Source organism: Cytobacillus gottheilii (genome assembly GCF_900166665.1).
Classification (GTDB): Bacteria; Bacillota; Bacilli; order Bacillales; family Cytobacillaceae; genus Cytobacillus; species Cytobacillus gottheilii_A.
Map to the genome: position 1 here is coordinate 918,108 of NZ_LT800494.1, position 56,536 is coordinate 974,643.

Genomic DNA, 56,536 nt, shown 5'->3' on the forward strand with positions numbered 1-56,536 from the left:
ACGTCGAGAGCTTTCAAGCATGGCAAGAGTTCTTTCAAGATTTAAAATCTCGAGGGTTACAATCACCAAAATTAGTGATTTCAGATGCACATGCTGGATTAAAGAAAGCAATAGAAAGAGTATTTATAGGTACGGCATGGCAAAGGTGCACTGTTCATTTCAAACGAAATATTGTTAACGCACTTCCAAAAACAGGATCACGACAAATCATTTCTGATCTGAGAAGAATATACCAAGTAGTATCAGTTGAAGAGTCAAGAAAATATAGGGACAAATTTATTGAACTATATGCAGAAAATAAGAAAGTAAGAAAGGCAATCGAAATTCTCGAAGAAGGTTACGAAGACACGATCCAATTTCTAAATGAACCAGAAAAGTATCAAATACACATTTTAAGCAATAACTCATTGGAAAGGCTCAACCAAGAAATTAGAAAACGAGTGAGTGTGATCCGTATCTTTCCTAATAATCAGTCTGCATTTCGATTAATTGGTGCATTGTTAATGGAGAATGAAAATTTAGAATTAAATAAGAAAGTATACCTTACCGCGGAGCGAAATTTTGCTTAGGAGAAGGGGGTACCCCCTTCTCCTAAGCAAAATCAACTAACAGCTATTAATAGGTGGTAACATTGTGAAAAGGAATTTACACAATAATAAGGACTTGACTAAAAATCAAGAGCTGAAGGGAACTAAAGAGCTATCAAAGTGCCCGTCAACTAAAAAATCAAGAGGCGCCGGGAACTAAAGTGCACACAAAGTGCCCGTCAGTCGAAAAACCAAAACCTGCCGGGAACAAAGCAATGAAATTACATATAAAAATACTGAGGTGACCAAAATGGGCAAGGAATTTGTAAAAGAAATAACAGCCATGGATGAAGATTTTGCACAATGGTATACAGATGTGGTGAAAAAAGCAGATTTAGTCGATTACTCAAGTGTAAGAGGATCCATGATCATCCGGCCATATGGCTATGCTTTATGGGAAAATATTAAAGATGAGCTCGATCGGCGTATTAAAGAAACGGGCCATGAAAATGTATATATGCCTCTTTTCATACCAGAAAGTCTTCTGCAAAAGGAGAAAGATCATATTGAAGGGTTTGCACCGGAAGTGGCTTGGGTTACACACGGGGGAGAGGAAGAGCTTCAAGAACGTCTATGTGTCCGCCCAACATCTGAAGTTTTATTTGGCGAGCATTATAAAAATATCATTCATTCTTATCGGGACTTGCCAAAGCTCTACAATCAGTGGGCAAATGTGGTTCGCTGGGAAAAAACAACAAGACCATTTCTGCGTACATTAGAATTTTTATGGCAGGAGGGTCATACTTGCCATGCGACTGATGAAGAGGCACTTGAAGAGACGGTTAAAATGCTCAATGTGTACGCAGAGCTTTGTGAGAATATCCTCGCCATTCCAGTTATTAAAGGACAAAAAACAGAAAAAGAAAAGTTTGCTGGTGCTAAGTTCACTTATACCATTGAGAGTCTTATGCATGATGGAAAAGCACTGCAATCAGGCACATCACACCACCTGGGCGATGGCTTTGCCAAAGCTTTTGGCATTCAGTTTACGGATCAGGAAGGGAAGCTGCAATACGTACAGCAAACATCCTGGGGATTCACGACAAGAATCATTGGAGCAATGATTATGGTGCACGGAGATGACCGCGGCTTAGTCATACCGCCTAAAGCAGCACCAACTCAAGTGATGATCGTGCCAATTGCGCAGCACAAGGAGGGTGTGCTGGACTATGCCTATGATCTAAAGGAAAAACTCTCGAAAATGGCTCGGGTCGGCATTGATGCAAGTGATAAGAAACCAGGCTGGAAATTCAATGAATATGAAATGAAAGGTGTGCCTTTACGGCTTGAGGTCGGTCCTAAGGATATAGAAAAAGGACAGGTGATTTTAGCAAGACGGGATACAGGTGAAAAAATAACCGTAGCTGCATCGGAGCTGGAGCAGAAGCTGCCAGGTATTTTAGAAGATATTCAGCATAATTTATTTGAAAAAGCAAAAAAACATCGTGAAGAAAAAACATATCAGGCATTCGAATTCAATGAACTCAAAGACATTTTTGCAGCTAAAACAGGCTTTGTAAAAGCGATGTGGTGTGGCGACCGCAGCTGTGAAGACCGTATAAAAGAAGAAACAGGAGCAACTTCCCGCTGCATTCCGTTTGACGCAGAAAGCATTGCCAAAACATGTGTATGCTGTGGAAAAGAAGCACAGCAGCTTGTTTACTGGGCCAAAGCCTACTAAAAGAAAATAAATAAAAAATAATTAGTACCCGTATCTTTTTCAATCTTTTCTCCGTTTACTAACAGAAAGGTGCTAAAGGAGTGAGAACATGTACGGCAAGGTAAAACAAATCCAAATGAAACAGTCTTCAGCGAACGAAAAACAGCTCGTGGAGTTATATCCAGCTCTTAAACGGTACTGCTGCTTTCTTTCGAAAAATGAATGGGATGGAAACGACTTAACTCAAGAAACGATGCTCAAAGCAATCAAGCACTATGGTAAAGATGCACAAATAACTAAGGCGCTGCTCCATAAAATTGCCTATCACCACTGGATTAATATGCTGCGGAATAGACAAAAAGAGCAGGTATCCTTACTCCCGGAGGAAGGTACTGTAAAAGACAATCTTATACTTGAAACAGTCGAAACCGTAGTTGAAAAATTGACTCCCAAACAGGCGATTATGTTTACCCTCAAGGAAGGATTTCGGTACAAACTGGCTGAGATTGCCGAACTGACTGGAATATCTGAAACAGCTGTAAAAAGTATTTTACACCGAGCAAAGGAGCGGCNAAAAATCAAGAGCTGAAGGGAACTAAAGAGCTATCAAAGTGCCCGTCAACTAAAAAATCAAGAGGCGCCGGGAACTAAAGTGCACACAAAGTGCCCGTCAGTCGAAAAACCAAAACCTGCCGGGAACAAAGCAATGAAATTACATATAAAAATACTGAGGTGACCAAAATGGGCAAGGAATTTGTAAAAGAAATAACAGCCATGGATGAAGATTTTGCACAATGGTATACAGATGTGGTGAAAAAAGCAGATTTAGTCGATTACTCAAGTGTAAGAGGATCCATGATCATCCGGCCATATGGCTATGCTTTATGGGAAAATATTAAAGATGAGCTCGATCGGCGTATTAAAGAAACGGGCCATGAAAATGTATATATGCCTCTTTTCATACCAGAAAGTCTTCTGCAAAAGGAGAAAGATCATATTGAAGGGTTTGCACCGGAAGTGGCTTGGGTTACACACGGGGGAGAGGAAGAGCTTCAAGAACGTCTATGTGTCCGCCCAACATCTGAAGTTTTATTTGGCGAGCATTATAAAAATATCATTCATTCTTATCGGGACTTGCCAAAGCTCTACAATCAGTGGGCAAATGTGGTTCGCTGGGAAAAAACAACAAGACCATTTCTGCGTACATTAGAATTTTTATGGCAGGAGGGTCATACTTGCCATGCGACTGATGAAGAGGCACTTGAAGAGACGGTTAAAATGCTCAATGTGTACGCAGAGCTTTGTGAGAATATCCTCGCCATTCCAGTTATTAAAGGACAAAAAACAGAAAAAGAAAAGTTTGCTGGTGCTAAGTTCACTTATACCATTGAGAGTCTTATGCATGATGGAAAAGCACTGCAATCAGGCACATCACACCACCTGGGCGATGGCTTTGCCAAAGCTTTTGGCATTCAGTTTACGGATCAGGAAGGGAAGCTGCAATACGTACAGCAAACATCCTGGGGATTCACGACAAGAATCATTGGAGCAATGATTATGGTGCACGGAGATGACCGCGGCTTAGTCATACCGCCTAAAGCAGCACCAACTCAAGTGATGATCGTGCCAATTGCGCAGCACAAGGAGGGTGTGCTGGACTATGCCTATGATCTAAAGGAAAAACTCTCGAAAATGGCTCGGGTCGGCATTGATGCAAGTGATAAGAAACCAGGCTGGAAATTCAATGAATATGAAATGAAAGGTGTGCCTTTACGGCTTGAGGTCGGTCCTAAGGATATAGAAAAAGGACAGGTGATTTTAGCAAGACGGGATACAGGTGAAAAAATAACCGTAGCTGCATCGGAGCTGGAGCAGAAGCTGCCAGGTATTTTAGAAGATATTCAGCATAATTTATTTGAAAAAGCAAAAAAACATCGTGAAGAAAAAACATATCAGGCATTCGAATTCAATGAACTCAAAGACATTTTTGCAGCTAAAACAGGCTTTGTAAAAGCGATGTGGTGTGGCGACCGCAGCTGTGAAGACCGTATAAAAGAAGAAACAGGAGCAACTTCCCGCTGCATTCCGTTTGACGCAGAAAGCATTGCCAAAACATGTGTATGCTGTGGAAAAGAAGCACAGCAGCTTGTTTACTGGGCCAAAGCCTACTAAAAGAAAATAAATAAAAAATAATTAGTACCCGTATCTTTTTCAATCTTTTCTCCGTTTACTAACAGAAAGGTGCTAAAGGAGTGAGAACATGTACGGCAAGGTAAAACAAATCCAAATGAAACAGTCTTCAGCGAACGAAAAACAGCTCGTGGAGTTATATCCAGCTCTTAAACGGTACTGCTGCTTTCTTTCGAAAAATGAATGGGATGGAAACGACTTAACTCAAGAAACGATGCTCAAAGCAATCAAGCACTATGGTAAAGATGCACAAATAACTAAGGCGCTGCTCCATAAAATTGCCTATCACCACTGGATTAATATGCTGCGGAATAGACAAAAAGAGCAGGTATCCTTACTCCCGGAGGAAGGTACTGTAAAAGACAATCTTATACTTGAAACAGTCGAAACCGTAGTTGAAAAATTGACTCCCAAACAGGCGATTATGTTTACCCTCAAGGAAGGATTTCGGTACAAACTGGCTGAGATTGCCGAACTGACTGGAATATCTGAAACAGCTGTAAAAAGTATTTTACACCGAGCAAAGGAGCGGCTAAAAAAGGAAGATGCTTTTACAGAAACCTATTGGCATGAAAATGAAAGAGAAGAATTTTCAATACTTCTGAAAAGGTCTTTAACTTTTGAAAATCCGTCGTTATTAATTGAAAAAGCAGCTGTCATTCAGGCACTGGACAAAAAATCATTTGGATTGCCTGCTAAACATCAGAAAAAGAGCTCACCACCCTTTTCCCTTTACATGGCGGCTTAGCCGTATAACGAAGCGGAGGAGTAACAATGACGACCATTCCTTATGTTGTTGAACAAACAAGCAGAGGAGAACGTTCCTATGATATTTATTCACGCCTTCTGAAGGATCGTATTATTATGATTGGTGAAGAGATTACCGATGGGCTGGCCAACACGGTGGTTGCACAATTGTTATTTTTAGCAGCAGAAGCACCTGATAAGGATATTTCCATTTACATCAATTCGCCAGGCGGATCCACTTCTGCGGGCTTTGCAATCTTTGATACCATGCAATATATTCAGCCTGATGTACGGACTATATGCACGGGGATGGCAGCATCCTTTGGCGCGATGCTTCTTTTAGCGGGTACAAAAGGGAAAAGATATGCTCTTCCAAACAGCGAAATCATGATTCATCAGCCGCTTGGCGGTGCAAGAGGGCAGGCAACGGAAATAGAAATTTCGGCGCGGAGAATTCTGAAGCTTCGCGAGGACATAAATCAGATCATCTCAGAGCGGACAGGGCAAAGCGTGGAGAAAGTGGCTCAGGATTCTGACCGGGATTATTTTATGAATGCACAAGAAGCGAAGGATTATGGAATTATTGATGAAATTCTGAGTCCGAAAAAACGATAGGATCTTTACAGAAGCGTATAGAGAAGCATATATGGTGAAAAGGATGTTCTGCCTTTATGGTCAATGGCAAGGGCATCCTTTTTGTTGAAGTGAAAAAAATTTGAACTTCTCAGATAGCCGTCCATAGAGCGAAAATACGGCTAATCACTTTCCGCTGTAAGCTTCTGAAGCCCACTCACATATAGGGGAATTTGCATATGTTTTAGTGTAGGCATATAAAATAGGAGGAGGTTACACAGATGATGCCCTATAGAAGCCCATATCATGCTCCAAGAAATGATAGCCGCTTTTTATTTGCAGGACCATTTGTCGGCGGTTTACTTGGAGGTTTAGTAGGAAGTGCGATTATTGGCCCTCGTCCATTCGGCGGACCAGGACCATTCTATGGACCACGCCCATATCCAGGTCCATTTTATGGACCGATGCCATACGGACCAGGACCTTATGGATATCCGTATTAATCATTAAGTGCTAGAGGCTGGGACGCAAGTATTTAACATGACAATAGAACCGAATGGTTAGAATGTGAATCTTTCTAATCATTCGGTTTTTTACTCCAAAATATTCCTTTTGAACAAGAGTGAAATGGAGTAGAGGACATTAGACTCCTGTGGACAATAGAGGAAAGGATGAGCCCCCGCAGGTGCTTTACTATGAGAAGAATCAGCTTCCTCCCCTCGGAAAGCGAGGGGACCTAGCGCAATGGAACGAGCTTAGTTAAATATCCAAACGATGATCATTAAATATTCGTGTTTTGGAAATATTAATCTAGTTTTGTTCCAGCCAATTTTATTTCTTTTACATCTGTAAAAGAGAGGTTTCAACTCCATCGTAACTTAAGGGACAATGTGCAGCAATTGGCGGCGGCATTGTTTTCAGGTGGTGCTTCAAAGGTTAGGCGGAGTCCGCTTGGTGTATATTCCACCTTAGGCTGTAGTGTAATGCCAGTTGTTTTAATAAGAGATTGGACTTTCTCCACTTGAGACTCCTGTGCAGCTGTCATGAGCTCATAAGAAAAAGGTCTCGATTGAGCCATTTTACTGAGCAGAACACTTGCGCTATGCATCATGACTTCTAATTCTTTTGCTGAATTCATAAACATTCCAGGATCGACTGATGGAAACTGCCTGTTTGTAATATTATGTTGATGCGGATTTCCATATACATAAGGATGGTAACTTACGGGAGGATAAGGGGTTCTATTGGGGTAATAAAAATAATAATAATTCATGCTGACATCCCCTTTCGCTTTAAATGAATGTATATTCCATTTACATCAATTACACTATATGCCTTGGGAATTTCAGATATGTTACATTAACGCCGCTTAATAAAAGTGACAGAATGATGACTTCAAAAGAGCAATTTTTAAGGGAACTTGCTAAAATAAAGAAAACCATTGAGACACTATAGTTAATTCACTGTCTAAAGGTTTATTTTCATATCGGTGTTATAGAAGGGGGCGGGGGCATGGAGCTGGAAGTCATATTAGATATGATTGAAAATAATGGATACATAGGTCTCTTTATGTGGCTTTGGGTTGGTGTATTTGTCTTTCCCGTTCCTAATGAAGTGATTACGATGACTGTTGGGTTGGCAAGCTCGCTTGGAGTTCTTCACCCTGCAGGAGCGTTTGCGGCCGTATATGGAGGAATAGTAGCTGCGCTTACAACTGCATATACACTAGGGAGGGTAATTGGCAGACCGCTGCTTTCTTATTTTGAAAAGAGAGAGCGCTTTTCAAAGCCTATACAAAAGTCGATGAAAATAATGGATCAGTATCATGCACTTTCATTATCAATCAGTTATTTTATACCGGGAGTCAGAAACTTTCTTCCTTTTCTCTATGGATTCAGCAAACTGCCATATAAGACATTTGCTTTGTTTGCCTATAGCGGCGCTTTATTATGGTTATCCATAGTCTTTCCTCTTGGATTGCTTTTTGGAGACCATATTGAAACCATTGTTGCACATGAACAAGAAATCCTCATCTTGTTAGGCATTATTCTATTGTTTTTTGTTTCCTTTAAACTAATTAGAAGGAAAAGAACGAAAAAGAGAGAAAAGATGACATAGATGGGAAAGATAACAGTTTATTGGGGGAAATAGAATGACAAGTGTAAAAAACACTTTAATGGAATCATTAGGCATTAAAATAACCTTGGTAGAAAAAGGACATGTCGTGGCAACCATGCCTGTTGACGATAGAACAAGGCAGCCTTTTGGTCTGCTTCATGGAGGTGCTTCCGTCGCGCTGGCCGAAACGGCTGCAAGTGTGGGAGCATTCGAACTGATTAATCAAGAAACAGAAGCGGCTGTTGGACTTGAGATTAATGCCAATCATATTAGAGGTGTAAAAGACGGTATCGTTACTGCAAATGCAACAATCCTCCATCAAGGTAAAAGCACAATGGTATGGGATATAAAGATTACAGATGAACATAGTAATTTAATTTGTGTTTCCAGATGCACTATGACTGTAATTAAAAGAAAGTAAGCAAAAAACCTCCAGAAGTTATCTGGAGGTTTTTCATGTAATTAGCGGTTTCCTTTTTCAGCAAGCTTTTTCTTCTTTTCGGAAACTTCTTTATAGTCATCTCTTACACTTTGATCCCAAAGTTTTACACCAGAGTTATATGCTGCACGCCCAATTAAATGCCCAGCTACAGGTGAGGTTAAAAAGATGAATACAATCCCAAGTACGATTCGCGGATTAAAGTATCCGTCAATGAAGTAAAAGTAAAGTAAGGCACCAATGAGAATACACATAACACCAAGTGTCGCTGACTTAGAAGCAGCATGGTTCCTTGTGTAAACATCCGGCAGCCGAATAACGCCAAAGGCAGCTACAAGACTTAAAAATGCACCAATTAATAAAAATACAACTATTAGAATATTAGCGATCTCGATCATGTTCAATGATGACTCCCTTCTCCAAGTATTTAGAGAAGGCAACAGTGCCGATAAATGCCAGAATCCCAAGAAGTAAAATTACTTCAAGAAATGCATTTGTATCTAACCCAATTGAAATAAGTGCAATCAAGGCGACTAAATTAATTCCAATTGCATCTAGAGCAATAACACGATCGGGAGTTGAAGGCCCTTTAATAACTCGATAAGTGAGCGCTAATATGGCCGCAGCAATACAGATGATGGAAATCATTACAACCGTATGAATCATTATTTGCTCACCTCCAGAATGGCTTTTTCAAAGGTGTTTTTAATGGAATCAATTGCTTCGTTGGCGTCCTCTATGTCCATTGCATGAACATATAAGATTTTTTTGTCATCTGATACATCAATAACCAATGTTCCAGGAGTTAATGTAATCAGATTTGCAAGTGTCGTGATTTCCCAATCTCTTTCCAGAACAGTCGGAAGTGCAAAAATGCCAGGCTTCATATCCAATTTTGGTTTTAAGACTGATTTTACAACTGCTACATTTGACAAGACGAGCTCTTTCAAAAATAGCAGGATTAGACTGATAATCGCAAACACTCTTAGCAAATAGAACCGAGATGGAAAAAACCGCCTAAACGCAAAGATAATGAGCAGACCAAAAAAGTAACCTTTCAAAAACGCTATAGGTTCATAGCTTGCGGTTAAGAACATCCAAGTAAAGCCGAGAAACATGTTTAATAATATTTGAAATGCCATGCTCATCACTCCTTTAGAACAGCGTCAATATAAAGATCAGGGTTCACTAGTATATTGGCGGCCTGTGAAATGTATGGGAAAACAAAATCTGCACCAACTCCATAAACAACAGCTAATATGACTAAGATCACTGGCGCTGCCATCAGCTGGCGCACAGGAGCTTTTTCCTCACCTTTGTATGTAAGAGGTTTTCCCCAAAATCCGTTAATAAAAATCTTCATGACTGAGAATAAGACGAACAAGCTAGACATTAGGACAATAGCGCCAGTCCAATAATGTTCAGCATCAAATACTCCTTTTATCAAAAGCAGTTTTCCGACAAATCCGCTTAGCGGCGGAATGCCTGCTAATGCCAGTGAAGCAATGAAGAATGTCCAGGCAAGCCCGGGATAATTTTTAATTAAACCGCTTATTTGCTTAAGATTGCTTGTTCCTGTAATAGCAATCATAATGCCAACCAGCAGGAAGAGAGCAGCCTTGACGATCATGTCATGAATAATGTAAAAGACAGAACCTGCTAATGCGTCCTCATTCATGGAGGCAACGCCAGCAAGTATAACCCCTACTGCTGTAATAATATTGTAAATGATAATCTTCTTTATATCCCAATAAGCAATAGCTCCAATGACTCCGAGGATGATTGAGAGTACTGCCATTACACCTAAAAGGGTCTGAATCGTCCCGCCTTCATGATAAAATAAAAGTGAGTATGTTCTGGTGATGGAATAAACTCCAACCTTTGTCAGCAATGCCCCGAAAATAGCCATTACCGGAGCTGGAGGCGCATAATAGGAACCTGGAAGCCAGAAAAATAGCGGAAAAACGGCTCCTTTTAAGCCAAACACAATCATAAATAAAACACCAATTACTGTTATGATCCCAAGCTGCCCATCTGCACTAATGGAAGCGATCCGTTCAGATAAGTGAGCCATGTTTAAGGTGCCGGTTACAGAATATAAGTAACCTACCGCAATGACAAATAAAGCAGAAGAGATCACGTTCACTAAGAGATATTTGATTGATTCGCGCAGCTGAATCTTTGTGCCTCCCAGAACAATTAACACATAAGAAGACATCAGCATGACTTCAAAAAATACAAAGAGATTGAAAATATCCCCTGTAGTAAATGCTCCATTGACTCCTACAATCAAAAAGCTCATCGAAGCATAATAGTTAAACTTTTCACGCTCTTGTCCAATTCCTCGAAAAGAGAAGATGATACAAGCAAAAGAGATAATACTCGTTGTGAGCACAAGCAAAGCAGATAGCATATCTGAAACGAGTGTGATGCCGAATGGAGCATCCCAGTTTGATAAATTAAGTGTTTGAATGCCTTCTGTATGTACTTTATGAGCGAGCATAGCCGCAATGATCACTGTTACAAATGCTGAAATACTTGCAACCCACCTTTGCAGCATAACATGTTTATTGATAAACATGAGAAGGACCCCAGTAATAAGCGGAATCAGAATCGGCAGTAATAAAAAGTTAATCATTTCCTTCAGTTCCTCTCAGTTTCTCCATATTATCTGTCCCAAGCTCCTTGTATGCGCGATAAGCTAGCACAAGGAAAAAGGCAGTTACACCAAAACTAATAACGATTGCTGTTAGAATAAGTGCCTGCGGAAGGGGATCTGTATAAGAAGGGGCTTCTTCGCCAAGAAGCGGTGCTGCTCCTTTCTTAAGACCTCCCATTGTTAATAATAAAAGGTGAGCGCCGTGACTTAAAAGTCCAGTACCGATGATAATTCGCAGCAAGCTTTTTGAGAGTATTAAATAGGTAGCACACATAAATAAAATCCCGATAACAAAAGCCATTAGTATTTCCATTATTCATCTCCTCCAATCGTTTGAATAATGGTCATAGTTACACCTACTACTACCAGAAATACACCTAAGTCAAATATAGTAGCCGTATGCAGGGCCATTTCACCTAAAATAGGCAGGTGAACATCACCAAAAGCATGTGTTAAAAATGGAACATTAAACAATAAAGAGCCAGCGGCTGTTCCGATTGCGAACAAAAGCCCAACCGCTGTCATGGTCATATAATTAATCGGCAGGATCTTAGCGACTGTTTTCATGTCAAAGGCAAGCAGAAGCAGGATAATGGCTCCTGCTGTAAGCAACCCGCCGACAAAGCCGCCTCCCGGAGTATAGTGACCGGCAAAAAAGATATAGATCGAGAAAAGGACGATAATAAACAGCACGATTTTGGTTGCTGTCTGAAGGATAAGATCATTCGTTTTCATGCTATTTCGCCCCTTTCATTCTAAGTTTTATCATGGCGTAGATTCCAATAGATGCAATGGCAAGCACCACAATTTCAAATAACGTATCAAATCCGCGGAAGTCAACAAGAATAACGTTTACCATGTTTTTCCCAGCCGCTTCGGTATAAGTATTCTCCACATAATATTGTGATATGGATTCAAACAGTTTTGTACTATGCGCTGATAGTGCAATTAGTGTTACAACTGCTCCCACACCAATAGAGATGACTAAATTGGTTGCTTTAAAAGCCATCCGTTCTTCATTTCGCTTCTTTGGCAAATGGTAAAAACAAAGAAGGAATAATGAAACGGAAATTGTTTCAATAACCAATTGAGTCAATGCCAAGTCTGGTGCCCGGAAGTTAACAAAGAATAATGCAACGGTATAACCAACTGCACCGAGCAGAATGACCGATGTCAGTCTTGATTTAGCGAATAAAATAGCGACTGATGCAATCACAATGACGGCAACCAGCAGTATTTCGTAATAACGGACATCTGATGCATGTTCGAGATCGATCTTAAAGGCATTCTGTGAGAACAATACAGACGATAAAATGGCGATGAAAAATGCAAAAATATAGATAAGATAGCTTCGTATTGAACCATTCATATACATTCTTGTCATTTTTAAAGAGCCGTTTTGTGCAAATAGCAGCCCATGATCATATGCCTTATTTAAGGCAAGTTTCTCAGGGAATAGTCCATAGATCTTCCTCCACTTTGCTAAAGAGAGGTAAAGCAATGTTCCTAATACGATCACGCCTATGGTCATCCATAATTCCAGATTAAAGCCATGCCAGAAAGAGATATGAACTTCGAATAAGAATTCAGGCATAATCGCTGATAGTGCAGGTTCAATAATATTGACTGATAAAATATTTGGGAAAAAGCCAATAATTATCACTAAAGAAGCAAGGATGATTGGTGAAATTAACATGCCAATCGGTGCTTCATGAGGCTTTTTCTCCAATTTTTCAGGCTGAAGTTTGCCTGTGAACGTTTTGAAAACAAGGACCATACTGTAAATAAATGTGAATACACTTGCAATCCAAGCAATGACAGGAAACAGAATGCCCCATGTATCTAATTGGAATACATTGAAATCTATAATATGTGTCATTGCAGTAAAGAACATTTCCTTACTCAGGAAACCATTAAATGGCGGAAGACCGGCCATGGAAAACGAGCCAATAATCGCTAATGTGAATGTAATAGGCATCAGCTGCATTAAACCGCCAAGTCTCCGTATATCACGTGTTCCTGTTTCATGATCGACAATCCCGACAACCATAAACAAACTTCCTTTGAAGGTCGCATGATTGATTAAGTGAAAGACTGCAGCAGTTGTGGCAATTGTATGGTATTTGTCATCAATGCCATCAAAATGCAGCGCAGCTGCACCTATTCCCAGCAATGACATGATCATACCAAGCTGACTGATCGTTGAAAACGCGAGGATCGCCTTTAAATCTGTTTGTTTCACAGCAGAAAAAGATCCCCAGAACAAGGTAACGATTCCAAAACCAGCGATAAGCCATAGCCAAAGCGCATGGTCAGCAAATACAGGGCTCATTCTTGCAACGAGGTAGATACCTGCTTTAACCATAGTGGCTGAATGGAGATATGCACTGACAGGTGTTGGTGCCTCCATTGCGTCTGGCAGCCAGATGTGAAATGGGAATTGAGCTGATTTTGTAAACGCGCCAAGCAAAATGCAAAGCAAGGCAGGAACAAATAACGGATGTGTAAAGATTACATCTGATTGTGCAATAATTTCAGATATGCTAAAGGTTCCAGTCATTATGTATAAGAGGATAATGCCTCCAAGCATGGAAAGACCGCCAAAAACGGTGATCAGCATTGATTTTTGGGCACCATAACGAGATTTCTCACGATCATACCAATATCCAATTAGCAGAAAAGAAGAAAAGCTTGTTAATTCCCAAAAAGCGTACAGGACAATTAAGTTATCAGATAGGACAACTCCAAGCATAGCCCCCATAAACAGAAGCAAATACACATAGAATGTATTTAACTTTTCTTTATCCTTCGATAAATAATAAATGGAGTAAAGAATGACTAAGGTTCCGATACCTGTAATAAGCAGGGCAAAAAGCAAGCCAAGTCCATCAATCTTAGCAGTAAATTCAATCCCTAATGCTTCAATCCATGTAAACGATTCAATAATCGGCTGAGAAGTTGAAGTGGCTGAAACAAAAGAGACAAAATAAATAAACAATACAAGCGGTAATGGCAGGATAAACCAACCTGTATGAACCTTCTTAAAGAGCTTGTACAGAATAGGTACGAGCACCGCCAGAAGGAATGGTGAAATAATAGCCAAATGAAGCAGAGACAAAACAAGACCTCCTTTATTTTTCTAAGAATGTAATGATGGGCGAGCTAGTTATAGCAGCCTTTTTTATTTTTTCTAAAAGTTCTTTTGAAGCAAGGGTTAATGAAAATTGCAGTCCCTCTTCTTTTAGAATGGATATAAGTATATGTTCCAGGGGGTGTCTGTACATAGTATCCACACCTTATGTACAAAGTTATGTTTAATTATTTACCCAAAAAATAAAAAATACGACCTAACACCTGTTCCAAAAAGCATATCAAACCAAATTATAACCTAAAATATTGTTGCATGCATGCTCTAAAACCTTTATATAAGTGGGTTTCTATCTTTCTTATTAAATATGTAGAAACACGGAAAAAAATATAAAAAAATATTTTGAAATAATCTCTTTTGAATAAAAATCCGCTCTTATTCCCACACTTATAAATAGGGTGGTGTTATGGATGAGAGCAAAAATTATTGCTGCAGTATCCATTTTTGTCGTACTGTTTTCCGGAGCATGGCTCGTTAACGAAACTGGAAAACGAGAATTTTATATTCCTGGTGAAGCTGACGAAATAGTTGAAATGATGCCAGTGGAATCAGTTGAGAATATCATGCAGGCTCCTTTGGAGAAACAAAAAATTGAAGCCTTTCAATCAAGAGAATATGTGCGAATCAAAAAAGCTTCTTAAAAAGGACGAGAGCAATCTCGTTCTTTTTGTACTTTAAGAAGGTAAAACTGAGCAGCAGAGGTGAAGAAGCGACATTGCAGCTCATTTAGAATAAAGCATAAAATGCATCTTAGTTTCTGGCTTCGGCTTAGTTTTGTCAATCGGCAAGTTGTTTTTGACAGCTGGAAAGTAAAATTTCACCAGAAGGCTAATAACAAGTTATTTGAAGCGAAGGTTCTGTCTTAAGACAAGAGAAATAATAGCTATTAAATATTGAATCAGAGCTAAAGGCATAGCTATCAATAGTATCTTAGGGTATTCTGATCTGTTAACTTTTAATTAACGAAAAATTGCGTTTTTCAGCAGTAAATGGAATTCTGTCATGATATAATGGTAGAAAGTAGCCGGGGCAGGTGATTCAGATGGAAGTTAGGCAGCATTTATTTATTGATTTTGAATTTACAATGCCTGATAAAGGCAAACAATACAAAGGATTTTATCCGGAAATCATTGAAGTTGGTGTCGTATCAGTCATCAATAATCAAATCTTCGAAGAATTCTCCTCTTATGTAACACCAATCCAATATCCGAAATTATCGAAGCGCTGTAAATCCTTTTTAAACATCTCGCAGCAGCAGGTTGATGATGGAATTATTTTTTCAGAACTTGTTCATAAGCTAAAGCGAATGACGGGAGAACATCCATATACAATTGTAACCTGGGGAAATACTGATATGAAGGTTCTGCGTTCTAACTGTGAAAAGGCAGGGCTGCACTTTCCTTTTTCAGGAAAAGAGGTAGACCTTTCAATGGAGTATAAGCGTTTCTTTGGTGACAAAAATCAGACTGGTTTATGGAAGGCTGTTCAAGAATACGGCAAAGATGGTGTTGGTTTGCATCACCGGGCATTGGATGATGCATTAACAACCTATAAGATTTTTAAGCTTGTCGAAAAGGACAAACAATATTTACAAAAACATGAGCCTACTACAATTGGGGACCGAGTAGATTTAGCAAAGCTCTTTAATAAATTTGCTTAGTTGAGAATGGAGCTGGCAGGGTCCTATACTATAAGGGCAATGAAATTTTAAAACTGCCACAGACAGTGCAGCAGTTTTAATCCTTAAAGTAAGTACCCTCTAATATACGGATATTATCCAGGCTTTTTTGTGCCCATTCATTATCCGTTTTCAAAAGGTCTTCTTTCATTTGATCCAAAACATCTTTAAGTGAGTCTATATACGAAGGGATTTCGCCTTCATATGGTCGGACCATTTGTTTTGGGATATTGGTTTGTTCACGGAATGATAATGCTTTTCTCTCATGAAATATCATCACATCTGCTTGTTTAGGGTTATGTAAATCTCCCTGCATTGGGTGTTTGGCCACAGCTAACACACGCATTACGTAATGCATAGGGCGGATGTCTGTAATCTCCCCAATATATTTACCTGTTTTATAAATTCCTGTCACCTTGTCGCCGATTTGAAATTCTGCCATTTTTTTATACCCTCCTCTTATTACTATTATGGTTTGTCTAAAGTGCAAAATCAAATTATAATTTCCATATACATATTGAATGGAGGAAGAATGATGAAAATACGTTTATTGGCAGTATTGTCTATTCTGCTCTTGGTTTTAACAGCTTGTGGAACGAATACGGAGGATTCAGCTGAACCCTCTGAATCCAATGGAACTGAAGCTGTTCAATCGAGTTTGCCGCAGCTGAGTGAAGAAGTCAGCAATGATGAAAAGCTCGTGGAGATGACAACTTCATTAGGAGTCATCAAAATGAAGCTATTTCCTGAGCAGGCTCCAAAAGCAGTTGAAAACTTTATTACACATAGTAAAGATGGTTATTATGAAGGAATCATATTTCACCGGGTCATACAAGATTTTATGATTCAAACTGGAGATCCACAAGGAACGGGAATGGGCGGTGAAAGTATTTTTGGAGAACCATTTGAAGATGAGTTTTCCAGCGATCTTTTTCATTTTAGAGGGGCTTTAGCTATGGCCAATTCTGGCGCCAATACAAATGGCAGTCAATTCTTTATCGTTCAAAATAAAAACCTTGATCCAAGTCTCACACAACAAATGGAGGTTGCAGAATATCCTGAAGAAGCTGTGACAGCCTACGAAGCAGGGGGAACACCATGGCTGGATGGAAAGCACACTGTATTTGGACAAGTTATAGAAGGCATGGACGTAGTAGATGAAATTGCAGCTGCGGAAGCGGAAAATGATAAACCGCTTGAAGATATTGTGATCGAAAAGATAACCGTTATTGAATAGTGTCTAGATCTAAAATGCCTGTTCAAATTCGCATAGTTCCCTTTAAGTCTATACAGCTTTTTATTTAGAAATCTGTTATAATTAGGCATTGACCATGACAGTTGCAGAAAGGATGGATGTTAATGGCTCAATGGTTCATATTTTCATTATTCTTGTATTTTCCAGAAGATAAGACAGAATATATACCTGCAGCAATTTGGTGTATTATTTTCCTCATAGCCGCTGCGTTAACAATGAAATTTATTATACATGTTTCAAAGCGAGAAGGCGAAAAAACAAAAGAATTAGAAGAGCGTATAAACCGTCAAATGGCAAGTCAGCAAAAAGAGAACAGTTAAAACTGTTCTCTTTTTTGTGTTTATTGGGAGGTCTGCAGTTCCTGTATTTCATTCGTATAACATCGATACTAGTTACGGATATTCAGAATCCAAATAGGAAACAATATAGCATGTCCTTTTCACAGATGGTTAATAGTTTAGCTTATATTGAAAACAAAGTGCTTGGGGGTAAAATACAGTGAAAAAATTAGTTGCGGCACTGGCTATCTTACTTTTAGCAGGATGCGGCGAAGAAAACATTACGAACGTGGATGTTGAAATGCACAACGCGGTAGGTGATTCGCTCGGTACGATTAAGCTTGGTCAACAAGCAGAGGGTGTTAAACTTGAACTGGATCTTGAGGGGTTGCCTCCAGGTGAACATGCCATGCATATCCATGAAAAAGGTGAATGTGAACCACCTGACTTTAAGTCCGCAGGAAATCATTTTAATCCGGATGATAAAGAGCATGGCTTGCTTCATCCGAAAGGAGCCCACGCAGGTGACCTTCCCAATATTATTGTAGAAGATGATGGGAAAGTAAAGGCAGAACTAATGGCGCCGCAAGTGTCTTTAAAAGAAGATAAAACTTCCCTTTTTACGAAAGATGGAACAACCATAGTCATCGATGAAGGAATAGATGACGGGATGACCCAGCCTTCCGGAGATTCAGGAGAAAGAATAGCCTGCGGTAGAATTTCAAAGAATAAAGATGAAAAAAAGACGAAAAGCGCACAAGATGATACAGGAAAAGAAGAGTAAATGAACAATAAACCCAAGAGGCCATTAGTCCTTCTTGGGTTTACTTTAGGTAAAGATCAATCATAAGAAAGGTTTAAGAGAAGGCGTGTTTAACTCGATTTAGTCCGTCCAGTAAAACCGTTTGAGAGCAGGCGAAATTTAAACGTACAAACCCTTCGCCGCCTGGTCCGTATTTATTGCCAGGTTCAAGCGCTACCTTGCCTTTCTTTAGCAGACGCTCCTGTATTTCATCATCAGACAATTGAAGTTTACGGCAATCAAGCCATAACAAATAAGTTCCTTCCGGCTCTATTGCTTTTATATCAGGAAGGTTTTCCTCTATAAACTGAGTGGCTATTCTTCGATTTTCATCTAGGTAATTCAGCAGTTCATTTAGCCAGTTATCTCCATAGCGATACGCTGCTTCCATACCTGTTAGTCCAAAAGTTGATAATGTGAAAAACCCTAGTCTCGCTTGAATATCACTAAACTGTTTACGCAGCTGTTCATTTTCAATCAATACGGCAGACGCCTGCAGACCTGCTAAATTAAATGTTTTTGTTGGTGCAATACAAGTGATGGTTATGTCTCTATAGCGCTGATCTAAAGAAGCAATCGGAAGATGTTGATGTGGAGTATAAATTAAATCTGCGTGAATTTCGTCGGAAAGAATATAGCAATTATATTGGCAGCATAAATCGCCCATTTTTCTTAATTCCTCTTCCGTCCACACACGGCCGCCAGGATTATGCGGGTTACATAAGAGAAATAATTTAACCCCTTCTTTTAGCTTTTCTTCAAAGTCAACAAAGTCAATCTGATATTGATTATCTTTTAATTTCAGAGGTGAATTGACAACTACTCTTTCATTTCCTTCAATCATGCTAAAGAACGGTGTGTATACGGGAGATTGCAGCATAACTTGATCACCTTTTTCGGTAAAAGCCAAAATAGCTGCAGCAATGGAAGGGACAACACCGAGACTGAATAATACGGCATTTTTTGATATTTCCCAGTTATGACGGCTTTTTTGCCACTCAGCAATTGCATTGGTGGTTGAGGCTGGCGCATATGTATATCCATAGATTTTATGCTGAACTCTTTTTTTAAGTGCCTCTGTAACTTCAGCAGGGGGCATAAAATCCATGTCAGCCACCCACATTGGCAAAACTTCATCTGAACCAAATAGATCTTTTCTTAATCCCCATTTAACCGAATTCGTCTGCTCGCGATTAATTGGTGTTTGAAAATCATAATTCGTCATTTTAGCACCGCCTATTTTAGATTTGCACTTTTCCCTTTCTATGATAAGATATGAAGACTAAAAATGAAAATAAAAGGTGAGCAGATTGCAAAGTCAAGAATTGAATCTAAGGCTTGTTGATACGTTGAACAGCTGGGATCCCTTTCAGATTGGGGCTGGCAGCTATGATACGGAAATTGCGGATATCCTGCAGGCTGTACATGATCTGAACGATGCAGAGCAGCTTTCAAGGAAAATACAAGCAATCTTTGAGTTTTCCTTTGAAGAAGTGCTTCCACTGAGCAAATGTTATACAATGGCTGTTCATTTGCTTTCTATTAAGAATGATAGTTCATGCAGTATATAAAAAATACGGCACGCCTGCTGGCGCGCCGTATTTTTTATTAAATCAGCTATAAGGTTTGGCAAATCTTTTACACGCTCACCACTGCAGACAAAAATCCTTTCATTTCTGCTACAATTTCTTCTGGCCTTTCTTCAGGAACAAGGTGGCCTGTCTCTTTTAAAATGATTAATTTTGAATTAGGCAAATTTTTGTGCAGTCTCTTTCCCTTTGAAAGAGGAACTACACGGTCATGCTCACCCCAAATAAGCAGGCACGGTGTCTGAATTCGTTTTATATCCTCTTCCGTTAAATCACCTTCCCGATGACGAATCATTCGTGTTAAACCTTGGAAAATAGAGTTATTAAGGAAAGGAGACATATATCCTTTTCTCATATCTTCATCAATCATTGCCTGATTATAAACGACATTCTTTAAGTTTTTTTCTAGTCCAGATTTCGCTAAATGGCGTTTAACATATAGATGGAAAAAAGGAATATAGCTTGTGTAGACTAAAGATTGATGTGATTTGGGCAGATAAGCAGAACTGCACAATAGCAGTGCACTGCTTGCTGCTGCAGGCCTCTGCAGGAGCATATTCATGACAATTTGTCCGCCCATAGAGTGTCCGGCAAGTATCATATTGGAAATCTGCAGGCGATCAGTAAGTTCAAATATAGAACTTGCCATGTTTTGATAAGAATAAAGAAATCGCTTCGACTTTCCGCTCTTTCCGAAAGGAGGAATATCAACAGCTAAGATATTATATTCTTCCTGCAAATGTGGAATAAGCTTGCGAAAACTGAATGCTGAGGAGAGGAAGCCATGCAGCATAATAATCGTTGGCCCTGCTGATGGATGCTTAATATATTCGTAATAAAACTCATTGCCGTTAATATTTTCTATGCCAGAATAGAACTTGCTTTTCACAGTGCTCCTCCTTTTACATGTCAAAGTTTACTATGTTTATTTTGCCGTTATGCCAAACTTTTACACATGAAAAAGAAAAAAACACCTTTTTAGCGATGAAGACTTGAAGAAATAAAAAAAAGACAATCCTATAGCAGATTGTCACTTCAAAAAGGGGGGAATACTAGAAAGCTTGTAGAACTATCATGTCCATTTTTATTTTCATTTATACTTTCATTTATTGAGAATCATATTTCACTTCAAAGAGCATTTGCATTACCCGCAAGAAATCCTCTTCGCTAAATTCCTTTGCTTTTCGCAGAATTAATTTAGCCTTCTTTGTACCAATTTCTTGAACAAGCTGCTCAATCTCTTTATCGATGCCATTATGTTCTGCATGCAGATCCTGCTCTAGAAGTTCAGATGCGGGGATATCTAATACGGTGGAGATTTTTAATATCGTATTGGTATCTGGTACTTGTTCGCCTTTTTCATACTTTTCAATTGTTGCCGTGCCAACTCGGATTCTCATGGCTAATTCAGCTTCTGTTAAATTCGCTCTTTGACGTGCTAGTTTTAAATTCTCACTTAAAGAAGACATGTGGTGCGCACCTCTTTCCTCACTTTAATATAATATTTTAATCTTAATTATAACGTATTATTTCCAATTTTTCGCAAAAGTTGTTTCCGTTTTCAAATCCGTGTGATCCTTTGTTATTTTTGTAATGTGTATCATCCTGTGGTATAATTATTTATTGCGAATAATTAACGTATAAATTTAATCAATTAGGAGTGTTTTCATGTCAGAGAAAGTTGAAGTTGGAAGTGTAATTACAGGGAAAGTAACAGGTATTCAGCCATATGGAGCATTTGTGGCTTTAGATGAAAATACACAAGGACTTGTGCATATTTCAGAAGTTACACACGGATTTGTAAAAGATATCAATGAACATTTAAAAGTTGGCGATGAGGTAAACGTAAAAGTTTTATCTATCGATGAGCAAGCTGGGAAAATTGGTCTTTCTATTCGTGCAACAGAAGAAGCACCTGCACAAGTGGAAAGCAAACCAAAGAAACCACGCAAGCGCCAAGCTGCACCAATTAAATTTGAAGATGAATCAGCTCAAGGATTTAACACTTTGAAAGATAAGCTTCAAGAGTGGATCGACCAATCTGAACGTGATGACTTAATTAAAAAATAATAGTATGTAAAGTCAGGCTGATGCCTGGCTTTTTTTGTTGTTTATAATTCTTAGAATAAGATTATGATTTAAAGGAATATGATAGTCTAAATAGCTCATTTAGAGGAGTTTTCTCTTATTTTATAAAAAATTCGTTCTATTTAGTTTTAAGGTCGGACAATAAACGTTAAAATAGAAAGTAGTATTTAGAATGGGAGGAATGATCTTGAGTAAAGAGATGTTGAAATCGAAATCACTTATTGAACAAACTGAAAAATATGGTGCTAACAATTATCATCCCCTTCCGATTGTCATAGCAAAAGCAGAAGGTGTATGGGTTGAGGATCCTGAAGGAAATAAATATATGGATATGTTAAGCGCTTACTCTGCGGTCAACCAAGGGCATCGACATCCCAAAATTATTCAAGCGCTAAAAGATCAGGCAGATCGGGTTACACTTACTTCACGAGCGTTTCATAATGACCAGCTTGGGCCTTGGTATGAAATGATTTGCGAATTAACGGGCATGGATATGGCTTTACCGATGAACACTGGGGCGGAAGCAGTTGAGACAGCTGTCAAAGCCGCACGCCGCTGGGCATACGATGTGAAAGGTGTGGCTGAAAACCAGGCTGAAATTATTGCTTGTGTTGGAAACTTTCACGGCCGAACAATGACAGCGGTTTCTCTTTCTTCTGAAGAAGAGTACAAGCGGGGATTTGGACCAATGCTTCCAGGAATCAAACTAGTTCCATATGGTGATCTAGATGCACTGCAAGCTGCGATAACGGAAAATACTGCTGCCTTTTTAATTGAACCGATTCAAGGAGAAGCAGGGATCATTATTCCTCCAGAAGGCTTTATGAAAAATGCGTACGAGCTCTGCAAGGAAAAGAATGTTTTATTCATTGCGGATGAGATTCAGGCAGGTTTAGCCAGAACAGGAAAAATGCTTGCATGTGAGTGGGAAGATATGAAACCGGATATGTATATTCTGGGGAAAGCATTGGGGGGCGGAGTATTCCCAATCTCTTGTGTAACCGCAGGCAAAGAGGTTCTGGGGGTGTTTAACCCAGGATCACATGGCTCCACTTTTGGAGGAAATCCGATGGCATGTGCAGTGTCCATTGCTTCCATTGATGTTTTGAAAAATGAAAAGCTTGCAGAACGATCTCTTGAGCTTGGCGAGTACTTTATGCAAAAACTGAAAGAAATCAATAACCCAATCATTAAAGAAGTAAGAGGACGCGGTTTGTTTATTGGTGTTGAGTTAACCGAAGCAGCTCGCCCATATTGTGAACAGCTGAAGCAGGAAGGCCTGCTTTGTAAAGAAACACATGATACGGTTATTCGCTTTGCACCGCCTCTTATTATCAGTAAAGAAGATTTGGACTGGGCGATTGAAAAGGTGAAAAAGGTGCTTTCATAATAAATAAAAATCCTTGCCGGCAATTGGCAAGGATTTTTATTTTTATTATCTATTGGTTGAATCTGTAACAGGAGCTCTTTCAGCTTCTTCACTTGGTTTAAAGAGCAATCCTAAATTTATTAATCCTGCAATACCAACTAATCCATAGATGATTCTGGAAAGAGCAGCATTTTGTCCTCCGAAAATGGCAGCCACAAGGTCAAATTGAAAGAAACCGATTAGTCCCCAGTTGATGGCACCGATAATGGTAAGAACTAGTGCAATACGTTGAATTGTACTCATGATGTAACCTCCTTATAGGTTTTACATTCTGTAGTTTTTGCTCCATATTCGATATTATGCAATCAAATTAAAATAAAAAAGAGATCGTAGTTTTTGCATTAACAACTCAGTTTGCATGATAATAAACAATAGAGGAGTTGATATCAATGGATCAATTTACATTTTGGAATCCAACTAAATTAATATTTGGAAAAGGGGAGCTTCAACAGCTAAAAACGGAAGTTCCACAATATGGAAAAAGAGTTTTAGTGGTATATGGCGGCGGAAGCATCAAACGCAATGGCCTGTATGATCAAGTCATCAACCTATTGCATGAATTGGAATGCAGTGTTTTTGAATTATCGGGTGTTGAACCTAATCCCCGTATTTCAACCGTCCGCAAGGGTGTAGACATATGCAAGCAGGAAAATATTGATTTATTGCTTGCAGTAGGCGGAGGAAGTGTCATAGACTGCACGAAACTAATCGCTGCTGGTGCTAAATATGATGGAGATGCTTGGGATTTAGTTATTAAAAAAGCGTTCGCTCAAGACGCACTGCCATTTGGTACTGTTTTGACATTAGCGGCAACTGGCTCGGAAATGAATGCGGGTTCTGTTATTACAAACTGGGAAACAAATGAAAAATATGGATGGGGCAGTCCAGCTGTATTTCCGAAGTTTTCAATTTTAGATCCTGTTCATACATACAGTGTTCCAAAGGATCAAACCATCTATGGAATCGTTGATATGATGTCACATGTATTCGAGCATTATTTCCACTTAACAGAGCACACAGAGTTCCAGGATCGTATGTGTGAATCATTATTATTAACGGTTATGGAAACAGCGCCAAAGCTGCTTCAGGATTTAGAAAATTATGAGCATCGAGCGACCATTTTATACTGCGGAACAATGGCTTTAAATGGAATGCTATCTATGGGCTACCGCGGTGACTGGGCTACTCATAATATTGAGCATGCTGTTTCAGCTGTTCATGATATACCGCATGGCGGCGGTCTCGCTATCCTTTTCCCTAATTGGATGAAGCATAATTTGCATGTAAGGCCAGAACGCTTTAAAAAGCTAGCAGTTCGTGTATTTGGCGTAGATCCAGAAGGGAAATCAGATGAAGAAGCAGCCCTTGAAGGTATTGGAAAACTAAGAGATTTCTGGAACAGCATTGGAGCACCTGCGACCTTAGCTGATTACAATATTGATGAATCAAGCATTGAAGTGATGGCTGATAAAGCGGTTATCAATGGTGAATTCGGCAACTTTGCAAAACTGAATAAAGAAGATGTTATGGCTATTTATAGGGCTTCCTTATAAATTAAAACCTGGAGCTGACAAGCTCCAGGCTTTCTAGTTTTTTAAAAACTTAATTCATAGATACAAATAGCACCTCAAGTTTGAAAATATGTAAGAATGATTGCGTTTTCACTATGGGTTGTTTCTTGATTATGTTTAAGCATTTCGATAAAGTGAATAGAGTACGGACTATAATGAAGATCAGGAGGTTTCGCCATGACACATATCCAATTTGATTATTCAAAAGCACTTAGCTTTTTTGGCGAGCACGAACTTACATATTTACAGGATGCTGTAAAGGTTGCACACCATTCTTTACATGAAAAAACGGGAGCAGGAAACGATTTTCTAGGGTGGATTGATCTGCCAGTAGATTATGACAAAGAAGAATTTGCGCGTATTCAAAAATCTGCAGAAAAAATTAAAAGTGATACTGATGTTTTAATCGTCATCGGAATCGGCGGTTCATACCTTGGTGCGCGTGCAGCGATTGAAATGCTGCAGCACAGTTTTTATAATGCACTTTCTGCTGAACAAAGAAAGACTCCGCAAATCATCTTTGCAGGGAACAATATCAGTTCTTCTTATATGAAAGACCTTATGGACCTTCTAGAAGGAAAGGATTTCTCCATTAATGTCATTTCTAAATCAGGTACAACGACAGAACCAGCAATCGCTTTCCGTATCTTCCGTAAAATGCTTGAAGAGAAATACGGCAAAGAAGGTGCGCGTGAACGCATCTATGCTACGACTGACAAGGCAAGAGGCGCACTGAAAACACTTGCTGCTGAAGAAGGATATGAATCATTTATTATTCCTGATGATGTAGGCGGAAGATATTCTGTTCTTACTGCTGTTGGTCTTCTTCCAATTGCAGCTGCAGGCGTTAATATCGAAGAGATGATGAAAGGTGCAGCTGAGGCGCGCGGTGACTTTGGCACATCTGAATTAGGAGAGAATGCAGCTTACCAATATGCAGCTGTTCGTAATGTTCTCTATAATAAAGGAAAAACAATTGAAATGCTTATCAATTACGAGCCAGGGCTTCAATACTTCTCTGAGTGGTGGAAGCAGTTATTTGGTGAGAGTGAAGGGAAAGATCAAAAAGGGATTTTCCCGGCGTCTGCAAACTTCTCCACTGATCTTCACTCACTTGGGCAATATGTGCAAGAAGGAAGAAGAGATTTATTTGAAACGATTATTAAAGTAGATGAGCCACGTCATGAATTAAGCATTGAAGAAGCGGAATCCGATCTTGATGGTCTAAATTACTTAGCTGGAAAAACAGTTGATTTTGTCAATGATAAGGCATTCCAAGGTACACTTCTGGCTCATACAGACGGCGGCGTGCCAAACTTAATTGTGACCATTCCTAAAATGGACGCCTACACATTCGGCTATCTTGCTTATTTCTTTGAAAAAGCTTGTGCAATGAGCGGATACTTACTCGGTGTTAACCCATTTGACCAGCCTGGTGTTGAGGCATATAAGGTTAATATGTTTGCTTTACTTGGGAAACCAGGATTTGAAGAGAAAAAAGCTGAGCTTGAAAAAAGGCTTTAATACGTATGAAGGGAAGCGTCTAAGCAGACGCTTCTTCTTTTTTCTCATGATTCGCCTCCTTTTTGTACAAGCTAATAGTAAATCAAAATAAAGGGGCTATGAGAAATGGTTGAGATACCTTCAAAAGTTAAGGGAGCACATTTTAATCTATATAAACTTGAGCAGCAGTTAGAGCCTATGGGTTATATGATCGGCGGAAATTGGGATTATGATCATGGCTATTTTGATTATAAAATGGACGCTGAAAACAAGGGATATCATTTTTTGCGATTACCATTTAAAGCAATTGATGGGCAGCTTGATTCGCGCAATTGCACGGTAGAATGCGGGAATCCTTTTATTTTATCTCATATCTATCAAATTGGTTTAGATGATCATGCCTATACTTCTAACTTTACCGCATCATTCGATCAATTCTCAGAACCGGTTGATAAAGATGGAATGGTGCCAGATGAATACGTTGTTGCAGGAAAAGCACTGGTACAAGAATTGGAATCAAACATACTTCCTGATTAATTCATGATTACTATAAGCTGATCTTCGCCGGCTACGATAAAAGGATGGGGAGGATTTAAAATGGTTTCCTCTCCTCTTTTTATCCCTAATAATAAAATGCCTTCAATAATAAACATTTGGCTTAAATGTAAAAAAGACTGGTTTATGAGTTCCTCTGATGCGGGCTGAAAGGTTAATTTCCTTTTATCAAGCTGATTAAGCAGTCCTAAAAAAGAGTTTACAAGCTCTTGGGACGTAATGCTGTTAATCATAACAAAACTTGTTAACAAGTTCGTTTGAATGATTTCATCCGCACCAGCTCTTCTGGCATTTTCCGATTGTTCAGCTGTAAGGATTTCCACAATACAAGGAAGCTTATGATTTAGTCCCTTTATCGCAAGCAGCGTCAAAATTGAATTCATGTCAGCATGTAATTCGTTTTTATTTTGATCTGCAGTAATAATCACCTTGCGGGCAGAATGTATATTTGCCTTTAGCAGTACATCATCCCGATTGGCTCTGCCTTGTATAAAGTGAAGGTTTTTATGTGCTAAGGGATTTGATTCAAGTGTCTCATCAATTAAGGTAACGTAATGAGAATCTGTGCCGTTGCAAATAGTATTTAAAATTTCTCGTGAACGTTCATTCCATCCAATTACAATAATATGATCTGCTCCTTTATAGGCAACCTTTCCTTCGAGAAAGTCATTTTGCTTTGTAACAGCTGCAGTTGCCAAAGCCACGAAATAACTCGCCAAAAAACCTGCGCCAGTCATAATTAAAACAACCCCAGTAAAACGCCCTAGGGCAGTTTCAGGAACAAAGTCTCCGTATCCAACAGTGGATGCTGTGATAATGGCCCACCAAATGCCGTCGGCCAGTTTAGGAAAGTTATCAGGTTCAATCAAATGAACTAACCATCCAAAAATAAAGATAACGATGAGTGCAATGGTTAAGATTCGAAGGACGAGTGGCAATCGGATAAATCTCGACATTAAAAAATGCGGCATAAAATAAAAAACACCCCTTGAAGTAGTGTTGGATTAATATCATTATGGACATGTTTTATTAGTTTCATAAGGGATGTTTCCAAGAGCAGAGGTTTAGCAGGGGAAATGTGAAAATACCTTTAATCTATATTAAATAATCGAGTGCTTTAATAAGCAGTTTCATATCTGTTAATATTTGTTGTTTTACCTCTTGTATTTCACATCTTTTATATTCCCAAGTCATCAAGGACAATTGCTTCGTCAAGAAAAGCTGTTCAAATTCTTTTGTCATCATCATGCTCCTTACGATTTGAGATCAATGATTATATACCCAAGTAATTGCAGCTTTAAACCACCCTGTGGTTCTTTTGACTTATGCCTTCTCTAAAAGCAGACCATTTGAAATATATATTTGATTTTGGAATAATGGGCAGTAACTCACCTGAAAGGATTTGAAGCTATGAACGTATTAGTTGTAGGAGCACATGGACAAATTGGACAATTGCTTGTGAAAAAACTAGTAGAGCATCCAGATTTTTCGGTAAAAGCTATGGTTAGAAAAGAAGAGCAGAAAGAAGAATTGAGCAAGCAAGGAGCAGAACCTGTTCTTGCTAGTTTGCATGGCAGTGTGGAACATATTGCGGCTGCAGCTGAAGGCTGTGATGCAATCGTATTTACGGCAGGTTCTGGTGGACAGACAGGCTTTGATCAAACCCTGCTTATCGATTTGGATGGAGCAGTGAAAACAATTGAAGCGGCAGAAAAGGCAGGTATTAAACGTTTTATCATGGTTAGTGCACTGCAGGCACATAATCGTGAGAATTGGAATGAACAGATAAAGCCCTATTATGTTGCGAAGCATTATGCAGATAGATATTTAGAAGAAAGCGGGCTGAATTATACTATTATTCGTCCTGGAGGACTTTTAAATGAGCAAGCCACTGGTAAAATTACAGCTGCTGAAAATATCCATGGAGGCATGATTCCACGCGAGGACGTCGCTTCTGTTATTGTCGCAGCGTTGGAGAATAATAAGTTGATAAAGCGTTCTTTTGATTTGATTAGTGGTGTAGAAACGATAGAGGATGCGTTGAAGAATATAGGCTAAAAGGCAAAACGCAGGTGATCCAATATGTAATGGATTGCCTGCGTTTTGGTTTAGTTGTATTCGTTGTTCAATTGGAGTTTGCCGGATATACGAAAATAACGATGGATATATATCTTTAAATGAAGAAATGGATCAAATTTACAGCGGGATATCTAGTTTGAAAGCTCTAATTTAGCATCGTTTTGGGCTGCTAAAAGGCAAAACTTACGGCAATTCACTCAAAAAGTATTATGAATTAGCCAGGTTCAGTGATTCTAACCCGCTTGATCCTCTTCATCCAAATAAGGCTTATTCACATAATAATACATCCAGCCCATCAGCAGGCTTCCGCCAATCAAATTTCCAATCGTAACAGGAACAAGATTATGAATAATGCCAGCAAATGAAATGGTCCCGGGATGATCTAATACCATGGCAATGGCGAAGGTGCACATGTTGGCAATGCTATGTTCATAACCAGAAATAAAGAAGCAAAAAACGAATAGAACCATCACAAACAGCTTTGCTCCATCACCTTTTAAGGTCATGGGAATGAAAAATGCTAAACAAACAAGCCAATTACATAAGATTCCCCGGAAAAATAACTCTAAAGTAGGGGCGGTCATTTTATGCTCCACAACACTAAGCAGAAATTGATTCACACTAGCATCGGAGAAAAGCTGGGTGGTATAAATAAGAAGAGCAAATACGACAGCTCCGATTATATTGCCAGTATAACTGAGCGTCCAAAGCCTCACGACAATGCTCCACTTCATTTTTTTGCGGAGTGCTGCAAACGTATAGTAGAACGTATTTCCTGTAAAAAGATCTCCGCCTCCATACGCGATTAAAATAATAGCGGCACCGAATGTGAAAGCGGCCATTGGATAAGCTGCAGGAGAGTGAACATTGTAAAAATACCCGCCTGATTTAAAAGCAACAATGACTCCAAAGCCAATAAACATGCTCGCTAGCGCAGCTCTTAACACATAGTGAAGCACACTGGTTTGATAGATTTTATATTTTTTCAGTGCCAGTTTTTCAACCTCTAATAATGGCTTTACTTCCATTCAGCTCTCCTCCTGCTTTATTTCTTTTACTATCCTTCTCAGGAAGTGAAAAAAGTATGTGAAGCATTCAGTAGGATGGTTGCTAATAAAGCTTTTACCCTAAAATAATAGAGCTAACCTAACCTTGATAAATCCCCTCTAATGAATTAGCACTTGAAGATAAATGCTTCGCGCTGTCCTTTTCATTATGTATAATTTGATCAATCTCGGACTGAAGCTGAGTATATGTTTCCAACAGTGAATTGTTATTTTCAGCAGCTTCCACTGTCTGATCAATTTGAATGGTAATGTCTTTAATGCCAGCATTCATCTCCTCCATGGAAGCATAAATCGTGTTCACTTCGCCTGCCAGCAGCCGAATCGATTGAACGATGCCGTCAACTTCACTGTCTGCTTCTTTAAATGACTTTTGACCATCCAGAACATGCTCTTTTCCATTTAAAATTAGGGCAACTGCCTTTTCTACATCCTCTGTAAATGAATCAATAATCCCCTTAATATCGTTGGCAGCTTTCAGGGACTCATCCGCAAGCTTGCGTACTTCTGAGGCGACAACGGCAAATCCTTTTCCATGCTCTCCGGCACGTGCGGCTTCGATTGTTGCATTTAAAGCAAGCAAATTGGTTTGCCCGCTAATACCAGTAATAATGGATATTATATTGCCGATTTCTACTCCTTTTTCCTTTAATTGTTCAATAGACTGAACAGATTCTTCTGAGTTTTGCTGAACATATGTAAATTTTTGATCTACTAATGTGAGCATTTGTTTCACATGCTCCGAGATGCCTGAAGCCTCAGCTGTTTTTTCATTAATAGTATGTGTGGCACTCGTGACCCCGTCAATAGATGAAGCCAATTCAGTTAAGGTTGCATGAGATTCTTCTATTGAAGTAACAATTCTTTTATTCTCCCCTTCTACATTTTGAAGCAGCTGTTTTTGCTTTTCAGTAGATTGTGAAACATTTGATAAGGATTGAAATAGGTAACTGCTTTGTTTGCTGACGGCAGCAGACTGTTGATTAGCAGCAAGAATATTTTGCTCCAGGCTCTGTGACATATTGTTAATGTTATGTGCGATTTGGCTGAATTCATCATTCAGCTGAAAATGCAATGGAGTAAAGTCTCCGCGTTGAATATCTTCAAGCTTCTGATTAATGAGTGTAATTTTCTTGAGAATAAAAAAGCGTGTAAATAATATAATTAAAATCGGGCTAATAAGAACAGTGATTAAGAAGGTGACAGATGTTTTGACACCTGCACTTAAAATTCCCAGCTCTTCAATGGCTTGATTAATAAAACCTGAAATCGGTGATGAGATCAGACTAGAAATCACAATGGCGATGACGAGAATGACTTTGATGCTAATGAATCGACTTGTTGTATTATTTTGTGACATTTTACATAGTCCTTTCGTATGAGAGATGGTTGTTTATACCCTTTTTTAAAGAAGTTAAACCTAAAAAACTCTCACTTTTAGTGAGAGTCCCGATAATGATCGAATAAATCGTAATTAACTAGTTTCCATTGGCCGTCTTGTTTTGAAAAAATGTATATTATTGTATAGTGTCCATGAAACTCTGAAGATAGTTCTTGGATGATATGGTATTCATTGTCGCTGATTTTTTCAAACTCATATGGCTGTGTGTCAGAAAAAGTAGAAGCTACAGATTTGCCCATTGCTAGCATATATAATCCATCTTCATGTTCTTCAAGGCTATGTTCAAAATAACCTTCAATGAGTAGTTTGTCAGCTATATGATAAAAATGACTATAGAAGTCCTCTTTAGTTTCTAGATTTGGATATTTATAACTTATATCAAAATTAACTGTATTATATAAACTATCTTCAATCTGCAAGAACTCATTTAATATCCCGACCAATTCCTCCTCTGTCGGCTCCACATTTACTGGCTCATCTTGTTCTGGTTCTTCGGTTATTTCCTGCTCATTTTCTGTCTCAGTTTGTTCTTGCTCAATCTCGGAGTCCGGTTCCTCGTCTTCTGTATCATCTGGCAGTTTTTCTTCGGTTTCTTCTTCCATTTCGATGTCGTTCTCTTCAACATCTTCATCCTCAATCGGTTTAATGATCTCTGTCTCTTCTGGCGGTTTATCAGCATTAGGTTCATCCAATAATCCGTTTGAGATGATATAATACATGCCAATCGCAAAGGCTGTTACGGCTGCTAGGCTAAGAGTCGCGGGTACTGTTTTGTTTTTAGTTTTACTCTTTGGTTGTTTAATTTCAGCTAACACATTTCTTTTCATTTCTTCAGTAAAAATTAAATTGTGCATTTCACCCTTTAACAGATCTTCTTTCGTCTTCATTAGTTTGTTGTCCATCTTTGGCACCCCTTTCTGTTATCGCATTCTTTAATAATTGTTTGGCGCGGGTGATTCTGGATTTTACTGTGCTTAGATTGATCTGGCATATATCACTAATCTCTTTTAACTGGAGTTCCTGAAAATAGTATAAAAATATAATTTCTCGGTACTTTGGCGGCAGTGTCAGTATTTCATTAAATAGCTGCTCACTCTCGCTTTTATGAATCATTTTTGATTCTGGTCCCTCTTGGTGGCTTGTGAACCATTTGCTGATATGCTGACTGACATGGACTTTTCGATAGTTCCAGCTTTTAACATGATCTTTGCAATGATTGATCGCAATTCGGTATAACCATGTGTGCATGCTAGAATTCCCTTCAAAGGTATCAAGCTTTTCATAACACTTAATAAAGATTTCTTGAGTAAGATCTTCTGCGGTTTGCTTATTGCGAACAAATGAATAGGCAAGCTGCAGGATGGACGTGCCATAGCTGTCCATTAACTCTGTAATTACCTCATGACTTTCCAAATGGGATTCACCTCTTTTTTACATTTAATCATTAGACGACGGTTGACGGCTGTAAGTTTATCTTTATATGGAGAATTTCCAAATAGTGTATTCATATCTTTCTAACAATTTCTATAGTATGATGTGTACAAAAGAAATTATCTGGGAGTGGGAAAGGTGAAGTTTTTAAAAATATTGCTTATTGCTTTTCTTGTTATTGGGGGACTTGGCTATGCTGTTTATTATTTTGGCACAAATATGGCTTCCGAGAAAGTGATGGAAACCATTTCAACAGAGCTGGAGAATAGCGGAGAATTAGAAAATATTAAGTCTGCGATTGAAAGTGATCCGGAATTAATGGCTTTTGTTGAAGAAGCGGAGGCAGCAGACCCGGAAAGCCTGCCTTTTACTACAAAAGAAGAAGCGACTAGAGTTCTAATCCAAAAAATTGGTTTAACAGAGTTAAACGATTTGCGAGTTCAAGCTCAGGAAGGAACAGTATCAAAAGAACAAATCATTTCACAAATGGAAGCCAATTTGACTGAGGAAGAAATCCTGGCTTTAAAAGTTGTTGCATATAAAGAATTATATGGTCAGTAAAAAGGGATCACGTGATGTGATCCCTTTTTTATGAAAAGTTATTAGTCTGACTGCAGAGAGTAGATGAACTCTTAAAAACCTATTTATTTCATTGCAGAAAGTGCAGCAGCCAAGTCTGATTTTATCTCGACTTCATCAAACGATAAACCAAGCTGAACAGTTGTTTGGGCAACTTCAGGTCTTAAACCTGATAAGGTAGTCTGCACGCCTATCATTTTTAAGGCATTGATCAGCTGGAAAATTTGATGAGCAACCATAGTATCAATCATGACTACGCCTGAGAGGTCAATATAAAGGTGATTAATGCCTTTGTTCGAACATTCATTTAATGAATGCTCAAGTATAAATTTTGCCCGCGTTGTGTCAATATCGCCTACAAGGGGAAGCAAGGCAGCTCCTTTATTGATCGTAATGACAGGGGAGCTGAGTTCCATGATGATTTCTTGCTGTGCCAGCAGCTTCTTCTCTGAATAAATCTGATTTTCCTGTACGAATCTAAGGATAACCTCTTTAAAAGCTCGAATGATCATTCTTTGCCAAAGCTGAACCTTCTCGTGTGGATATTTACCTTTATGAATTGAAGCAAATTCATCGATATAACTAAGATATTGTTCCTGTACGTGGAAAAACTCCCGCAGTATGTATTGAACAGGGGTATTGAGGTGTTGTTCATCTTTAGCAATATGAATAATCCAATTCTGAAATTCCTGCAAAAATTGGTTTTCTTCCTGCACAAAAACTTTACATAAATGTAAATGAAAATCATAATTTTGCTGCTTCAATTTTTGAATTTCCTTAGGATTGCTTGAAGAATAAACTCCTTTTGAATCACTTTTATCAAGTGATTCATACCATTCTTCTGTTAAATTCTTTGCTTTCTCTACTAAAAATGTATGAAGCTCTTGATTTCGATGCAATATTATCCCCCCCTAAAATAGATTCATTTTAATAATTATTTTAACCGAAATTTGCTGAAAAGTCTTGCATGGCAACATATCGGATAATCCTGTAAATGAGTTTCGGATAGCGAGATGCAGGGAAATGCTAAACCATCTGGACGTCTGCAGAAGAAAATGGTTCTAACTAATGTTATACAGTAAAGACAATATTAAACATTGGCAAAAACAGTTATTACAATGATGACAACATTGCAAGTGACAAAATGCGTTTTTCTTTGAATTGAAACCGCTTTACATTGAACGTATTATAAAAGTAGAAAGTCATACAATAACTTTTAAAGATAAAAATAGAGGAAGGGGAAAAAAGACATGTCAAATACTACAAAGGCTGAAAAATCTGGTTTTCGTGTAAAACTTCAGAGATTTGGAAGCAGTTTAAGCGGCATGATTATGCCAAACATCGGTGCATTTATTGCTTGGGGTATTATTACTGCATTATTCATTCCAGACGGCTGGCTGCCAAATGAAGATCTAGCGCTGCTGGTTGGTCCGATGATTAACTATTTACTGCCGATCCTAATTGGTTTTACAGGCGGTAAAATGATTTATGGAGGAGACCGAGGAGGTATCGTTGGTGCGGTTGCAACAATGGGTGTTATTGCCGGATCAGATATTCCAATGTTCCTTGGTGCAATGATTGTTGGTCCTATAGCCGGATGGGCAATTAAAAAGGTTGACGGATTTTTGCAGCCAAGAATTCCACAAGGATTTGAAATGCTTATCAACAACTTCTCAGCAGGTATCCTTGCGGCACTTTTAGCCATTGGGGCTTTACTGGGTGTTGGTCCATTAGTTGAAGGGTTAACGAATATCTTATCAACAGGTGTTGAAGCAATTATAAATGCTGGTTTACTTCCATTAGTAAACATCCTTATTGAACCAGCAAAAATTCTTTTCTTAAATAATGCCATTAATCATGGTATCTTGTCTCCGCTAGGAGCAGAGCAAGCAGCAGAAGCTGGAAAATCAATTCTGTTCCTTATTGAAACAAACCCTGGACCGGGTCTGGGAATCTTGCTTGCGTTCATGTTCTTTGGAAAAGGTTCTGCAAAGCAAACATCACCAGGCGCAGCGATTATCCATTTCTTCGGAGGAATTCATGAGATTTACTTCCCGTACATCTTAATGAAACCAATGTTAATTCTTGCAGCAATCGCTGGTGGCGTAAGTGGTATGTTTACTTTCACTTTATTGAATGTTGGGTTAGTAGCACCGCCTTCACCTGGTAGTATCTTTGCTTTAATGGCGATGACGCCTAAAGGCGGAAATCACTTAGGGGTTATTCTAGGGGTTCTTGTAGCAACGGCAGTTTCATTCGCAATTGCATCTCTAATCTTAAAAACAAGTAAGAAAAACGAAGAAGAAGATATTTCAGAAGCAGCAGCAAAAATGCAAGAAATGAAAGGGAAGAAGAGCTCTGTAGCAGGCAACTTTGAAGCAAAAGCTCCTGTTGCTGAAGACTTCAAACCTGAAAATGTTAACAAAATCATCTTTGCTTGTGACGCAGGAATGGGATCAAGTGCAATGGGTGCATCGATTCTGAAAAATAAAGCGAAAAAAGCAGGCTTGGATATCGATATTACAAACACGGCAATTAATAATCTGCCTGCAGATGCAGACGTGGTTATCACACATAAAGATTTAACACCACGTGCGAAAGATAAACTGCCGACTGCACATCATATTTCGGTTGAAAACTTCTTAAATAGCCCTAAATATGATGAATTGATTGAAAAGCTGAAGTAAATAAAAAAGGCTGGTTCCCTTTGTGGACCAGTCTTCTTTTAGATTAAGATTCAGCCATGCCAAAGGTGGTTTTGGAGGAATAGGTTTTCTTTTAATAAATAAGGATAATTAAATACTGGCAACAACTTTCATGACGAAAATACATTATTCTTTTATTGAGAGTATACATTGTTATTATTAAAATGAAAGAATAGGATGTTGTATTTCATATTTGTCATAAACTTTGCTCATAATATGTCATGGTGAAATGCCAATGCTGCGGAGTGATGTGAATGTACATATCAGCGAGGGAAAGAAAAATACTTGAACTATTGCTATTACAGCCAGGAGAAACAACGGTAAAAGAAATAGCAAAAGAATTAGAGGTAAGTTCTCGTACGATTCATCGCGACTTAAAAGGCGTCGAAGAGATCCTAAAGGAGTATGGATTAGAGCTTAATAAAAAATCTGGCATAGGTATAGGGGTAACTGGGGAAGAAGAGAAAAAGGAGATGCTTCGACTCTTTCTTTTTAATCTTTCTCATAATGAATATACACCTGAGGAAAGGCAAACCATGATCTTATCTGCACTTTTAGATGCAGCAGAGCCAGTTAAATTAGTATCACTTGCAAATGATTTGAATGTAACCATTGCCACGGTCAGTAATGATCTTAATAAAGTAGAAGAACGTCTCACTCCTTTTGACTTAACCCTGCTAAGAAAGCGGGGCTACGGGGTTGAGCTAATTGGAACAGAAAGTTCTAAAAGAAAGGCCATGAGTAAGATCATCATAGAAAATATTGATGAATTTGAATTCCTTTCTTTAATAAAAGAAAATATTCAAAAGCGTTCCGCACAAGTGGTTGATACGGTAACAGATCGATTGCTTGGACTTGTTGATAAGACAAAATTATTAATTATTGAAAAACAAATTGAAGATATTAAAAATGATCTTCCTTATGCCATTGCTGATAGTGCTTATATTGGCTTAGTGGTCCATCTTGCACTGGCAATTGAGAGAATTCAGCAGGGAGAAGAAATTAATTTCGAAGATGATTATCTGAACAGCTTAAAAGGCACGCGAGAATACAAGGCTGCCGCAAAGATTGTATTAGGCTTAGAAGAAGTATTTAAAATAGACATTTCTCAAGGTGAAATCGGGTATATTACAATGCACCTGATGGGAGCAAAATTGAGAAATGATCATGATGATTTGCTTGGAGAAACAAGTTTGCATGCAGGAGTCCTTGCGCAGAATTTAATGACATATGTCAGCCGTAAGCTTGATATTGATTTAACGACAAATAATTCACTGTTCCAGGGACTGGTAGCTCATTTAAGGCCAGCACTGCATAGAATCAAACAAAATATGGGTATTTCTAATCCTTTATTGGAAAGAATAGAGCAAGATTATAAGGAACTGTTTATTATTTTGCAGCAAGGTATGGCAAATGTCCTTCCAGAATTAAAGGTTCCCAGAGAAGAGATTGGGTATCTAGTCATGCATTTTGCATCGGCTTTGCTGAATAGTGAAGAGACTAGTCCAAAGAATGCTCTTGTTATTTGCTCTAGCGGGATTGGTACTTCCAAGATCCTTTCAACAAAACTTGAGCAGGAGCTCCCGGGTTTAAGTACAATTAATGCATCTATTTTTGATCTGGATCAAATAGATATTCACAAATTCGATGCTGTAATCTCTACTATTCCGTTAAAAAACTTTAATCGGGACTATCTGCTTGTCAGCCCCCTTTTAACAGTTGGGGATATTGATAAAATTAAACAATTCTTTGCCATTCATCGAGAAGCTGGACATCAAGTGAAGCAATCCATTCGTTTGAAACAAAGACAATCTTATGATGACTTCCGCATCCGAATTTCAAAGGTTAAAAGAAGTGCGGCCGCCATTGAACAGCTATTGGAGCATTTTTCCCTCACCGTTATTGAAGAAGATCTTTCGATTCCAGGTATCCTGCATCAAATGAGCACTGAATTATATCAGCAAGGTGTGATTACGGATTCCAAAGGGATCACAGAGGATTTACTGAAAAGAGAGCAATTAGGCGGACTGGGAATCCCTGAAACTCAGCTTGCGCTCTATCACACCAGAAGCACATTTGTAAAAGAACCATGTTTTATGGTGAGGAGAGTTAAAAATCCACTCTCTATAAAAGGGATGGATGGTTCTGATATGATGGCTAATACCATTTTGCTTTTACTCTCGCCCATGAATGAATCTGAAGAGGCATTAGAATTGCTGAGTGCGATCAGTTCATTAATTATTAGAGATGAGCATTCTATTTCAGTGTTTCAAACAGGAGGCAGACTAGATATTGCTAATTTATTGGCAGATGAACTGCAGCTTGTTTTTGAAAATAAATATAGCCAAGTTTAGAAATTTTTAAAGGAGTGTCAAACATGACAAACATTTTAACTGCAGACAATATCATTTTAAACCAAGCATTTACGAATAAAGAAGAAGCGATTAAATTTACAGGGCAAATCCTAGTAGACAAAGGCTATGTCGATCAAGAATACGTTGAAAAAATGCTTGAAAGAGAAGAGCTTTCTTCTACATTTATGGGGAATTTTGTTGCGATCCCACATGGTACGGATGATGCGAAAAAATCGGTCAATACTTCTGGTTTAGCCATTGTACAGGTTCCAGAGGGTGTAGATTTCGGCGGCGGTAACATTGTGAAAGTATTAATTGGTATTGCTGGAAAAGATGGAGCACATCTTGAAATTCTATCACAAATTGCCATTGTATGTTCTGAAGAGGAAAACGTAGAAAAAATTGTTAAAGCTACATCTGCTGAAGAGATTCTATCCTTATTTGATGAGGTGAACTAATATGTTAGCCGTACATTTTGGCGGAGGAAATATTGGACGCGGCTTTATTGGAAAGCTTTTATCTGATGCAGGCTATGAAGTGGTTTTCGTTGATGTGAATGATGAAATCGTTGACCTTCTAAATGAAAAAAGGGAATACAAAGTAGTGCTGGCTGCAGATCAAAGTGAAGAAACGATTGTTAAAAATGTTAGAGCAATCAACAGCAAAACAAACAGTGATGAGGTCATTTCAACAATTGCGAAGGCTGATTTAGTGACAACTGCAGTTGGACCAACTGTACTTGGAATTATTGCTAATTTAGTTCGTGATGGATTAAAGATGAGAATCGAAGCAAATCCTAATCCATTAAATATTATTGCTTGTGAGAATATGATTGGCGGCAGCAGTTTCTTAAAAGAGAAGGTATATGAATCAATTAATTCAGATCAAGCAGAAAAATTTGATCAATTGTTTGCTTTCCCTAACGCGGCTGTTGACCGAATTGTTCCTCTTCAAACGAACGAAGATAAACTAATGGTGCTAGTTGAACCATTTTTTGAGTGGGCTGTAGATCAATCAATGATGATCGGAGAGGTGCCTGCCATTGAAGGTGTTACCTTTGTCGATGATTTAAGTCCATATATTGAACGCAAATTGTTTACAGTGAATACAGGTCATGCTGCTGCGGCATATTTAGGATATGAGGCTGGTTTAAAAACAATTAAAGATGCAATGGAAGATGATCACGTACTTGAAGCAGTGAAAAATACGCTTCAGGAAACTGGTGCGGTTTTAGTAGAAAAGTACGGGTTCAATTCTGAAGAACACCAGCAATATATCAATAAAATTGTCGGCAGATTCAAGAATCCGCATATTAATGATGATATTACTCGTGTGGCAAGAGGACCGCTCCGCAAGCTTGGCCGAAATGACAGACTTGTGAGCCCTGCTGTTCAGTATATCCAATACTTAGAAAGGAGTCCTGAAAACTTAGCAAAAGTAATCGCTGCTGCTTTAAAATATGATGTTCAGGAAGACCCGGAAGCAGTGGAACTGCAAGAAAAGATTAAAGCAAATGGTTATGAGGAAACAATGGTGCAAGTATGCGGTCTCTCAAAGGACCATCCATTAGTAGAACAGGTATTAAAAAAGGTTAACTGAATCATGCAGGTAGATGATACATCTTCCTATTAAAAATTGAAGGCCGCTTTAAAGCTGATATATGAAGCTTTAAGCGGTCTTTTTTATTGAGGTTTTGTATATTTGCAACATAGGTTTATGGATGTTTTTTTATAAAAGGAAAATTGATTTCCGGTTTACCCTGTCTGTTTTCTTGTATTTTTCATATGATAGAAATAAAGGAGGTTTTTGAATGTCATTTATAGAAGAAATTGCTCCGTACGCCAAAAGAGTACAAGAGGAATCCAATATCTTAGCTTCTTTGTTAATTTCACAGGCTATTTTAGAATCTGCTTGGGGAAAGAGTAAGCTTGCACAAGAGGGGAAGAATCTATTCGGAATAAAGGGGACTTATAACGGACAGTCTGTGACAATGCCGACTTGGGAAGTAGTCAAAGGACAAAGAGTAGAAGTTCAAGCGGCATTCCGAAAGTATCCAAGCTGGTATGAGTCCTTTCAAGATCTGGCCAATCTCTATTTGAATGGCGTATCCTGGGATCGAAATAAGTATAAAAGGATTATAGGAGAAGAAAACTACAGTGCTGCTGCCAATGCTGTACAATCCGCGGGATATGCTACAGATCCTAACTATGCCGAAAAGCTGATTAATATAATCGAGTCTCATCAACTTGTAAACTATGATGATGCCACACGTATTCCTCCCGTTCACACCCCAGCTGCACAGTCACAAAGATATTATAAAGTAGTACAAGCTATCCCTGGCTATTATACTGCTGAACATGCTAAAAAGCGTACAAGCCAGCGGATCGTCGTTAAAGAAGGAACATATATTGTTTTCAACGAAAGTCAAGGAATGATTAATATTACGTCAAAAAAAGGAATACCCGGATCCTGGATCAATCCAAGTGATCTCGAACTCACAGACAATCAGCCTATTTATCATCTTGTTACTGCGGGTGAAACGGTTTCTGAGCTTGCACTAAAATATGGGACTACTATTCAGAAAATCAGTTCTTTGAACACTTTGCAAAATGTGAACAAGATTTATATTGGGCAAAAATTAAGGGTTAAATAACCCGGATGCTGATTTTAGGAGACTGTGTTCACTCGTCTGAACATAAAGATTTGAGAACCATTGTCTGCCTTGAAATTTTAGAGATTGCAATAAGTAATGAGGAGCCTATTATTCCATGTGGGCTTCTTTTACTTCAGAATGATGAACGAGGATCACTTGACCTGTTTGCTGGTCCATCAATTCCCAGTATCCAGATTGATACTTAAAGAGCACTTCGTATTTATCGCCTTTATAATCAACATGTTCAGCAGTCATATTGGTATTTCCTCCGCAAATGTATAGGTCTATATAATGATTTTATAACCGTTTTAAAAATCAAGGAGATGGCAAAAAAGTCGAATTTTCATGAATAATAGCGAGTTTTAGGGAATATTCTCAGTTTTTCTACAATATTATAACTTTAGGAATATTTTATAAGTCTAGAAGATTGAAAGGTTTATTGCCTGAGGACATACACCTCTAGATCAGTCCCTAATATACTGATTCTGTTATGACAAATAAATAGGGGTGTGTCTATGTTTTTTCATAAAAAGGAACTGCAATATCATGCAAAGCCGGAAAGACCTGATCCGATTTTTGCTCGTCAGCTTCAAGAAGTATTAGGCGGCCAATGGGGAGAAATTTCTGTAGCTATGCAATATTTATTTCAAGGCTGGAATGTAAGAGGAAATGGAAAATATAAAGACTTATTGATGGATACTGGTGCAGAAGAGCTTGCACATATTGAAATGCTTGCAACAATGATCGCACGCCTTTTGGATGGAGCACCTGTTGGCGATTTAGAAACAGCTGCAAAAGATCCGGTTATTGGTGCTATTTTAGGCGGTATGAACCCGCAGCATGCTATCGTTTCTGGGTTAGGTGCAATGCCTGCAGACTCTATGGGTAACCGCTGGACAGCAAATTATATTATCGCTAGCGGTAACTTATTGGCTGACTTTAGAATGAATTTAACAGCAGAGTCACAGGGACGTCTGCAGGTTTCAAGACTTTATGCTGCTACGAATGACCGCGGTGTTAAAGATATGCTTTCCTGGTTAATTGCCCGTGATACAATGCACCAAAATCAATGGCTTGCTGCTATTAAAGAATTGGAAGCAAAAGAAAATGTTGTCGTACCTAGTACATTCCCGCGTGAATTAGAAAAGCAGGAAGTAGCTTATACATTATTTAACTTCTCAGAAGGAAACGAAAGTGCAACAGGACGTTGGGCACACGGTAAGAGCATGGATGGACTTGGAACATTTAATTATGTAGAAAACCCTGTCCCACTTGCGAATAAACCGAAGTTAAAGCCTGCTCCAGAATATATATTTGACACTCCTCCAGCGGTTGTAAAAGGAAGAGATGAACAGATTCCTCCAAATTTAATCTAATGTAAGAGATGACCGCCTATTTGCAGATGGCGGTTTTTTTGTATATGTGTAATGTGGATTTCAGATTAGATACCCGGTGCGAGTAAACATTCTGACAGTTATTAATATGAGTAAAATAAATATGATTTTGTGAATATATGTGCTAAATTATAAACGTACATAGAAAACACTTCGGGGCAAGGTGAAAATCCTTACCGGCGGTGATCGAGCGTGCATGCCTCGTTAGTCCGTGACCCGGCTTCCTTTGGAAGACGGTGGAGCTGGTGTAAATCCGGCACCGACAGTGAAAGTCTGGATGGGAGAAGTTGTCTTTATATGTACAATGCTCAGGTGAAATATGCCCTCTTTTAGAGAAGCTTGTCTTTTCCCAATGGATAAAAGACCAAGTTTTTATTTGCTATATTATATTTGCATAGGCTGGCAAAGAGATAATGGAATCTAGTTAGTTTCTATTTGCTGATAAGTTGATCTTTTGCAGAAGAAAAGGTAATGTTATTCTTCTTGCACTGGTTTTCTTTCAGTATGTCCTTTATCTTAATTTGTGCTTGCCATTTCTAAAAGGAGGGGTGCGATTGAATGATGAATATTATATGAGAATAGCGCTTGATCTAGCGATAACTGCTGAGGGACAAACATCTCCAAACCCTCTTGTTGGTGCTGTGTGTGTGAAAGATGGCCAGATTATAGGTACTGGTGCGCATCTAAAAGCCGGGACACCACATGCAGAAGTCCATGCCCTTACAATGGCGCATGATCGTGCAAAAGGAGCAGATCTTTATGTCACCCTTGAACCGTGTGCACATAGAGGCAAAACACCTCCTTGTACAAATCTCATTATAAATAGCGGTATTCGCCGTGTTGTTATTGCCTGTACTGATCCGAATCCTTTAGTAAAAGGAAAAGGAATTTCCCAGCTGAAACAAGCAGGAATTGAAGTAGTTACAGGCGTTTTAGAAAAAGAGGCAGCATTTTTAAACCGAGCATTTTTTCACTATATCCAATACGGTACTCCATATGTCACCTTAAAAGCAGCCGCCACTCTCGATGGCCGGATTGCTGCATCATCAGGAGATAGCAAATGGATCACATCCAGAGAAGCTAGGGAAGATGTCCATTATCTTCGCCATATCCATGATGCCATCCTAGTAGGCGCACAAACCGTTATTGCTGATAACCCTTTCCTCACCACCCGTTTGCCCCATGGTGGAAAGAATCCCATTCGAATTGTTTTAGACCGGCGCTTACAGACGCCAAAATCAGCAAATGTCGTAACAGACGAAGCTGCAAAGACGATTATTTTTACGCAAGTTCCTTTGGAAGAGCAAAATGAGCAATACGATTCTAGTTTTGTTCATATAGAAGTTATTCCGAAGGCGCAGGCTTTTTTACCGTCTGTATTAAAGTATTTAGGCGGTATTGGTGTGATGACATTATTGGTAGAAGGGGGAAGCCGTGTTCATTCAAGCTTTGTTGATGAGAACCTGGCGGACGAATTTTACTTATACCTTGCACCAAAACTTATTGGCAATGGAACATCCTTTTTAAACAGCGAAAAAAGAAACTGGATGAAAGATAGTGAGAATTTGCATATTTTGGATGTGCAAACATTCGGACTAGATTTACGTCTGCATGCACAGTTTCAAAAGGAGGAATCTGCTTCTTGTTTACTGGAATAGTAGAAGAAATCGGTATAATTTCAGGCATACATCATGAACAGGACGCAATGAAGCTAACGGTTCAATGTGAGAAGGTGCTTGAAGATGTAAAGATTGGCGACAGTATTGCCGTAAACGGTGTTTGCTTAACGGTTGCCTCATATGAAACCAATTCCTTCACTGCCGATCTAATGCCTGAAACGTTAAAATCTACTGCTCTTCATACCTTATATGTTGGCAATAGAGTGAATCTTGAACGAGCAATGCTGGCGAACGGCCGATTTGGCGGTCATATTGTTTCAGGTCATATCGATGCAACTGGAAAAATTAATAGAATTAATCACAGAGGTAATGCTCTATATTTGGAAATTGGAATTGCAAAACAATGGCAGCGTTATTTTATACTAAAAGGTTCGGTTGCTGTTGACGGTACATCCCTAACCGTATTTGGTGTGCACGAGGATCACTTTGTGATTTCCCTTATACCAACAACACAGATGGATTCTATATTGGGATCCAAGCAAGTCGGTGACCTCGTAAATATTGAATGTGATATGTTAGCCAAATATACGGAAAAATTGCTTCATTATGAAAATACAACTACTACTAATCTGACAGCTGAAATGCTGACAAGAAATGGCTTTTTATAAAAAGGAGTGCGGACACATGTATGCTTCAGTTGAAAAAGCAATAGAAGAGCTAAAGAAAGGGAAGGCCATTATTGTCGTAGATGATGAACAGCGCGAGAATGAAGGTGATTTCATCGCACTTGGAGAATTTGCTACACCTGAAATGATCAATTTTATGGCAACGGAGGGCAAAGGGCTTATTTGTGTTCCAATTACTGAAGAAAAGGCAGAGCAGCTTGAATTACCTTTAATGACAGCACAGAATACAGATTCTCATGGAACAGCCTTTACGATTAGCATCGATCATTCTTCCAGCCATACTGGTATTTCTGCATTTGAACGTTCTGAAACCGTTCAAAAAATGATGGAAACCTCTGCTGCGGGAAAAGATTTTAAAAAACCAGGTCATATATTTCCTCTTATTGCCCAAACAGGAGGCGTATTAAAACGAGCAGGGCACACAGAGGCCGCCGTTGATTTAGCCAGATTAGCCGGCTCTGAACCTGTTGGGGTTATTTGCGAAATTATGAATAGTGATGGCACGATGGCCAGAGGACCTCAGCTTAAAGATATCGCTGAGAAGTTTGATCTTGTGATTTTAACAATTGAAGAATTGATCGCTTATCGACGTCAAAAAGAGCAGTTAATTGAAAAAGTCGTGGAGATTACTTTGCCAACTGACTTCGGTTTGTTCAGAGCGGTGACATTTACAGAAGTTTTGACAGGCCAAGAACATATTGCCCTTGTCAAAGGAGAGGTCAAAGGAAAGTCAGATGTTCTAGTTAGAGTACATTCTGAATGCCTGACTGGTGATGTATTTGGCTCTTTTCGCTGCGACTGCGGACCGCAGCTTCACGCTGCAATGGCTCAAATTGAAGCTGAAGGGCAAGGAGTCCTACTCTATATGAGGCAGGAAGGCAGAGGGATCGGTCTCGTCAATAAGATGAAAGCATATAAGCTGCAGGAAGAAGGATATGATACGGTTCAAGCAAACGAAAAGCTTGGCTTTGCTCCTGACCTGCGCGACTATGGTATTGGTGCTCAAATTTTACGAGATTTAGGTCTTTCATCCATTCGCCTTTTAACGAATAACCCAAGAAAAATTGCTGGAATAGAAGGACATGGATTAAAGGTAACGGACCGTATGCCTATTCAGATGCCTGTAAGGGAAGAAAATGCTTTATATATGCAAGTGAAGAAGGAAAAAATGGGGCATCTTTTTTAAATGATAATTTATTTGTTCGTAAAAAATAAAATTCAAGGAGAATATAAATGACAATTATACATGAAGGTAATTTAATAGGTACGGATCTAAAAATAGGAATTGTAGTTTCCAGGTTTAATGAATTTATTACAAGTAAATTGCTGGGAGCAGCTGAAGATGCTTTAAAGAGACATGGCGTAAGTGATGACAATATTGAGGTGGCGTGGGTGCCTGGAGCGTATGAAATTCCATTAGTTGCAAAGAAAATGGCAGCATCTCAAAAATATGATGCCATTGTAACGCTCGGAACAGTTATTCGCGGAGCTACTCCCCACTTTGATTATGTTTGCAGTGAAGTAGCTAAAGGAGTTGCTGCAATCAATATGCAAGAGGGCATACCAGTTATATTTGGTGTATTAACAACGAATACGATTGAGCAAGCAATTGAAAGAGCGGGGACAAAAGCAGGAAATAAAGGCTGGGATTCGGCAACATCAGCCATTGAAATGGCAAATTTAATGAAGAAGTTTTAAGGGAGAAACAGGTGTATTAATGGTAAATCAGGCTATAAGTCTGATCACATCTACAGGTAATCAATGTTTATTGAATTTACCGAAGTTCTAGAAGAGAAATTAAACTGGGTTTAGCCAACGGTAATATCTGCAGAAAAAAGAGCATTGAAGATTTTTTCAATGCTCTTTTTTATATCCACAAAGAGTATAAATTAGTAGTCGGGAAAAAACAGCCGTGAGCAATTATTTAGGATAAATTGACCTATGCCATAGAAGCGTTTCTTATTTTTTCCTTACAGAAAATTAGTCTATTTTTAACAATGACTTAATAAATGAAGATTAATATAGGATATAATTCCTATAATTTAAAGAAGGTGCACCAAATGAATCAACAATTATTGCATAAGATGGAATCTGGCACTATATCCTCATACTTAAAATATTTAAACAGCAGAAGAAAAAAAGAGGTTTTATATTATAGGAGATTTAGAGAGTCTAAAAACATTATAAGTAATGAATTAATACATACTTTTTTTCAGCCTATTTTAGACCTGAAAACAGGAAATACGATTGGATACGAAACATTAAATCGTCCTGTCCGTACAAAATTATTCTCGACTACCGAGAGTTTTTATGAGTTTATTGGCCAAACGGATCAAGTATTTTTATTTGAGTGTTTCTTAAGAAACCTTGCATTAAAACGCTATATTGACCGGTTACATGAATGTGAGGAAAAAAATGATCTTTTAATTTTTGTAAATATCCATCCAAATGTGTTACTTGACAATAATTACCATGCGGGAGAAACATTACAGTTGTTAAGGGAATTAAATATAGCACCTGAACAAGTTGTGTTTGAACTTACTGAAAAAAGTGCGGTTACAGATTTTTGTTTATTTGAAAAAGTGCTTGACCATTATCGCTCTCAGGGGTTTAGAATTGCTATTGATGATGTGGGATCGGGTTACAATAGCTTAAAAACGTTAGTGTACTTAAAGCCAGAATTTATTAAATTGGATAAATCATTAATTCAATTCATTGATCAAAACGAAGAGCAAAAACAGCTTGTTTCACTAATCCTTGAATATGCAAATAGGAGTAACACTAAAATCATCGCAGAAGGTATTGAGAGAATAGAAGAACTTTCGTATATCCGAGAAAAAGGTGTTCATTTTGGACAAGGGTATTTGTTAGGAAAACCAAAGATGGAAATAACTAAAGGCACCCTCTCAGATACAAATTGATGATTTAAATTATATGAATAAAGAGAAATGGCAGGAAAGTATAGAAGGTGATGGAATGTCAGTTAATATTGGTAGTATCGCTGAAAAGGTACCTTGTATTTCTCAATATGAAAAAAATCTCGTGGTTGACCAGTTATTCTATAATAATAGTGAATTGCAGGGAATTGTAGTTGTAGATCAGGAAATACCTGTAGGGATTATTACAAGAACCCATTTTTATCAAAAAATTGGTACCTTATATGGTTATAATTTATATATGGGGAGAACGGTCGAACTTCTATTTAAAAAGAATCCATTGGCTGTTGAGTATTTGGATTCAATTTCAGAAGTCAGTAAATTAGCCATGCAGCGAAAAGCAGAGGATCGTTATGATGACGTCATTGTAACGAATAAAGGGAGATTTGCTGGCATTGTCAGTATACAGAACTTATTAATGAAGCTTGTGGATGTACAAGTGGAATTTGCAAGCTATTTAAACCCGTTGACAAGGCTTCCTGGGAATATAATGATAGAGGAAAAAATTAAAAATGCTTTATTTCAAAATGAATTTAGTATTATGTATTTTGATTTAGATCATTTCAAAGCTTATAACGATACATATGGTTTTAAAAAAGGAGATCAGCTTCTTCAATCCGTTGGCCAATTACTTAAAGAACATGTTGAAAGAGATGATCACTTTTTGGGTCATATCGGCGGTGATGACTTTATCGCAATTGTCCCTCACTACTGTTATGGGCAGTTATGTGAAAACTTAATGGAAGATTTTAACCTGCTGATTAAAAGGTTCTATAGCCCCGAACATCTGTCACAACAGTATATTACCTCTGAGGATCGGCAAGGAAATATTCGTCAGTTTCCACTGGTTTCCATCTCCATTGCAATCGTTACAAACAGATATAGAGCCTATATCAGCACAGAAGAAATCGTTGAAATAGTTACGATTGTCAAAAAAAGATGTAAAGAGATACAAGGCAGCTGTTTTTTAGCTGATGTATAACTTTCAATTTTGCATTTATTTAAAATTTGACGAGTTTTTCAATTAAATTTCCCTGAAAGTAAAAAGATGGCTGAACTGGATACTTATGTCGCAGCCTCTTTTTTGTACTTTCAAATAGATTTAGCCAGTGAACTTTCAAAAATCAACTCTAAGAACGCTGATGAACCATATCCCTATGTTGAAGGATCAAAAATTTGCACAAGTCTCCTGCCTTCAGCTGCATGCTGATGAATAATTCCGTGTTATTCATCTTTAGGCTTGCTGCCCCACGTGCTTAAGTCTATTATAATAAACTTATATTCAACATGCTTAATACCCCTCTTTATTTCATGCGTCTTAATTATGCGTCAAAGGAAAAAAGTATCAGAGTATGTTGAACATGCAGATTGTGCTTCCTATAATAAAATGACAAGTTGAATGAGTGCGATTCCGACAATACTAAAAGGGGCGATTGCAAGTATGATTAATCCCTTAGGAGTAGAGATTAATGGATCCAGAGGGTTACGTGCTGGTGAAGCTAGAAAATTAATGAACCTTCCCCATGTCGTTGACCTCCTTGGAAAATCAGGCACTTCAACGTGATATTCATCCATCTTCATACGCAAATGGTGCTCTTTATAAAAGGGATCTTGACTCATATTCGTCTTCCTCCAATTCTTCTTTTAAACTAGTTATTGCTCTATGCAATCTTGATTTTACAGTTCCCTGTGGGATTTCCAGTATTTTAGCTATTTCATCTTGGGACATATCATGGTAATAGAAAAGTAAAATAACGGCACGCTGTTTTTCTGGAAGCTTCGCAACCGCTTCTCGAATAGTCATTCTGTCTGAATGATGCCACTCCTCTTTTGGTAAGGGGGAAAGAAAGGGCAAAAGACTTCTCCATTTATTGCGGCGATTTAATTTAGTAATCATAAGTCGATAGGAGATTTGAAAAAGGTAGGATTTTAGTTTCCCCTTTTTAGGATCATAATCATGTTTATTATGCTGCAATTTAACAAATGTATCTTGCACAATATCAATACTTAATTGCTCATCTCTTGAATACCGAAATATAAATGAATAAAGAGATGGTTTTAATAACATGTAGATATCGTCGAGTGCTGCCTTATTCCCATTTTGATAAGCGATCATCAGCTCATCTTCACGCTCACTCAATTTCATCGCCCCATCGTTCCTTAATAGCTTTTAAGGTCATTGATACTCTAGTGATTAAATAAAGTGTTGATACAAGGGTCCACACTTGTGCTTGGTTCGTAAAAAATTGAACAAAAACATTGTCTACACTCTCGCCATTTGAGACTAAGAAATTTAGAGCTTGAACACAAACAATAGCATATACAGCCAGACCTAGAGTAAGTGTATCAAAAACATTCCATCTTAAATATAATTTTGTTTTCTTATAGTTAATTCTTCCGTTTTCACGAACGACATGTTTTCGGTCCATTGGAATTGCTATTGCTAAAATAAATACCATAAGAAAACCTGCAACAATTAAAGAAACAATCCAGCCAGTATCCATTTGTAACACCCCTTATTTATCTTCTTTTCTAACTATACAAATGGGAAGGCAGGTAGGTTCAACAAAAATAATATTTTTTCTCAGTTGTTTCTTATGTGGAGATCATACCTAGATGAAAAAAAGCACTCTTAGCTTGAGTGCTTTTTCTCATCTGTCAACTTCCTAAGAAGCTGATCGATATGGATGTGATGATAAATCGTTAAAATAAGAATGATAAGGCTAAAAAAACTGGATAATAAAGTACTTTTCAGTAACAATTGATACGTTTTATTCATTATCATAATCACCTCATATTTATTATGCAGGGATAAGAAATTTTCATACCAACCATCAGGAGAAGATATGCAAGAGCTAAAGAGCAGGAACATTTGTGTGACATTTAATATATAGGCTTTACTTTATATATCGAGGTGTGATATAAAAGATATATCAAGATGTGATATATCGAGGTGTGTACCAATTGGGCAATTTAGACGAAGAAAAAGCACTGAAAAAATATCTTCCAATGACAGAAACCGCTGCATATATTTTGTTTTCTTTTATGGAAGTAAGGCACGGTTATGATGTCATTCAGCATGTGGAGAAATTGACAAATGGCAGAATTAAGCTTGGAGCAGGGACTATGTATGGAACCATTACTAAACTTGAGCGCGATGGAATCATTGAATTTTTACATGAAGAGCAAAAAAGAAAGTATTATCAAATCACCGATATTGGACAATCCATTCTACAGCAGGAAGCACGGAGAATTAAGGAGTTATATCATAATTTAGGGGGATTAACATGGGAAGAATAGTAAAGAAATTCCGCCCTTATACAGTTGATCAATTTGAGGAAGAGCAGCAGTATTTTGAGGAGATGTCTTCTAAAGGATTTCATTTTGTAAAATACAAATTTCCTTTCTATCACTTTCATCAAGATAAACCAGGAGATTACCAATATCAAATAGACTTTCAAAATTTAGATGAAAGTAATAAGGAAAGCTACCTGCAATTGTTTAAAGATGATGGCTGGGAGTTTATTACGGAATACGGTGGTGTTTACGGTACATGGTTTTACTTCCGTAAAAAGAAAACCGCCGACCAGTCGCTGCGAATCTTTACAGATGCAAATTCAAAAGTTGAGTTGTATGGAAAAATCAGGAGAAATTGGGCGTTATATTTTATTTTTCTCTTTTTAGTCACTATGGTACCAAACTTCTTGCTTGGAGATTCCTTTACCAGCATTCTGTTGAACGTTATGTGGCTAATTATAGCAGTTATTTATGCAAAAATTACGTTAAGGCTTACCTTTAAAATAAGGGACTTAAGAAAATCGGAAATATGAAACGAAGTGTTTGCAATAAAAGTGTTCTATCTATAGTAAAAAGGAAGGATTGTCTTAACGGATAATCCTACTGAATAGGAATAGCTTTCTTTGTTTGAGTAAAAACATAGAAAGCTATTTCTTTTTTTTAGTAAGATTTCAGTTCACTTCAAACCTGTCATTTATAAGCTGGTAAACTCAATTATACATTCAGGAACTATATCAAATGTCATTATCTATCTGTAGGTGCCTAATCATTTTGACCAGTGTTATTTAGAGCAATGTATACAGAAGTTTTTATTGATTTGGCTAATAGTTTTAAGCTTCTGTATCATAATATGTTTAATCCTGTTTAGTTTTTGTAGAAAAGGGTAAAAACGATTAGTCCACAATTATTCTGCAGCATTCACTAAAAGCAGCACAATTATTGATTAAAGTATTCTTACCTTATAAAACAAGTTGGTTCACTTTTGGACTACTCCTAAAGTAATTAACTCTGCAATAAATATTACTATTCCGGAATAAAAATGAATCCAAACTTGCCATGCTAGAACAGACTTTACTTCTTTATTGATGAAATCAGACTTGAATGGAGAAACCTCAATGAATCTGCAACATACAAAAGGTTTAAATACAAATGTTCTAAAAGTTATAGCTATAATTGCCATGGTAGTTGATCATACCGCCATATGGCTATTTCCTGAAGAAACTATGCTGCATATTATGCTTCATGCATTTGGCAGACTAGCTGCCCCGATCATGTGTTACTTAATTGCCGAAGGATATTTCTATACTTCAAATGTAAATAAATACATAAAACGCCTTTTTATTTTTGCTCTCATTTCACATTTTCCATTTGTGATGTTCCTTGGTCTTGAATGGTGGCAGGCTACGAGTGTAATTTGGACCTTGCTGATGGGGCTAATTGCTCTGGCTGTCAGTCAAAAAACAGACATTTCAATTGTAATAAGGATAGGCGTAATTATTTTATGCTGTCTCTTTGCATATACTGCTGACTGGAATTATATAGGTGTCCTTTGGATCTTATTTTTCGGAATATTTAGAGGGCGTTTTAAGCTGCAGATGCTCAGCTACGGTTTAATTGGGGGAATACTCTATATAATACCAGGCTTGTATAATTTAGGATTTGAATCCATATTTCGGTTTGGAATACTTCTGGTAATTCCTTTATTCGCATTATACAATGGTACACATGGAAGGAAATCTAAACTGATTAAATGGGGATTCTACATTTTTTATCCTCTTCATCTTTTCTTGCTATATCTTTTTAGGTATATCATTTTTGATTGATTTTTAGTTGAGGAGATGAGAAATGCTTAAATATAGAAAACACAAGGTCCTAGAGAGTCTGGCTTTAGGCGGATTTGTTATATTCATGTTGGCTTTATTTGTTAATATTGCAAATCAGGATGATGCTCCTAGAGAGACTGGTTCTGGAATAAGCATGAAGGAACACAGCATAAGAAATACAGCGGAAGAAACCATAAAAAAAATTCCAGATATAAGTAAGCCATATGAAGGTGAACTGGAACTTCCGGTTAATGGTGCTACAGGATATGCATCAGTAAATTTAAACTTAAAGGATTCTCCAAATGCTAATTCCAAAGATGTTGGTATGATTCAAGCTGGAGAAGGTTTTGAAATTATAAGCGAAGAAGGGGGTTGGTGGTTTATTAGTCGAGGAGAGTCATCTGGCTGGCTGCCGCACAAATATAGCTTGATCAACCTGCCAGACGTCATTCCCTCTATGATTTATAATAACACCAACACTTACGCTTCTAAATTTGCTTCGTCTGGTAAGTCTATACCTTATGTATCAAACCAAGCTTTGTATTCAGGCAAGACATACAATGAAAGGCTTGAGAGAGAAGAGTATATTATGCCCGTTCTGTATTCAATGTCAAAAAAGATTTATAAAGCACAGCAGCTTGCCCTGTCTGAGGGGAATTCGCTCATATTGTACGAAGGCTTTAGACCGCTCTTTGTTCAGAACGCGGTAGTTGAAGGTCTGACTGAATTAGCCAATAATGATGCAGAAGTGTTAAAAGGCATAAATACCGCTCCCTGGGGGATAACATGGTTTATAACCAATGGTGTTTCTAATCATCAAATGGGCTACGGAATGGATGTTAGTCTAGCCAAAGTAAACTCAAAAGTGGAAGCTTCAATAGGAAATTACACAGTGAATATGATCGAGGATTACACAGAATATACTATGCCTACTCCAATTCACGAATTAAGTGGAGCTTCTGCCAAATTCACTTCTGCCGTGACATCAAGAAATGATACAGCTTGGCGGGGAGCTGTTTATACGGATTCAATGAATGAAGCAGCCATCAATCTGCAAATATATTGTACATCTGCTGGACTTACCCCTCTGGCTTCTGAATGGTGGCATTTTAATGATTTGGATGCCAGAGATGAAACGGCGGATAATGTTAGCACAGGAGATTATTTTCTCATAGAAGTTTACAGTACAAGTCCAACTGAAAAGGAATTAGAGCGAGATAATACCTGATCGGAATATGTTATATCATTATGGTAATGGTAAGTGCGTCTACTTTTACCTGGCAAATAATTAAGGATGTTTGAACTAGTGAATATATTGAAAAACAGCTGCCCAATTTGGCAGCTGTTTTTTAATTATAGTTTAATTAAATTAGAAATATAAAAATAAAAAATCCTTGCTGTGCAAGGATTTTTGAATATGGAGCATACCGGATTCGAACCGGTGACCCCTTCGCTGCCAGCGAAGTATTCTCCCGCTGAACTAATGCCCCGTTAGTTATGACATATAAAATTTTATCATATTTATGGGCCCACTACAACTAAAGTTTATGTAATTTATTTATCAGCCTTTTTAATTTAATAATACTTAGCTAGTGCAATAAAAGCTGCAGATCATAATTATGAAAGACAACAAAATATACAGAATTTTATTTAGTAAAAGATATTTTTGATAAAATAGAAGAGAGGTGAGAATGACATGTCCATTTTAATTACCGGAGGAGCAGGATATATAGGCTCTCATACAGTTCGATATTTTACAGAAAAAAACGAAGACATCGTTGTGGTGGATAATCTTCAAAACGGTCATAAGGATTCTGTTCAAATAGACCATTTTTATAATATCGATATTAGAGATAAAGACGCACTGCAGGAAGTATTTATTAATCACAATATTGAAGGGGTTATTCATTTTGCCGCTAATTCCTTAGTAGGAGAGAGTATGTCAAAGCCTTATGATTATTATGAAAATAATGTATATGGAATGATGTGCTTATTAGATGTGATGAAAGAAAATAATGTGAAAAAAATTGTTTTCTCTTCAACAGCAGCGGTCTATGGTGAACCTAAACAGATCCCAATTATGGAAATTAATGAAACGAACCCGACAAATCCATATGGAGAAACAAAGCTTGCGATGGAAAAAATGATGAAGTGGTTTGAGCAAGGCTACGGTACACAATATGTTTCGCTTCGTTATTTTAATGCAGCTGGTGCTCATGAGAGTGGAATGATTGGTGAAGATCACGAGCCAGAAACACATTTAATGCCGCTCATTTTACAAGTGGCATTAGGTGTACGAGAACAGATTGCCATTTTTGGCAGTGATTATCCTACAATTGATGGAACATGTGTGAGGGACTATATTCATGTTATGGACTTAGCAGCCGCGCACTATTTAGCTTTGGAATATTTAAGAAAAGAGAATAAGAGTGATGTTTTTAATTTAGGCAATGGGAATGGGTACTCTGTTAAGCAAGTAATAGATACAGCGAGGAAAGTAACGAACCATCCTATTCCTTCAGTATTAAAAGACAGAAGATCAGGAGATCCGGCGGTGTTAATTGCTTCATCTGAAAAAGCGAAAACGTTGCTTGGTTGGAATCCGCAGCATCATTCATTAGAAAAAATGATTGCCGATGCTTGGAACTGGCATCAAGGGAATCCCGAAGGATATACAAAGTAAAGGCTGGTATTCCTAATAAAGATTCATAAAAGATCGTTTCATACACATGAATTTTTGAGGATGGCCCAATAAGACCATCCTCAAAAAATATTCAGCTCATGCTTTCGATCTCCATAAATCTAACACCTTTTATATTAGATACACTATAATAAACATCTGTTATACGTCGTTTATAGTCTACGGTAACGTGCAGCTGGACATTGTGTGTACCGTCTTCCATATCTTTAATGCGAACCTTCTGAATGGAGATTTTTAATTCTTTAATAGAAGGAATGAGATCCACAATGTCTTCCTTACTTTCAATCATTAATTCAAGCAGAATTTCTTTTTCCCTCAGCTGTCGTGGTCCTATTAAACCCAAGATAAACGGAATCACTTCTACTGAGATAATTAACAAGGCAGCTCCAGCAGCTGCTTCGAGATAAAAGCCAGCTCCTACTGCGATGCCGATTCCGGCAGCTCCCCATATGATTGCCGCTGTTGTTAGGCCTGATATTGTGTCATTGCCTCTTCTTAAAATAACCCCTGCACCGAGAAAGCCGATTCCTGAAACAATTTGTGCTGCAAGCCGCAGCGGATCCATCGTAATATTTATTTGATCATTGCCTGTAAAAACATAAGCTGATTCAATTGATACAATGGTCAAAAGACAGCTGACTATGGAAATAACAAGGCTGGTTTTTAATCCAACTGGCTTTCTCTTTAATTCACGCTCAAGACCGATGACTAACCCAAGAAAGGCTGAAATCCCTAATTTGATTAGTATTTCTGTTTCTAAACCCGGCATATTATCTCCTGCTTTTTCAGTTATTTATAGTATTTTTATCACTGCTACACTAGGAAACAGTGTAAAATAGTACATACCCACAAATGACAAAGGCTAACCAAGGAGAATATAAATGTCTAATGCAAAAATAAATCCTTATATGCTCTTGGCCATTGGAGTGATCTCCGTATCTACT

Annotated in this window: 65 protein-coding genes, 1 tRNA gene and 1 riboswitch (2 of these 67 only partly in view); of the genes, 40 read left to right on the forward strand and 26 right to left on the reverse strand. The window is 38.1% G+C overall.

Annotated elements, in window-relative coordinates:
• The 7 genes from B7E07_RS04460 to B7E07_RS04490 form a co-directional block, all read left to right on the forward strand.
• On the forward strand, positions 1 to 569 hold the 3' end of the coding sequence (locus B7E07_RS04460) for an IS256 family transposase (protein ID WP_080844263.1). It extends 613 nt beyond the left edge of the window; 569 of the gene's 1,182 nt are visible here — the last part of the coding sequence; its start codon lies beyond the left edge, outside the window; it ends in the stop codon at positions 567 to 569.
• A 268-nt stretch (positions 570 to 837) separates the two neighbouring features.
• Positions 838 to 2,268: a proline--tRNA ligase gene (gene proS / locus B7E07_RS04465; protein WP_080844264.1), complete on the forward strand. Its 1,431-nt coding sequence runs from the start codon at positions 838 to 840 to the stop codon at positions 2,266 to 2,268.
• Between the two features lie 115 nt (positions 2,269 to 2,383).
• The gene (locus tag B7E07_RS04470; protein WP_445079834.1) at positions 2,384 to 2,836 is read left to right on the forward strand and encodes a sigma-70 family RNA polymerase sigma factor; all 453 of its coding nucleotides are present in this window, start codon (positions 2,384 to 2,386) and stop codon (positions 2,834 to 2,836) included.
• Between the two features lie 152 nt (positions 2,837 to 2,988).
• Positions 2,989 to 4,419, forward strand: a complete 1,431-nt coding sequence (gene proS, locus B7E07_RS04475) for a proline--tRNA ligase (protein WP_080844264.1) — start codon at positions 2,989 to 2,991, stop codon at positions 4,417 to 4,419.
• A gap of 88 nt (positions 4,420 to 4,507) precedes the next feature.
• On the forward strand, positions 4,508 to 5,185 hold the full coding sequence (locus tag B7E07_RS04480; RefSeq protein WP_080844266.1) for a sigma-70 family RNA polymerase sigma factor: 678 nt from the start codon (positions 4,508 to 4,510) through the stop codon (positions 5,183 to 5,185).
• 26 nt (positions 5,186 to 5,211) lie between these two features.
• On the forward strand, positions 5,212 to 5,799 hold the full coding sequence (gene clpP / locus B7E07_RS04485) for an ATP-dependent Clp endopeptidase proteolytic subunit ClpP (RefSeq protein ID WP_080844267.1): 588 nt from the start codon (positions 5,212 to 5,214) through the stop codon (positions 5,797 to 5,799).
• Between the two features lie 239 nt (positions 5,800 to 6,038).
• Positions 6,039 to 6,260 carry a hypothetical protein gene (locus B7E07_RS04490; RefSeq protein ID WP_080844268.1) on the forward strand — a complete coding sequence of 74 codons (222 nt, stop codon included), beginning with the start codon at positions 6,039 to 6,041 and terminating at the stop codon, positions 6,258 to 6,260.
• A gap of 359 nt (positions 6,261 to 6,619) precedes the next feature.
• Here the strand turns inward: B7E07_RS04490 and B7E07_RS04495 are convergent, their stop codons facing one another.
• On the reverse strand, positions 6,620 to 7,030 hold the full coding sequence (locus tag B7E07_RS04495) for a hypothetical protein (protein WP_080844269.1): 411 nt from the start codon (positions 7,028 to 7,030) through the stop codon (positions 6,620 to 6,622).
• 239 nt (positions 7,031 to 7,269) lie between these two features.
• Between B7E07_RS04495 and B7E07_RS04500 the strand changes: the two genes are divergently transcribed.
• Entirely contained in the window at positions 7,270 to 7,875 is a 606-nt protein-coding gene (locus tag B7E07_RS04500) for a DedA family protein (protein WP_080844270.1), read from the forward strand.
• Between the two features lie 34 nt (positions 7,876 to 7,909).
• On the forward strand, positions 7,910 to 8,296 hold the full coding sequence (locus tag B7E07_RS04505) for a PaaI family thioesterase (protein ID WP_080844271.1): 387 nt from the start codon (positions 7,910 to 7,912) through the stop codon (positions 8,294 to 8,296).
• Positions 8,297 to 8,337: 41 nt separating this feature from the next.
• Here B7E07_RS04505 and mnhG read toward each other — a convergent pair whose 3' ends face one another.
• Genes mnhG through B7E07_RS04540 form a run of 7 tightly spaced genes read right to left on the reverse strand, consistent with a single transcriptional unit; the run spans position 8,338 to position 14,091 of the window.
• Entirely contained in the window at positions 8,338 to 8,712 is a 375-nt protein-coding gene (mnhG, locus tag B7E07_RS04510; protein WP_080844272.1) for a monovalent cation/H(+) antiporter subunit G, read from the reverse strand.
• A complete protein-coding gene (locus B7E07_RS04515) occupies positions 8,696 to 8,980 on the reverse strand; it encodes a Na(+)/H(+) antiporter subunit F1 (RefSeq protein ID WP_066442825.1) in 285 nt (94 codons plus the stop codon). The genes mnhG and B7E07_RS04515 overlap by 17 nt, the downstream gene beginning before the upstream one ends.
• The gene (locus B7E07_RS04520; RefSeq protein WP_066442826.1) at positions 8,980 to 9,456 is read right to left on the reverse strand and encodes a Na+/H+ antiporter subunit E; all 477 of its coding nucleotides are present in this window, start codon (positions 9,454 to 9,456) and stop codon (positions 8,980 to 8,982) included. The genes B7E07_RS04515 and B7E07_RS04520 overlap by 1 nt, the downstream gene beginning before the upstream one ends.
• A 5-nt stretch (positions 9,457 to 9,461) precedes the next feature.
• Positions 9,462 to 10,952: a Na+/H+ antiporter subunit D gene (locus B7E07_RS04525; RefSeq protein ID WP_066442827.1), complete on the reverse strand. Its 1,491-nt coding sequence runs from the start codon at positions 10,950 to 10,952 to the stop codon at positions 9,462 to 9,464.
• On the reverse strand, positions 10,945 to 11,286 hold the full coding sequence (locus tag B7E07_RS04530; protein ID WP_066442828.1) for a Na(+)/H(+) antiporter subunit C: 342 nt from the start codon (positions 11,284 to 11,286) through the stop codon (positions 10,945 to 10,947). Before B7E07_RS04530 ends, B7E07_RS04525 begins: the two co-directional genes overlap by 8 nt.
• On the reverse strand, positions 11,286 to 11,708 hold the full coding sequence (locus tag B7E07_RS04535; RefSeq protein ID WP_080844273.1) for a Na(+)/H(+) antiporter subunit B: 423 nt from the start codon (positions 11,706 to 11,708) through the stop codon (positions 11,286 to 11,288). Before B7E07_RS04535 ends, B7E07_RS04530 begins: the two co-directional genes overlap by 1 nt.
• Position 11,709: 1 nt before the next feature.
• A complete protein-coding gene (locus B7E07_RS04540; protein ID WP_080844274.1) occupies positions 11,710 to 14,091 on the reverse strand; it encodes a Na+/H+ antiporter subunit A in 2,382 nt (793 codons plus the stop codon).
• 440 nt (positions 14,092 to 14,531) lie between these two features.
• Between B7E07_RS04540 and B7E07_RS04545 the strand changes: the two genes are divergently transcribed.
• Complete coding sequence (locus tag B7E07_RS04545; RefSeq protein ID WP_080844275.1) at positions 14,532 to 14,762, forward strand: hypothetical protein; 231 nt, start codon at positions 14,532 to 14,534, stop codon at positions 14,760 to 14,762.
• 401 nt (positions 14,763 to 15,163) lie between these two features.
• Complete coding sequence (gene kapD / locus B7E07_RS04550; RefSeq protein WP_080844276.1) at positions 15,164 to 15,781, forward strand: 3'-5' exonuclease KapD; 618 nt, start codon at positions 15,164 to 15,166, stop codon at positions 15,779 to 15,781.
• A gap of 76 nt (positions 15,782 to 15,857) precedes the next feature.
• On the opposite strand, the gene B7E07_RS04555 is transcribed toward kapD, so the two are convergent.
• Positions 15,858 to 16,241, reverse strand: a complete 384-nt coding sequence (locus B7E07_RS04555) for a kinase-associated lipoprotein KapB (protein ID WP_080844277.1) — start codon at positions 16,239 to 16,241, stop codon at positions 15,858 to 15,860.
• Positions 16,242 to 16,331: 90 nt separating this feature from the next.
• Here B7E07_RS04555 and B7E07_RS04560 point away from each other — a divergent pair, with 90 nt between their 5' ends.
• The 3 genes from B7E07_RS04560 to B7E07_RS04570 all read left to right on the forward strand — a co-directional run bounded on the left by B7E07_RS04560 (position 16,332) and on the right by B7E07_RS04570 (position 18,116).
• Positions 16,332 to 17,036 carry a peptidylprolyl isomerase gene (locus B7E07_RS04560; protein WP_373886042.1) on the forward strand — a complete coding sequence of 235 codons (705 nt, stop codon included), beginning with the start codon at positions 16,332 to 16,334 and terminating at the stop codon, positions 17,034 to 17,036.
• Positions 17,037 to 17,158: 122 nt separating this feature from the next.
• A complete protein-coding gene (locus B7E07_RS04565) occupies positions 17,159 to 17,374 on the forward strand; it encodes a hypothetical protein (RefSeq protein WP_066442835.1) in 216 nt (71 codons plus the stop codon).
• 178 nt (positions 17,375 to 17,552) lie between these two features.
• The gene (locus B7E07_RS04570; RefSeq protein ID WP_080844279.1) at positions 17,553 to 18,116 is read left to right on the forward strand and encodes a superoxide dismutase family protein; all 564 of its coding nucleotides are present in this window, start codon (positions 17,553 to 17,555) and stop codon (positions 18,114 to 18,116) included.
• A 73-nt stretch (positions 18,117 to 18,189) separates the two neighbouring features.
• On the opposite strand, the gene B7E07_RS04575 is transcribed toward B7E07_RS04570, so the two are convergent.
• A complete protein-coding gene (locus B7E07_RS04575; protein ID WP_080844280.1) occupies positions 18,190 to 19,359 on the reverse strand; it encodes a MalY/PatB family protein in 1,170 nt (389 codons plus the stop codon).
• 76 nt (positions 19,360 to 19,435) lie between these two features.
• Between B7E07_RS04575 and B7E07_RS04580 the strand changes: the two genes are divergently transcribed.
• On the forward strand, positions 19,436 to 19,705 hold the full coding sequence (locus B7E07_RS04580) for a DUF1871 family protein (protein WP_306807543.1): 270 nt from the start codon (positions 19,436 to 19,438) through the stop codon (positions 19,703 to 19,705).
• A 67-nt stretch (positions 19,706 to 19,772) separates the two neighbouring features.
• Here the strand turns inward: B7E07_RS04580 and B7E07_RS04585 are convergent, their stop codons facing one another.
• Positions 19,773 to 20,612, reverse strand: a complete 840-nt coding sequence (locus B7E07_RS04585; protein WP_080844282.1) for an alpha/beta fold hydrolase — start codon at positions 20,610 to 20,612, stop codon at positions 19,773 to 19,775.
• 217 nt (positions 20,613 to 20,829) lie between these two features.
• Positions 20,830 to 21,192 (reverse strand): helix-turn-helix domain-containing protein, encoded by a 363-nt coding sequence (locus B7E07_RS04590; RefSeq protein WP_080844283.1) that lies wholly within the window; start codon positions 21,190 to 21,192, stop codon positions 20,830 to 20,832.
• 199 nt (positions 21,193 to 21,391) lie between these two features.
• Between B7E07_RS04590 and yugI the strand changes: the two genes are divergently transcribed.
• Both yugI and B7E07_RS04600 read left to right on the forward strand, forming a co-directional pair.
• A complete protein-coding gene (gene yugI, locus B7E07_RS04595; protein ID WP_080844284.1) occupies positions 21,392 to 21,793 on the forward strand; it encodes a S1 domain-containing post-transcriptional regulator GSP13 in 402 nt (133 codons plus the stop codon).
• 217 nt (positions 21,794 to 22,010) lie between these two features.
• Positions 22,011 to 23,201, forward strand: coding sequence for an ornithine--oxo-acid transaminase (locus B7E07_RS04600; protein ID WP_080849106.1), 1,191 nt, complete (start codon positions 22,011 to 22,013; stop codon positions 23,199 to 23,201).
• A 45-nt stretch (positions 23,202 to 23,246) separates the two neighbouring features.
• Here the strand turns inward: B7E07_RS04600 and B7E07_RS04605 are convergent, their stop codons facing one another.
• Entirely contained in the window at positions 23,247 to 23,483 is a 237-nt protein-coding gene (locus tag B7E07_RS04605; RefSeq protein ID WP_080844285.1) for a DUF378 domain-containing protein, read from the reverse strand.
• Between the two features lie 146 nt (positions 23,484 to 23,629).
• On the opposite strand from B7E07_RS04605, the gene B7E07_RS04610 reads away from it, so the two are divergent.
• The 3 genes from B7E07_RS04610 to B7E07_RS04620 all read left to right on the forward strand — a co-directional run bounded on the left by B7E07_RS04610 (position 23,630) and on the right by B7E07_RS04620 (position 26,851).
• Positions 23,630 to 24,793: an iron-containing alcohol dehydrogenase gene (locus B7E07_RS04610; protein ID WP_080844286.1), complete on the forward strand. Its 1,164-nt coding sequence runs from the start codon at positions 23,630 to 23,632 to the stop codon at positions 24,791 to 24,793.
• Positions 24,794 to 24,988: 195 nt separating this feature from the next.
• A complete protein-coding gene (locus tag B7E07_RS04615) occupies positions 24,989 to 26,335 on the forward strand; it encodes a glucose-6-phosphate isomerase (protein ID WP_080844287.1) in 1,347 nt (448 codons plus the stop codon).
• 105 nt (positions 26,336 to 26,440) lie between these two features.
• On the forward strand, positions 26,441 to 26,851 hold the full coding sequence (locus B7E07_RS04620; protein WP_080844288.1) for a YugN-like family protein: 411 nt from the start codon (positions 26,441 to 26,443) through the stop codon (positions 26,849 to 26,851).
• Here the strand turns inward: B7E07_RS04620 and B7E07_RS04625 are convergent.
• Entirely contained in the window at positions 26,848 to 27,825 is a 978-nt protein-coding gene (locus tag B7E07_RS04625; protein WP_257391396.1) for a potassium channel family protein, read from the reverse strand. The two genes, B7E07_RS04620 and B7E07_RS04625, sit on opposite strands and share 4 nt — an antisense overlap.
• A 454-nt stretch (positions 27,826 to 28,279) precedes the next feature.
• Between B7E07_RS04625 and B7E07_RS04630 the strand changes: the two genes are divergently transcribed.
• Entirely contained in the window at positions 28,280 to 28,927 is a 648-nt protein-coding gene (locus B7E07_RS04630; RefSeq protein ID WP_080844290.1) for an SDR family oxidoreductase, read from the forward strand.
• 254 nt (positions 28,928 to 29,181) lie between these two features.
• Here the strand turns inward: B7E07_RS04630 and B7E07_RS04635 are convergent, their stop codons facing one another.
• From B7E07_RS04635 to B7E07_RS04650, 4 genes are all read right to left on the reverse strand, one after another.
• Entirely contained in the window at positions 29,182 to 29,976 is a 795-nt protein-coding gene (locus B7E07_RS04635; RefSeq protein WP_080844291.1) for a formate/nitrite transporter family protein, read from the reverse strand.
• A 118-nt stretch (positions 29,977 to 30,094) separates the two neighbouring features.
• Entirely contained in the window at positions 30,095 to 31,372 is a 1,278-nt protein-coding gene (locus B7E07_RS04640) for a methyl-accepting chemotaxis protein (protein WP_080844292.1), read from the reverse strand.
• A 77-nt stretch (positions 31,373 to 31,449) separates the two neighbouring features.
• On the reverse strand, positions 31,450 to 32,316 hold the full coding sequence (locus B7E07_RS04645) for a hypothetical protein (RefSeq protein ID WP_080844293.1): 867 nt from the start codon (positions 32,314 to 32,316) through the stop codon (positions 31,450 to 31,452).
• On the reverse strand, positions 32,270 to 32,827 hold the full coding sequence (locus B7E07_RS04650) for a sigma-70 family RNA polymerase sigma factor (protein ID WP_080844294.1): 558 nt from the start codon (positions 32,825 to 32,827) through the stop codon (positions 32,270 to 32,272). The genes B7E07_RS04645 and B7E07_RS04650 overlap by 47 nt, the downstream gene beginning before the upstream one ends.
• 156 nt (positions 32,828 to 32,983) lie before the next feature.
• On the opposite strand from B7E07_RS04650, the gene B7E07_RS04655 reads away from it, so the two are divergent.
• The gene (locus tag B7E07_RS04655; RefSeq protein WP_080844295.1) at positions 32,984 to 33,406 is read left to right on the forward strand and encodes a hypothetical protein; all 423 of its coding nucleotides are present in this window, start codon (positions 32,984 to 32,986) and stop codon (positions 33,404 to 33,406) included.
• A gap of 83 nt (positions 33,407 to 33,489) precedes the next feature.
• Here B7E07_RS04655 and B7E07_RS04660 read toward each other — a convergent pair whose 3' ends face one another.
• Entirely contained in the window at positions 33,490 to 34,323 is an 834-nt protein-coding gene (locus B7E07_RS04660; protein WP_080844296.1) for an STAS domain-containing protein, read from the reverse strand.
• Between the two features lie 351 nt (positions 34,324 to 34,674).
• Between B7E07_RS04660 and B7E07_RS04665 the strand changes: the two genes are divergently transcribed.
• The 5 genes from B7E07_RS04665 (at position 34,675) to B7E07_RS25230 (ending at position 41,136) form a co-directional block, all read left to right on the forward strand.
• A complete protein-coding gene (locus B7E07_RS04665) occupies positions 34,675 to 36,111 on the forward strand; it encodes a PTS mannitol transporter subunit IICB (protein WP_080844297.1) in 1,437 nt (478 codons plus the stop codon).
• A 272-nt stretch (positions 36,112 to 36,383) separates the two neighbouring features.
• Complete coding sequence (locus B7E07_RS04670) at positions 36,384 to 38,483, forward strand: BglG family transcription antiterminator (RefSeq protein ID WP_080844298.1); 2,100 nt, start codon at positions 36,384 to 36,386, stop codon at positions 38,481 to 38,483.
• Between the two features lie 23 nt (positions 38,484 to 38,506).
• Positions 38,507 to 38,941 (forward strand): PTS sugar transporter subunit IIA, encoded by a 435-nt coding sequence (locus tag B7E07_RS04675; RefSeq protein WP_080844299.1) that lies wholly within the window; start codon positions 38,507 to 38,509, stop codon positions 38,939 to 38,941.
• Position 38,942: 1 nt separating this feature from the next.
• Positions 38,943 to 40,082, forward strand: a complete 1,140-nt coding sequence (locus tag B7E07_RS04680) for a mannitol-1-phosphate 5-dehydrogenase (RefSeq protein ID WP_080844300.1) — start codon at positions 38,943 to 38,945, stop codon at positions 40,080 to 40,082.
• Between the two features lie 211 nt (positions 40,083 to 40,293).
• Positions 40,294 to 41,136 carry a glucosaminidase domain-containing protein gene (locus B7E07_RS25230; RefSeq protein ID WP_080844301.1) on the forward strand — a complete coding sequence of 281 codons (843 nt, stop codon included), beginning with the start codon at positions 40,294 to 40,296 and terminating at the stop codon, positions 41,134 to 41,136.
• Between the two features lie 108 nt (positions 41,137 to 41,244).
• Here the strand turns inward: B7E07_RS25230 and B7E07_RS23510 are convergent, their stop codons facing one another.
• On the reverse strand, positions 41,245 to 41,391 hold the full coding sequence (locus tag B7E07_RS23510) for a hypothetical protein (protein ID WP_176215114.1): 147 nt from the start codon (positions 41,389 to 41,391) through the stop codon (positions 41,245 to 41,247).
• A 260-nt stretch (positions 41,392 to 41,651) separates the two neighbouring features.
• On the opposite strand from B7E07_RS23510, the gene B7E07_RS04690 reads away from it, so the two are divergent.
• The 7 genes from B7E07_RS04690 to B7E07_RS04720 all read left to right on the forward strand — a co-directional run bounded on the left by B7E07_RS04690 (position 41,652) and on the right by B7E07_RS04720 (position 48,753).
• Complete coding sequence (locus tag B7E07_RS04690) at positions 41,652 to 42,512, forward strand: manganese catalase (protein ID WP_080844302.1); 861 nt, start codon at positions 41,652 to 41,654, stop codon at positions 42,510 to 42,512.
• 163 nt (positions 42,513 to 42,675) lie between these two features.
• A riboswitch (FMN riboswitch) is annotated at positions 42,676 to 42,823 on the forward strand.
• 261 nt (positions 42,824 to 43,084) lie between these two features.
• Positions 43,085 to 44,188, forward strand: a complete 1,104-nt coding sequence (gene ribD / locus B7E07_RS04695; protein ID WP_080844303.1) for a bifunctional diaminohydroxyphosphoribosylaminopyrimidine deaminase/5-amino-6-(5-phosphoribosylamino)uracil reductase RibD — start codon at positions 43,085 to 43,087, stop codon at positions 44,186 to 44,188.
• A complete protein-coding gene (gene ribE, locus B7E07_RS04700; RefSeq protein WP_080844304.1) occupies positions 44,173 to 44,817 on the forward strand; it encodes a riboflavin synthase in 645 nt (214 codons plus the stop codon). Before ribD ends, ribE begins: the two co-directional genes overlap by 16 nt.
• 16 nt (positions 44,818 to 44,833) lie before the next feature.
• A complete protein-coding gene (locus B7E07_RS04705) occupies positions 44,834 to 46,021 on the forward strand; it encodes a bifunctional 3,4-dihydroxy-2-butanone-4-phosphate synthase/GTP cyclohydrolase II (RefSeq protein WP_080844305.1) in 1,188 nt (395 codons plus the stop codon).
• A 47-nt stretch (positions 46,022 to 46,068) separates the two neighbouring features.
• Positions 46,069 to 46,533 (forward strand): 6,7-dimethyl-8-ribityllumazine synthase, encoded by a 465-nt coding sequence (gene ribH, locus B7E07_RS04710; protein WP_080844306.1) that lies wholly within the window; start codon positions 46,069 to 46,071, stop codon positions 46,531 to 46,533.
• Positions 46,534 to 46,895: 362 nt separating this feature from the next.
• A complete protein-coding gene (locus B7E07_RS04715; protein WP_080844307.1) occupies positions 46,896 to 47,756 on the forward strand; it encodes an EAL domain-containing protein in 861 nt (286 codons plus the stop codon).
• Between the two features lie 13 nt (positions 47,757 to 47,769).
• A complete protein-coding gene (locus tag B7E07_RS04720; RefSeq protein WP_257391397.1) occupies positions 47,770 to 48,753 on the forward strand; it encodes a GGDEF domain-containing protein in 984 nt (327 codons plus the stop codon).
• A gap of 395 nt (positions 48,754 to 49,148) precedes the next feature.
• Here B7E07_RS04720 and B7E07_RS04725 read toward each other — a convergent pair whose 3' ends face one another.
• From B7E07_RS04725 to B7E07_RS23890, 4 genes are all read right to left on the reverse strand, one after another.
• Positions 49,149 to 49,391 carry a hypothetical protein gene (locus B7E07_RS04725; RefSeq protein ID WP_080844309.1) on the reverse strand — a complete coding sequence of 81 codons (243 nt, stop codon included), beginning with the start codon at positions 49,389 to 49,391 and terminating at the stop codon, positions 49,149 to 49,151.
• Complete coding sequence (locus tag B7E07_RS04730; RefSeq protein ID WP_139785699.1) at positions 49,369 to 49,887, reverse strand: RNA polymerase sigma factor; 519 nt, start codon at positions 49,885 to 49,887, stop codon at positions 49,369 to 49,371. Before B7E07_RS04730 ends, B7E07_RS04725 begins: the two co-directional genes overlap by 23 nt.
• Before the next feature lie 16 nt (positions 49,888 to 49,903).
• Positions 49,904 to 50,275 carry a group-specific protein gene (locus B7E07_RS04735; RefSeq protein ID WP_080844311.1) on the reverse strand — a complete coding sequence of 124 codons (372 nt, stop codon included), beginning with the start codon at positions 50,273 to 50,275 and terminating at the stop codon, positions 49,904 to 49,906.
• 128 nt (positions 50,276 to 50,403) lie between these two features.
• Complete coding sequence (locus tag B7E07_RS23890) at positions 50,404 to 50,550, reverse strand: hypothetical protein (protein WP_218970399.1); 147 nt, start codon at positions 50,548 to 50,550, stop codon at positions 50,404 to 50,406.
• A gap of 185 nt (positions 50,551 to 50,735) precedes the next feature.
• Between B7E07_RS23890 and B7E07_RS04740 the strand changes: the two genes are divergently transcribed.
• The 4 genes from B7E07_RS04740 to B7E07_RS04755 all read left to right on the forward strand — a co-directional run bounded on the left by B7E07_RS04740 (position 50,736) and on the right by B7E07_RS04755 (position 54,119).
• Positions 50,736 to 51,071, forward strand: coding sequence for a PadR family transcriptional regulator (locus B7E07_RS04740; RefSeq protein WP_257391398.1), 336 nt, complete (start codon positions 50,736 to 50,738; stop codon positions 51,069 to 51,071).
• Positions 51,059 to 51,601, forward strand: a complete 543-nt coding sequence (locus tag B7E07_RS04745; RefSeq protein ID WP_080844312.1) for a DUF2812 domain-containing protein — start codon at positions 51,059 to 51,061, stop codon at positions 51,599 to 51,601. Before B7E07_RS04740 ends, B7E07_RS04745 begins: the two co-directional genes overlap by 13 nt.
• Before the next feature lie 582 nt (positions 51,602 to 52,183).
• The gene (locus B7E07_RS04750; protein WP_080844313.1) at positions 52,184 to 52,891 is read left to right on the forward strand and encodes a TraX family protein; all 708 of its coding nucleotides are present in this window, start codon (positions 52,184 to 52,186) and stop codon (positions 52,889 to 52,891) included.
• A gap of 22 nt (positions 52,892 to 52,913) precedes the next feature.
• Positions 52,914 to 54,119 carry a M15 family metallopeptidase gene (locus B7E07_RS04755; protein ID WP_080844314.1) on the forward strand — a complete coding sequence of 402 codons (1,206 nt, stop codon included), beginning with the start codon at positions 52,914 to 52,916 and terminating at the stop codon, positions 54,117 to 54,119.
• A gap of 190 nt (positions 54,120 to 54,309) precedes the next feature.
• Here the strand turns inward: B7E07_RS04755 and B7E07_RS04760 are convergent.
• Positions 54,310 to 54,381, reverse strand: a tRNA-Ala gene (locus tag B7E07_RS04760).
• 206 nt (positions 54,382 to 54,587) lie between these two features.
• Between B7E07_RS04760 and galE the strand changes: the two genes are divergently transcribed.
• On the forward strand, positions 54,588 to 55,574 hold the full coding sequence (gene galE, locus B7E07_RS04765) for a UDP-glucose 4-epimerase GalE (protein WP_080844315.1): 987 nt from the start codon (positions 54,588 to 54,590) through the stop codon (positions 55,572 to 55,574).
• A gap of 91 nt (positions 55,575 to 55,665) precedes the next feature.
• On the opposite strand, the gene B7E07_RS04770 is transcribed toward galE, so the two are convergent.
• Positions 55,666 to 56,361: an MgtC/SapB family protein gene (locus tag B7E07_RS04770; RefSeq protein ID WP_080844316.1), complete on the reverse strand. Its 696-nt coding sequence runs from the start codon at positions 56,359 to 56,361 to the stop codon at positions 55,666 to 55,668.
• Positions 56,362 to 56,473: 112 nt separating this feature from the next.
• Here B7E07_RS04770 and B7E07_RS04775 point away from each other — a divergent pair, with 112 nt between their 5' ends.
• Positions 56,474 to 56,536 carry the start of a DMT family transporter gene (locus tag B7E07_RS04775; RefSeq protein WP_080844317.1) on the forward strand. It continues 843 nt past the right edge of the window, so only the first 63 of its 906 coding nucleotides appear in the window; the start codon lies at positions 56,474 to 56,476; its stop codon lies off the right edge, out of view.

Coding starts and splice junctions, on each gene's coding strand:
- B7E07_RS04515 (WP_066442825.1), bottom strand. CDS start 8,980: ATGATTCATACGGTTGTAATGATTTCCATCATCTGTATTGCTGCGGCC.
- mnhG (WP_080844272.1), bottom strand. CDS start 8,712: ATGATCGAGATCGCTAATATTCTAATAGTTGTATTTTTATTAATTGGT.
- B7E07_RS04640 (WP_080844292.1), bottom strand. CDS start 31,372: ATGTCACAAAATAATACAACAAGTCGATTCATTAGCATCAAAGTCATT.
- B7E07_RS04575 (WP_080844280.1), bottom strand. CDS start 19,359: ATGACGAATTATGATTTTCAAACACCAATTAATCGCGAGCAGACGAAT.
- B7E07_RS04565 (WP_066442835.1), top strand. CDS start 17,159: ATGGCTCAATGGTTCATATTTTCATTATTCTTGTATTTTCCAGAAGAT.
- B7E07_RS04705 (WP_080844305.1), top strand. CDS start 44,834: ATGTATGCTTCAGTTGAAAAAGCAATAGAAGAGCTAAAGAAAGGGAAG.
- B7E07_RS04770 (WP_080844316.1), bottom strand. CDS start 56,361: ATGCCGGGTTTAGAAACAGAAATACTAATCAAATTAGGGATTTCAGCC.
- B7E07_RS04735 (WP_080844311.1), bottom strand. CDS start 50,275: ATGGATACTGGCTGGATTGTTTCTTTAATTGTTGCAGGTTTTCTTATG.
- B7E07_RS04715 (WP_080844307.1), top strand. CDS start 46,896: ATGAATCAACAATTATTGCATAAGATGGAATCTGGCACTATATCCTCA.
- B7E07_RS04720 (WP_257391397.1), top strand. CDS start 47,770: ATGAATAAAGAGAAATGGCAGGAAAGTATAGAAGGTGATGGAATGTCA.
- B7E07_RS04615 (WP_080844287.1), top strand. CDS start 24,989: ATGACACATATCCAATTTGATTATTCAAAAGCACTTAGCTTTTTTGGC.
- B7E07_RS04500 (WP_080844270.1), top strand. CDS start 7,270: ATGGAGCTGGAAGTCATATTAGATATGATTGAAAATAATGGATACATA.
- proS (WP_080844264.1), top strand. CDS start 2,989: ATGGGCAAGGAATTTGTAAAAGAAATAACAGCCATGGATGAAGATTTT.
- B7E07_RS04495 (WP_080844269.1), bottom strand. CDS start 7,030: ATGAATTATTATTATTTTTATTACCCCAATAGAACCCCTTATCCTCCC.
- B7E07_RS04590 (WP_080844283.1), bottom strand. CDS start 21,192: ATGTCTTCTTTAAGTGAGAATTTAAAACTAGCACGTCAAAGAGCGAAT.
- B7E07_RS04755 (WP_080844314.1), top strand. CDS start 52,914: ATGCTTAAATATAGAAAACACAAGGTCCTAGAGAGTCTGGCTTTAGGC.
- B7E07_RS04690 (WP_080844302.1), top strand. CDS start 41,652: ATGTTTTTTCATAAAAAGGAACTGCAATATCATGCAAAGCCGGAAAGA.
- B7E07_RS04620 (WP_080844288.1), top strand. CDS start 26,441: ATGGTTGAGATACCTTCAAAAGTTAAGGGAGCACATTTTAATCTATAT.
- B7E07_RS04670 (WP_080844298.1), top strand. CDS start 36,384: ATGTACATATCAGCGAGGGAAAGAAAAATACTTGAACTATTGCTATTA.
- B7E07_RS04560 (WP_373886042.1), top strand. CDS start 16,332: ATGATGAAAATACGTTTATTGGCAGTATTGTCTATTCTGCTCTTGGTT.
- B7E07_RS04530 (WP_066442828.1), bottom strand. CDS start 11,286: ATGGAAATACTAATGGCTTTTGTTATCGGGATTTTATTTATGTGTGCT.
- B7E07_RS25230 (WP_080844301.1), top strand. CDS start 40,294: ATGTCATTTATAGAAGAAATTGCTCCGTACGCCAAAAGAGTACAAGAG.
- B7E07_RS04555 (WP_080844277.1), bottom strand. CDS start 16,241: ATGGCAGAATTTCAAATCGGCGACAAGGTGACAGGAATTTATAAAACA.
- B7E07_RS04545 (WP_080844275.1), top strand. CDS start 14,532: ATGAGAGCAAAAATTATTGCTGCAGTATCCATTTTTGTCGTACTGTTT.
- B7E07_RS04745 (WP_080844312.1), top strand. CDS start 51,059: ATGGGAAGAATAGTAAAGAAATTCCGCCCTTATACAGTTGATCAATTT.
- B7E07_RS23890 (WP_218970399.1), bottom strand. CDS start 50,550: ATGAATAAAACGTATCAATTGTTACTGAAAAGTACTTTATTATCCAGT.
- galE (WP_080844315.1), top strand. CDS start 54,588: ATGTCCATTTTAATTACCGGAGGAGCAGGATATATAGGCTCTCATACA.
- B7E07_RS04645 (WP_080844293.1), bottom strand. CDS start 32,316: ATGGACAACAAACTAATGAAGACGAAAGAAGATCTGTTAAAGGGTGAA.
- B7E07_RS04665 (WP_080844297.1), top strand. CDS start 34,675: ATGTCAAATACTACAAAGGCTGAAAAATCTGGTTTTCGTGTAAAACTT.
- B7E07_RS04730 (WP_139785699.1), bottom strand. CDS start 49,887: ATGATCGCTTATCAAAATGGGAATAAGGCAGCACTCGACGATATCTAC.
- B7E07_RS04610 (WP_080844286.1), top strand. CDS start 23,630: ATGGATCAATTTACATTTTGGAATCCAACTAAATTAATATTTGGAAAA.
- B7E07_RS23510 (WP_176215114.1), bottom strand. CDS start 41,391: ATGACTGCTGAACATGTTGATTATAAAGGCGATAAATACGAAGTGCTC.
- ribH (WP_080844306.1), top strand. CDS start 46,069: ATGACAATTATACATGAAGGTAATTTAATAGGTACGGATCTAAAAATA.
- clpP (WP_080844267.1), top strand. CDS start 5,212: ATGACGACCATTCCTTATGTTGTTGAACAAACAAGCAGAGGAGAACGT.
- B7E07_RS04625 (WP_257391396.1), bottom strand. CDS start 27,825: ATGTCGAGATTTATCCGATTGCCACTCGTCCTTCGAATCTTAACCATT.
- B7E07_RS04630 (WP_080844290.1), top strand. CDS start 28,280: ATGAACGTATTAGTTGTAGGAGCACATGGACAAATTGGACAATTGCTT.
- B7E07_RS04725 (WP_080844309.1), bottom strand. CDS start 49,391: ATGAGTCAAGATCCCTTTTATAAAGAGCACCATTTGCGTATGAAGATG.
- B7E07_RS04750 (WP_080844313.1), top strand. CDS start 52,184: ATGAATCTGCAACATACAAAAGGTTTAAATACAAATGTTCTAAAAGTT.
- B7E07_RS04490 (WP_080844268.1), top strand. CDS start 6,039: ATGATGCCCTATAGAAGCCCATATCATGCTCCAAGAAATGATAGCCGC.
- B7E07_RS04525 (WP_066442827.1), bottom strand. CDS start 10,952: ATGATTAACTTTTTATTACTGCCGATTCTGATTCCGCTTATTACTGGG.
- B7E07_RS04675 (WP_080844299.1), top strand. CDS start 38,507: ATGACAAACATTTTAACTGCAGACAATATCATTTTAAACCAAGCATTT.
- B7E07_RS04600 (WP_080849106.1), top strand. CDS start 22,011: ATGTTGAAATCGAAATCACTTATTGAACAAACTGAAAAATATGGTGCT.
- kapD (WP_080844276.1), top strand. CDS start 15,164: ATGGAAGTTAGGCAGCATTTATTTATTGATTTTGAATTTACAATGCCT.
- B7E07_RS04480 (WP_080844266.1), top strand. CDS start 4,508: ATGTACGGCAAGGTAAAACAAATCCAAATGAAACAGTCTTCAGCGAAC.
- B7E07_RS04635 (WP_080844291.1), bottom strand. CDS start 29,976: ATGGAAGTAAAGCCATTATTAGAGGTTGAAAAACTGGCACTGAAAAAA.
- B7E07_RS04680 (WP_080844300.1), top strand. CDS start 38,943: ATGTTAGCCGTACATTTTGGCGGAGGAAATATTGGACGCGGCTTTATT.
- yugI (WP_080844284.1), top strand. CDS start 21,392: ATGTCAGAGAAAGTTGAAGTTGGAAGTGTAATTACAGGGAAAGTAACA.
- B7E07_RS04520 (WP_066442826.1), bottom strand. CDS start 9,456: ATGGCATTTCAAATATTATTAAACATGTTTCTCGGCTTTACTTGGATG.
- B7E07_RS04505 (WP_080844271.1), top strand. CDS start 7,910: ATGACAAGTGTAAAAAACACTTTAATGGAATCATTAGGCATTAAAATA.
- proS (WP_080844264.1), top strand. CDS start 838: ATGGGCAAGGAATTTGTAAAAGAAATAACAGCCATGGATGAAGATTTT.
- B7E07_RS04605 (WP_080844285.1), bottom strand. CDS start 23,483: ATGAGTACAATTCAACGTATTGCACTAGTTCTTACCATTATCGGTGCC.
- B7E07_RS04535 (WP_080844273.1), bottom strand. CDS start 11,708: ATGAAAACGAATGATCTTATCCTTCAGACAGCAACCAAAATCGTGCTG.